General features: G+C 43.2%; 48 protein-coding genes, 1 tRNA gene and 1 pseudogene (1 of these 50 running past the window's edge). 32 read left to right on the top strand and 18 right to left on the bottom strand.

Going from position 1 to position 57,671, the window contains the following annotated elements:
* The 23 genes from JMX82_RS01645 to JMX82_RS01540 form a co-directional block, all read left to right on the top strand.
* On the top strand, positions 1-96 hold the final stretch of the coding sequence (locus JMX82_RS01645; protein ID WP_201539092.1) for a phage virion morphogenesis protein. The gene continues 321 nt to the left of window position 1, outside the view; 96 of the gene's 417 nt are visible here — the last part of the coding sequence; its start codon lies beyond the left edge, outside the window; the stop codon is at positions 94-96.
* Positions 93-515 (top strand): hypothetical protein, encoded by a 423-nt coding sequence (locus JMX82_RS01640; RefSeq protein ID WP_201539091.1) that lies wholly within the window; start codon positions 93-95, stop codon positions 513-515. The genes JMX82_RS01645 and JMX82_RS01640 overlap by 4 nt, the downstream gene beginning before the upstream one ends.
* 12 nt (positions 516-527) lie before the next feature.
* A complete protein-coding gene (locus JMX82_RS01635; RefSeq protein ID WP_201539090.1) occupies positions 528-1,277 on the top strand; it encodes a hypothetical protein in 750 nt (249 codons plus the stop codon).
* A gap of 90 nt (positions 1,278-1,367) precedes the next feature.
* Positions 1,368-1,799 carry a hypothetical protein gene (locus JMX82_RS01630; protein WP_201539089.1) on the top strand — a complete coding sequence of 144 codons (432 nt, stop codon included), beginning with the start codon at positions 1,368-1,370 and terminating at the stop codon, positions 1,797-1,799.
* A 39-nt stretch (positions 1,800-1,838) separates the two neighbouring features.
* A complete protein-coding gene (locus JMX82_RS01625) occupies positions 1,839-2,048 on the top strand; it encodes a hypothetical protein (protein ID WP_201539088.1) in 210 nt (69 codons plus the stop codon).
* Positions 2,045-2,236 (top strand): hypothetical protein, encoded by a 192-nt coding sequence (locus JMX82_RS01620; protein ID WP_201539087.1) that lies wholly within the window; start codon positions 2,045-2,047, stop codon positions 2,234-2,236. The genes JMX82_RS01625 and JMX82_RS01620 overlap by 4 nt, the downstream gene beginning before the upstream one ends.
* A 75-nt stretch (positions 2,237-2,311) precedes the next feature.
* On the top strand, positions 2,312-5,935 hold the full coding sequence (locus tag JMX82_RS01615; protein WP_201539086.1) for a hypothetical protein: 3,624 nt from the start codon (positions 2,312-2,314) through the stop codon (positions 5,933-5,935).
* Complete coding sequence (locus JMX82_RS01610; protein WP_201539085.1) at positions 5,932-6,276, top strand: hypothetical protein; 345 nt, start codon at positions 5,932-5,934, stop codon at positions 6,274-6,276. The genes JMX82_RS01615 and JMX82_RS01610 overlap by 4 nt, the downstream gene beginning before the upstream one ends.
* Before the next feature lies 1 nt (position 6,277).
* Positions 6,278-6,502: a hypothetical protein gene (locus JMX82_RS01605; RefSeq protein WP_201539084.1), complete on the top strand. Its 225-nt coding sequence runs from the start codon at positions 6,278-6,280 to the stop codon at positions 6,500-6,502.
* Positions 6,503-6,512: 10 nt separating this feature from the next.
* Complete coding sequence (locus JMX82_RS01600) at positions 6,513-7,412, top strand: hypothetical protein (protein WP_201539083.1); 900 nt, start codon at positions 6,513-6,515, stop codon at positions 7,410-7,412.
* A complete protein-coding gene (locus JMX82_RS01595) occupies positions 7,412-7,729 on the top strand; it encodes a hypothetical protein (RefSeq protein ID WP_201539082.1) in 318 nt (105 codons plus the stop codon). The genes JMX82_RS01600 and JMX82_RS01595 overlap by 1 nt, the downstream gene beginning before the upstream one ends.
* A gap of 13 nt (positions 7,730-7,742) precedes the next feature.
* On the top strand, positions 7,743-9,989 hold the full coding sequence (locus tag JMX82_RS01590) for a hypothetical protein (protein WP_201539081.1): 2,247 nt from the start codon (positions 7,743-7,745) through the stop codon (positions 9,987-9,989).
* Positions 9,989-10,222, top strand: a complete 234-nt coding sequence (locus JMX82_RS01585; RefSeq protein WP_201539080.1) for a hypothetical protein — start codon at positions 9,989-9,991, stop codon at positions 10,220-10,222. The genes JMX82_RS01590 and JMX82_RS01585 overlap by 1 nt, the downstream gene beginning before the upstream one ends.
* Positions 10,219-10,653 carry a hypothetical protein gene (locus tag JMX82_RS01580; RefSeq protein WP_201539079.1) on the top strand — a complete coding sequence of 145 codons (435 nt, stop codon included), beginning with the start codon at positions 10,219-10,221 and terminating at the stop codon, positions 10,651-10,653. Before JMX82_RS01585 ends, JMX82_RS01580 begins: the two co-directional genes overlap by 4 nt.
* A gap of 2 nt (positions 10,654-10,655) precedes the next feature.
* Positions 10,656-10,790 carry a hypothetical protein gene (locus JMX82_RS14340; protein ID WP_265089305.1) on the top strand — a complete coding sequence of 45 codons (135 nt, stop codon included), beginning with the start codon at positions 10,656-10,658 and terminating at the stop codon, positions 10,788-10,790.
* A 53-nt stretch (positions 10,791-10,843) separates the two neighbouring features.
* Positions 10,844-11,419: a hypothetical protein gene (locus JMX82_RS01575; protein WP_201539078.1), complete on the top strand. Its 576-nt coding sequence runs from the start codon at positions 10,844-10,846 to the stop codon at positions 11,417-11,419.
* A gap of 12 nt (positions 11,420-11,431) precedes the next feature.
* Positions 11,432-11,668, top strand: coding sequence for a hypothetical protein (locus JMX82_RS01570; RefSeq protein WP_201539077.1), 237 nt, complete (start codon positions 11,432-11,434; stop codon positions 11,666-11,668).
* Positions 11,669-11,688: 20 nt separating this feature from the next.
* A complete protein-coding gene (locus JMX82_RS01565; protein WP_201539076.1) occupies positions 11,689-11,946 on the top strand; it encodes a hypothetical protein in 258 nt (85 codons plus the stop codon).
* Complete coding sequence (locus JMX82_RS01560; RefSeq protein WP_201539075.1) at positions 11,946-12,239, top strand: hypothetical protein; 294 nt, start codon at positions 11,946-11,948, stop codon at positions 12,237-12,239. The genes JMX82_RS01565 and JMX82_RS01560 overlap by 1 nt, the downstream gene beginning before the upstream one ends.
* A gap of 71 nt (positions 12,240-12,310) precedes the next feature.
* A complete protein-coding gene (locus JMX82_RS01555) occupies positions 12,311-17,830 on the top strand; it encodes a tape measure protein (protein ID WP_201539074.1) in 5,520 nt (1,839 codons plus the stop codon).
* A gap of 203 nt (positions 17,831-18,033) precedes the next feature.
* Entirely contained in the window at positions 18,034-18,819 is a 786-nt protein-coding gene (locus JMX82_RS01550) for a hypothetical protein (RefSeq protein ID WP_055125804.1), read from the top strand.
* 109 nt (positions 18,820-18,928) lie between these two features.
* Positions 18,929-19,321, top strand: coding sequence for a hypothetical protein (locus tag JMX82_RS01545; RefSeq protein ID WP_201539073.1), 393 nt, complete (start codon positions 18,929-18,931; stop codon positions 19,319-19,321).
* Positions 19,322-19,377: 56 nt separating this feature from the next.
* Positions 19,378-19,959 (top strand): N-acetylmuramidase family protein, encoded by a 582-nt coding sequence (locus JMX82_RS01540; protein WP_201539072.1) that lies wholly within the window; start codon positions 19,378-19,380, stop codon positions 19,957-19,959.
* 251 nt (positions 19,960-20,210) lie between these two features.
* Here JMX82_RS01540 and JMX82_RS01535 read toward each other — a convergent pair whose 3' ends face one another.
* From JMX82_RS01535 to JMX82_RS01520, 4 genes are all read right to left on the bottom strand, one after another.
* Positions 20,211-21,416: a tyrosine-type recombinase/integrase gene (locus tag JMX82_RS01535; RefSeq protein ID WP_201539071.1), complete on the bottom strand. Its 1,206-nt coding sequence runs from the start codon at positions 21,414-21,416 to the stop codon at positions 20,211-20,213.
* Positions 21,417-21,578: 162 nt separating this feature from the next.
* Positions 21,579-21,654 (bottom strand) — tRNA-Arg (locus JMX82_RS01530).
* A gap of 67 nt (positions 21,655-21,721) precedes the next feature.
* The gene (locus tag JMX82_RS01525) at positions 21,722-22,519 is read right to left on the bottom strand and encodes a hypothetical protein (RefSeq protein ID WP_201539070.1); all 798 of its coding nucleotides are present in this window, start codon (positions 22,517-22,519) and stop codon (positions 21,722-21,724) included.
* Positions 22,520-22,588: 69 nt separating this feature from the next.
* Positions 22,589-23,110, bottom strand: a complete 522-nt coding sequence (locus tag JMX82_RS01520; RefSeq protein WP_201539069.1) for a hypothetical protein — start codon at positions 23,108-23,110, stop codon at positions 22,589-22,591.
* Between the two features lie 457 nt (positions 23,111-23,567).
* On the opposite strand from JMX82_RS01520, the gene JMX82_RS01515 reads away from it, so the two are divergent.
* The 4 genes from JMX82_RS01515 to JMX82_RS01500 all read left to right on the top strand — a co-directional run bounded on the left by JMX82_RS01515 (position 23,568) and on the right by JMX82_RS01500 (position 35,537).
* Positions 23,568-28,094: an exodeoxyribonuclease V subunit gamma gene (locus JMX82_RS01515; RefSeq protein WP_201539068.1), complete on the top strand. Its 4,527-nt coding sequence runs from the start codon at positions 23,568-23,570 to the stop codon at positions 28,092-28,094.
* Positions 28,095-28,163: 69 nt separating this feature from the next.
* Positions 28,164-32,693, top strand: coding sequence for a UvrD-helicase domain-containing protein (locus JMX82_RS01510; protein ID WP_201539067.1), 4,530 nt, complete (start codon positions 28,164-28,166; stop codon positions 32,691-32,693).
* Positions 32,694-32,767: 74 nt separating this feature from the next.
* Positions 32,768-34,981, top strand: a complete 2,214-nt coding sequence (recD, locus tag JMX82_RS01505; RefSeq protein WP_201539066.1) for an exodeoxyribonuclease V subunit alpha — start codon at positions 32,768-32,770, stop codon at positions 34,979-34,981.
* 37 nt (positions 34,982-35,018) lie between these two features.
* The gene (locus JMX82_RS01500; RefSeq protein WP_201539065.1) at positions 35,019-35,537 is read left to right on the top strand and encodes a MepB family protein; all 519 of its coding nucleotides are present in this window, start codon (positions 35,019-35,021) and stop codon (positions 35,535-35,537) included.
* Positions 35,538-35,617: 80 nt separating this feature from the next.
* Here JMX82_RS01500 and JMX82_RS01495 read toward each other — a convergent pair whose 3' ends face one another.
* Positions 35,618-36,181 (bottom strand): hypoxanthine-guanine phosphoribosyltransferase, encoded by a 564-nt coding sequence (locus JMX82_RS01495; protein WP_045447249.1) that lies wholly within the window; start codon positions 36,179-36,181, stop codon positions 35,618-35,620.
* A gap of 102 nt (positions 36,182-36,283) precedes the next feature.
* Complete coding sequence (locus JMX82_RS01490) at positions 36,284-36,952, bottom strand: hypothetical protein (protein WP_055125814.1); 669 nt, start codon at positions 36,950-36,952, stop codon at positions 36,284-36,286.
* 296 nt (positions 36,953-37,248) lie between these two features.
* Between JMX82_RS01490 and JMX82_RS01485 the strand changes: the two genes are divergently transcribed.
* From JMX82_RS01485 to JMX82_RS01475, 3 genes are all read left to right on the top strand, one after another.
* Complete coding sequence (locus JMX82_RS01485; protein WP_055125815.1) at positions 37,249-38,928, top strand: carbon starvation protein A; 1,680 nt, start codon at positions 37,249-37,251, stop codon at positions 38,926-38,928.
* 112 nt (positions 38,929-39,040) lie between these two features.
* Positions 39,041-39,334, top strand: coding sequence for a cory-CC-star protein (locus JMX82_RS01480; RefSeq protein WP_201539064.1), 294 nt, complete (start codon positions 39,041-39,043; stop codon positions 39,332-39,334).
* Positions 39,335-39,367: 33 nt separating this feature from the next.
* Positions 39,368-40,393, top strand: a complete 1,026-nt coding sequence (locus JMX82_RS01475) for an ArsA family ATPase (protein WP_201539063.1) — start codon at positions 39,368-39,370, stop codon at positions 40,391-40,393.
* 38 nt (positions 40,394-40,431) lie between these two features.
* Here JMX82_RS01475 and JMX82_RS01470 read toward each other — a convergent pair whose 3' ends face one another.
* Together JMX82_RS01470 and JMX82_RS01465 are read right to left on the bottom strand one after the other, a co-directional pair.
* Positions 40,432-42,066 (bottom strand): DUF3482 domain-containing protein, encoded by a 1,635-nt coding sequence (locus JMX82_RS01470; RefSeq protein WP_201539062.1) that lies wholly within the window; start codon positions 42,064-42,066, stop codon positions 40,432-40,434.
* 130 nt (positions 42,067-42,196) lie between these two features.
* On the bottom strand, positions 42,197-43,561 hold the full coding sequence (locus tag JMX82_RS01465) for a DUF2868 domain-containing protein (protein WP_201539061.1): 1,365 nt from the start codon (positions 43,559-43,561) through the stop codon (positions 42,197-42,199).
* A 240-nt stretch (positions 43,562-43,801) separates the two neighbouring features.
* On the opposite strand from JMX82_RS01465, the gene JMX82_RS01460 reads away from it, so the two are divergent.
* Positions 43,802-44,593 carry an SDR family oxidoreductase gene (locus JMX82_RS01460; RefSeq protein WP_201539060.1) on the top strand — a complete coding sequence of 264 codons (792 nt, stop codon included), beginning with the start codon at positions 43,802-43,804 and terminating at the stop codon, positions 44,591-44,593.
* Between the two features lie 121 nt (positions 44,594-44,714).
* Here the strand turns inward: JMX82_RS01460 and JMX82_RS01455 are convergent, their stop codons facing one another.
* From JMX82_RS01455 to JMX82_RS01445, 3 genes are all read right to left on the bottom strand, one after another.
* The gene (locus tag JMX82_RS01455) at positions 44,715-46,259 is read right to left on the bottom strand and encodes a bifunctional 2-methylcitrate dehydratase/aconitate hydratase (RefSeq protein ID WP_201539059.1); all 1,545 of its coding nucleotides are present in this window, start codon (positions 46,257-46,259) and stop codon (positions 44,715-44,717) included.
* Positions 46,260-46,403: 144 nt separating this feature from the next.
* Positions 46,404-47,030: a GNAT family N-acetyltransferase gene (locus tag JMX82_RS01450; protein ID WP_087815402.1), complete on the bottom strand. Its 627-nt coding sequence runs from the start codon at positions 47,028-47,030 to the stop codon at positions 46,404-46,406.
* A gap of 71 nt (positions 47,031-47,101) precedes the next feature.
* Positions 47,102-48,955 (bottom strand): ABC transporter ATP-binding protein, encoded by a 1,854-nt coding sequence (locus tag JMX82_RS01445; RefSeq protein WP_227676249.1) that lies wholly within the window; start codon positions 48,953-48,955, stop codon positions 47,102-47,104.
* 114 nt (positions 48,956-49,069) lie between these two features.
* On the opposite strand from JMX82_RS01445, the gene JMX82_RS01440 reads away from it, so the two are divergent.
* Positions 49,070-49,534: a DMT family transporter gene (locus tag JMX82_RS01440; RefSeq protein WP_201539058.1), complete on the top strand. Its 465-nt coding sequence runs from the start codon at positions 49,070-49,072 to the stop codon at positions 49,532-49,534.
* Here JMX82_RS01440 and prpF read toward each other — a convergent pair.
* The 7 genes and pseudogenes from prpF to prpB all read right to left on the bottom strand — a co-directional run bounded on the left by prpF (position 49,531) and on the right by prpB (position 57,538).
* Positions 49,531-50,784: a 2-methylaconitate cis-trans isomerase PrpF gene (gene prpF, locus JMX82_RS01435; RefSeq protein ID WP_201539057.1), complete on the bottom strand. Its 1,254-nt coding sequence runs from the start codon at positions 50,782-50,784 to the stop codon at positions 49,531-49,533. The genes JMX82_RS01440 and prpF overlap by 4 nt on opposite strands.
* A gap of 91 nt (positions 50,785-50,875) precedes the next feature.
* Positions 50,876-51,136: a Txe/YoeB family addiction module toxin gene (locus tag JMX82_RS01430; RefSeq protein WP_037025847.1), complete on the bottom strand. Its 261-nt coding sequence runs from the start codon at positions 51,134-51,136 to the stop codon at positions 50,876-50,878.
* A gap of 113 nt (positions 51,137-51,249) precedes the next feature.
* Positions 51,250-51,498 (bottom strand): annotated as a pseudogene (locus JMX82_RS01425) (type II toxin-antitoxin system Phd/YefM family antitoxin); the annotation flags it as partial.
* 201 nt (positions 51,499-51,699) lie between these two features.
* Positions 51,700-54,357 (bottom strand): Fe/S-dependent 2-methylisocitrate dehydratase AcnD, encoded by a 2,658-nt coding sequence (gene acnD, locus JMX82_RS01420; RefSeq protein WP_227676248.1) that lies wholly within the window; start codon positions 54,355-54,357, stop codon positions 51,700-51,702.
* A 319-nt stretch (positions 54,358-54,676) separates the two neighbouring features.
* Positions 54,677-55,816, bottom strand: coding sequence for a 2-methylcitrate synthase (prpC, locus tag JMX82_RS01415; protein ID WP_201539055.1), 1,140 nt, complete (start codon positions 55,814-55,816; stop codon positions 54,677-54,679).
* A 93-nt stretch (positions 55,817-55,909) separates the two neighbouring features.
* Positions 55,910-56,554: a DUF2059 domain-containing protein gene (locus tag JMX82_RS01410; RefSeq protein WP_201539054.1), complete on the bottom strand. Its 645-nt coding sequence runs from the start codon at positions 56,552-56,554 to the stop codon at positions 55,910-55,912.
* Positions 56,555-56,647: 93 nt separating this feature from the next.
* A complete protein-coding gene (gene prpB, locus JMX82_RS01405) occupies positions 56,648-57,538 on the bottom strand; it encodes a methylisocitrate lyase (protein WP_201501283.1) in 891 nt (296 codons plus the stop codon).
* Positions 57,539-57,671: the final 133 nt, after the last annotated feature.

Below are 57,671 nucleotides of genomic sequence, written 5' to 3'. Positions count from 1 at the left end.
CGCAATGTCACGCCTAGACCTTATATGGGTATGAATGAGAACGACCGCGCATCAGTGCTTAACATCATCAATCGAATTATGGACGTAGACTTATGAGTAATTATTTTGCAGTGGGTCTTGGCTTGATCGAACACCTGGAGGCGAAAGCTGACGAGTGGGGTGTTAAGGATGTTGGTGTAGCTGCAACAATCAATCAAATCAAAAAGAACACGACACCTGCCTTGTATGTAGTGAATACCGTCAACAGTCCAGTAGCTAATGGGTCGATAGACAGTCAGGACATACAGCAATGGACGGTAGTAGTGGCTGTCAGCAATCAAGCATCACAAACCGACTTTAAAGCGCTTATGCAGTCATCAGGCGAGCTTATCAGTCAGGTTATTAATTATGTGCAAGGTTATCAGTTAGATGACTATCACGATCCATTGGAACGTACCAGTACGTCAGGACGTATTGAATACTTTTCGACTATTGCGCTAATACCATTCACTTTTCAAACTAAATTCCAGCCATAGGAGATATGCAACATGGCAGATAAACAACAATCTCACGCATTTATCGGTAACGGTAAAGTGTATTTTACGCCCGTCAAAAGTGGCGTAGAGGGCAAACCCTTTTGGGTTGGTGTAGCAAATGCCGCCTCTTTTGGTCACTCAGTAGAGGACGAAAAAGAGCTAATTGAATACCACTCTGGTAAAAATCAAGTATGGGACAAAGATGATGGCAGAAAAGCTACTACATTTAGCTTAACGCTTAATGAGCGTCGTCCAGAAGCAATGCAAGCAGCGCTACAAGCTACTGTGAGCGAAGTCGCTACTGGTACAGCAACGGGTGAAGAACACGCTGTTTCAGAAGTAGGTGACATCATCTTCCTGAAGCATAAAAATGTGACTGAAATCACATCGTTTACAGACAGCACTACCGTCACCGCGCTTGCTTTGGTCGAAGGCATTGACTACACGATTGATAAAAAGTACGGCACCATCGAGCTACTAGAAAAGCAAACACTTAAGTCGCCGCTAATCGTGACTTATAGTTACGGCACCGCAACGGTTATGAAGCCGATGACTGACGATGTTGATTATTATCGAATCCGTGTTGATGGTCTAAACAAAGTTGGTCAAAAAGATAAGCAAGTGGTCACAGCTTATCGTGCCAAGCTATCACCTGCTGATACGCTCGATCTAATCAGTGATGAATTTAGCGAAATGACGCTTGAAGCTGACTTGTTATATGACGAAGCAGAAGAAGCAACTTACGAGATTGTGAAGTTGTAATTTGTAGGTCTATGTGATTTTATATAGGCCTATTTTTATTTAATTAAGTCATTGCGCGTCGATGGCTTACTCAAATAAAAAGGACTGATTATGCGTACTAATGCACAAACCAAGCTGACGAATACAGCCACAGGCGCGGTTATTGTCTTATCTGATAGCTTATATCCCGAAGGTGAGCACGACTGGTCGGTCATTGTATCAAACAATAAGTACGCGTTAGATGGCACGTTAATAATCCAACAATCAGAACGCAAAGCTGGCAGACCGTACACCATGCAAGCCCCTGATGGTCATGGCGTACTATCAAGAGCAACGATTAATGCGCTCAAATCTGAGCGTGACAAGCTAGGCGCGACCTTTTGGCTAGATTATCTAGCAGATGGAGTTGTAAAGCGCGTGAAGGTCATATTTGATACGACACAAGAGGCGATTAGTGCAACACCTATCAAGGGTAGCACAAGCCCAAAACTGACCGATTATTACAACGTAACGCTTAGGTTTTTAGAGATACCGAGCGTGTGAAGTGGTATAATTGGCTATAACTTACAAGGAGTTGTGGCTATGAGTGATAATCTGAAAGCGCATGGCAAAGCTATTCAGGATAGCGTGAAAAATATCTCGGAGGCCGCAAAGCGTGACCCTGTTTTAAAGTCGTGCAGTCCTGAAATGATGAAACTGCGTTACGGTGTTATGGATTATGGTAGTGATATGCCAAAGCCACTACCACTGCCTTATGAGCGAATACACAAGACGACTAGGTGGTTGGTATGAGTGACAATAAAATACAAGTCTCTATTAATGGCGATAACATAGAGATAAGAGATGATACTTATCAATACGTGTCTATACCGATTGACCAATGGCAAGAGATAAAAGATGCCGTTGATGCTAAATTGCACGGTAAATACCATCATTTACGTGAAATAATCAAGAATACAGACCCCATAAAACTAGATTAAAACCCAACAAGCAAAAACACAACCCACCCTAACACGGTGGGTTTTTTAATGCCTAAAATTTGACGGATGACAACAATGCCCATTACTCAAAACGATTTAGAGATACTAAAGTCTGAAATCATGGCTGATACGCCTGATGGTGGCGGATTACCAACGGGCATTGCCGTCATTGACGGGGTATCAAATAACTTATTTCCCGATGTGTCGGATATTGACCGTCTTATCGGTCGTGTGCGTCTGCGTAAAGTATCGCTTGCAGTTAAGACCGCTAATGCTGATCTATTGCAAGCACCGCGTATGCTATTCACTGAATTGCCAGAGAACCCAAACATAAGCGTGTTTGCATTTAAAGCAAGCAGCTTTGCGGATAGACGAGTTGATGCTCAAAACAAGATTGAGAGCTATCTTGCGTTTGGCAGCAAATGGGCAGGGCATATCTTAGAAACTCAGCTAGCAGGGCAGCGCGTTATTCAGGTATCACTTGATAAAGGCGATCAGATACCAGCAGTCGGACAGCCATTGGTTATCGTTCAAAACGAAGGTCAGTCAGACGAGTTTTATCAGTACATTCGCCCTTTAAAGGTTGATATTATCGAGCGTCGTTTCCAGCGTACAGTGAGCGAAACAGTAACACGTATCATAGCGACTATTGAATTTGGTGATACTTTAACAAAGACATTCAACGGTTTAACCGTACCTGATTTTTACCAAAACGCTAGTACAAACAGACGCGCTATCTTGCGTGAGGCTCGTGTTGCTGATGCTGCTAAGTATTACAGTGCAAGTCGCTTAGCTGAGCCAGTAGTAGCTATGCAATCGCGTCAGGTAAAACTTAACTCTATTTACACTCAGGTCGTGCCAAGTACACAAGTAGAAACGCCAATTTTACAGCGCGATCCAGCCAACCAAGTCGCTACTCAAGCGCGTGGTGATGGTGTGATTGCTATCAATCAGTCGGTCAATGTTGCGACTAATACAGCGTTTAGTCTGCCGTCAGGTATCGCAGTCGGCACGCTTAGTATTGCGGTAGGTGGTCGATCGCTAACTGATAGAGATGGTCAGTTAATTGATAGCACTGGCTTGGCGTATGCGTCTATCAAATATGGCGTTGGTCAGATCACATGGTATAGCGTCTTAAATCTTGGGCAAACAACGGTAACAGGTAGCTATAAGCCTGCGTCAGAGTTTACTCGAGTGGCACAAACTGATTATCAAATCGTTGGTGACAACGCAGGTTATAACTATGTTCGCGAGCTTGGTGCTGAGCCAGTGCCTAACAGCCTTAAAATTACTTACACAGTAGACGGTAATAATTACCTCGTACACGATGACGGGCGCGGCAATCTGATTGATGATGATGGCAACGGACGTGGCACAGTGCAAGGCAAAACCGTGCTTCTCACAACGGCAGCCATACCTGATGCTGCCAGCTATATTATTTACTCTTTTGGCGTGGATTTAGATACGGTTAAGTATGGCGCTCAAGCATTATTGCCAGCTTATCACTCGGCAATTCTTACTGATAAAGTGGTTGGCAATATAACTATTACATGGGCAACCGGCAAAACAGCGACTATGACTAATGGCATTATTACAGGCGATGCAACAGGTACGTTTGATGCCAATGAATTACGTATTGCGCCAAAAGAAACGGTTGCCAAAGATACTGTGTTTACGGTGACTTATAACAAAGTGTTGGATTCGATGACTACAGCGATTGACGCCAACTATTCGCTGCAAAATGACAGCGGTGTTTTTACAGGCAGTATCGATCTTGCAAGCGCTATTGAGAGTTTGGATTTTAGAGTTACGCTTAGTGATAAGCAAAGCCCTCAAGTTATGATTAGTTTTGGAGTAGAGCAAAGTGGCGCCAAGCTGGTTGTAGAACGTGTTTATTATCCTAGTTATCAAAGCTCGGCACAGTATGCAGGTAATACAGTTATTGATGCTACCGCAATGTCTTGGTTTCCTTACGCAAGTAGCTCAGGCGATGACTGGCAACCAACGCTAGTAAGCAGTAGTGTCAATAAAGCAACGGGTAAAGTAGATTTTTCTATCAAAGTTGCGCGCAAAAAGACAGTTACGGATGTGGTTATGGTTGGCGGTATCAATAAAAGCCCGTTGTTTTCTACCAAGACTATTGATGAGTTGTTATTTATCGAAACAGCAAATGTTAGTGGCGTTGCGACGGTTGGCGGTACGACTGAATCGGCAACAATAAGCATGACTGCCAATAAGTTGCTTATAGCCCCACCGCAAGCTTCAGATACGCCAGTAGTTAATGGCTCGGTCTTTATCGATGTACTTGGTCAGAGTTTGCGTGATGACAATGGCAATGTTAAAAATGGCGCTAATGCGGTTGGCACGATTAATATTAACTCAGGGGTTATCGCATTAACGACTTGGCAAGCAGGGCAAGCCAATACGGTCAGCCTTAAATCAATGTTACGCGAAAACGACCCAGTGCCACTTGCTAATATTATTTTCAGAACACCAGTTGCGCCGCTTAAAAAAGCCTCATTACAAATCAGTGCTGAGCTTGCAGACGGTACGATATTGTCATTATCGACTGACGCGCAAGGCGGTATCACGGGCAGCACTTATACTCACGGAACAGTTGATTTTAAAGCGGGTGTTGTTGCGCTGTATTTTTACGAAAAACTGGGAGTAACAGCCAATCCCGATATAGTTAATCAGCCGTGGTATGACTCGGCAAATATTTATATGGACGGCGGTACAAATTATATCAATAAACCGATATACGTTAAACCTGACTCAATCCGTTATAACGCGATTGCTTACAGCTACTTGCCGTTAGATAAAGAGCTTATCGGACTTGATCCGGTGCGCTTGCCTACTGATGGTCGTGTGCCGTTTGTCCGCAAAGGTGACAGCATAGCGATTACTGAATTAAAGACGATGCAGCTACCAACCAATGCCGCTAATGATACTTTTAACTTAGGGTTTGAGCGTTTATCCGATGTAAATGTAGTCGATAGCACAGGTAAGAAAGTCAGCTATGACGAGCTAGATATTGACTTAGATGCGGGCACTTTACAACTTAATGGCTTGTTTGACATATCGCTATACACAGCGCCATTGACTGCCAAATATCGAATCATGGATATTGCGCTAGTGATTGAAACCGATATATCGGGTCGTGTGACGCTATCAACGCCGATCACTCATGATTACAGCACAGCAGCCGTCTTTAGCTCAATGCTATTGGCAGGGGATATGCAAGCACGAGTGTTTAATGTTTTTAGTCAAAACTCATGGAATAAAATATTTAGTGATACGTTGATTGGTGACAAAGCAACATCACAGTTGCAAATCACTAATAACCCCATAGTGGTGACAAATCGTGATGCAATTACTGAGCGGTGGGCGCTAGTATTTACCAGTCAAACATCATTCAACATCATAGGTCAAACAGTTGGTCAAATCGGCTCAGGGTCAACGACTACGATAACAGCGCCTATCAACCCTATGACGGGTTATCCTTATTTTACAATACCTATTGCCGCGTGGGGTCTTGGTTGGTCAACTAACAACGTGGTTCGTATCAATACAGATGCGCCTAAATATCCGGTATGGATTGGCAATGCGATACAGCAACATCAAGGCTCAAGCAAAGATAATTATGACTTTACCATTGGCTATCATGCCAATATTGACCGTGAGCGAGGTGCGCCATGATATTAAGTGTTGATGCTAAAAACGCCGCTTTGCAAGGTATTGCCGATAGATTGAATGTCGGCACTAATTCGGTATTATCGCTTTATGTGGGCGCAACGTTGGCGGCTGAATTTGCGCTGACCAATCCATCTGAGGCATCTATTGCTAACGCTGTAATGGTTTTTAAGATACCGCCTAGAGTTTTGGCGGTATCATCGGGAGTCTTAACAGACGCTAAGATATTAGATGCAAGCGGTGCGCTCATTGCTACGCTAGACGTTGCCACAGAGATTACACTTGATAAATCACAAGTCTATCAGGGCGGCTTCGTGAGCATTACATCACTACAAATAGGCATTTGATATGGCTGTTATTAATGGCAGGGCAAAACGCTATGACGGCACAGCGATTGATTACGTGCTGATATTTAGATGGAAAGACGGCAAGTGCTTGGATAAATCAATACCTGATAAAGCTGGGAATTGGTCGTTTGAATATCACAACAATACAATAGCAGGGGTTACTTACGTTGCTGATGGGTGTGAGCCTATCAGTCATGGCCCTTATGAGTTGGTAGTACAAATTTAAGGAGATCGACATGGCGTTGTTATCGCCAGAGACTGTGCCAGTTAAAATGTATAAATGGGACGATGTTGGGGCACCGGAGCTTAAAAAGACAGCCGCAAATGGCGCTGCCGAAATATTTAAAGCATGTTTGGTTGTGGGTTATGGGGCAAAGCCTAGCGCGGGTTGGACGATGCCGTTTGAGGCAAGTGGGGTAAAGGTTTTTCGACCGCAGATTGGTGCTGAAACTGACTTTTACTTGCGTATGGCGTCAGATAACGGGCGACAAGTTGACGCAAGGATATACCAAAATATGACCAATGCAAATACTGGCAACTTAAAGCTAAACTGCGCTCAACGTTTTAAGTATACACAAGGCTTCTCTAGTGGCAAATGGCTGCTTGTAGCATCTCCTCGCAGCGTTTGGTTCTTTTGTGAGCAAGGATTTTTTTTGGATACGTCGGATTTGCTAAGTAAGTCGGGCGCGTTCTTTTTTGCAGGCGATACCATGCGTAACTCAATAGGAGTCAGAGCGGTATTTTTGCAACATACTGGCGGTAGTTACAATGATGGTGATTATCGAGATATTTTCGGTTATAACAGGTATGGGGAGGTCGATAAAATACCAGAATCATACATTGCGGGCAAACTATTAGACAGCACAGGTGTTGTGTATAACGCCGAGCTAGAGAGTTTTTTCGATGGGCATACTGCGCGCACACAAGACCGTATTCTATCGCCATTGTTGACGTTTGCAGGCAATAATGCGTACCAAATCCCCGGTCTAACTGTTGTGTCAAATGGCGCTACTCGGGATAACTTTACTACGCAAAATATAGATATGGGCGATTATGTGTCAGATATTATGACATTCAGCACAAACCCATCGCTCGCTACTAATTTTTGTGTTGCTACTGATAAGTGGAGTTACTAATGCTTTTACGCAATTACAATACCGCCGATGGCGTGGCATATATAGCAGGGGCTAATGATGGCATCGTTACAGTAAGGGGTAGCCCTGCGTCGCGTAAAATATGGCTGCTAAACGCTCAGACGATGGCAGTTGAGCAGGTAGTCACGTCCTTAAACAACGGTCATTATATATTCTTAGGGCTAAATCCCGATAAAGAGTATGTCGTGATGGTACGTGATTATAAGCGAGAGCTTGAGCCGTTTGCATGGGATTACGTCAAACCGCTAGACGATTTATCATTTAGCAACCAAAAAGCATTATGGGCATCATGGCAATAAATTGAGGTGATAAATGGCAAGCCCATCTAGCAATACAAATCCAATTATCTATGTCACGTCAGACAGCTTGCCGTTACCACTATCTAAGCCAATAAGCGACCAACCGCCATCCAATACGCTGCCTTTGGGTATGTCGCGGCAACTAGGCACAGTCGATGGCGAGATTACAGCCCCTAGTGATGATGTAAATGTAATTGTTAGTGCAATAGCCAACATAACACCTATTGCGTCAGTTAGCGCGGTAGCAGACAAGATTGAGGTTAATGTATCGGTCACCGCATATTGCGATCTAAGCGCCACTGCAAGCATAGTCGCAAGTTATGATGCTAATGTGTTTCGAGGTATTATAGGCGATGTATCAGGCAGTATTCAGCAATCAAAACTACAAGGCGTTAGTAGGCAAGGAAAATTTGAGAGCAACAAGAAGTTAGATAATAATATCAACACTGATTGGCAGCAGTCAAGGTTGGTTGGTACTGATAATGAAGCCCAGTTTGAGAGCAACGAAAAGTTAATATCAGGCAGTCAATTATTGTTTGAGCAATCAGCACTTATTGGTACAAGCAACCAGCAAGGTGCTGAGCATCAGATATTTATAGCCCAGCAAAAGCGGTTTGATTACGAGCAATCAAAGTTAGTCGGTCAAGGCCAGTGGTATGGCTTTGAAGCAATGTCTAAGCGTCAAATTGAGCGAGTTATAAATGGCGAAAATAGTAAGTTATTAACAGATAAACTTAGCTCATATAATGAATACGGCTATCTGTTAAATACTCGCACTGACTTTTTAATTGAAGCTGCAAGACTACCATTCTCAAAACTTAGATATATCGCACCCGATTTATCACAGACAGTCATACTTAAACAGCAAATAATTTATAGCTGGGAATGTGGCTCAGGTGATTTAAGGCACTATGTTTATAGTGATGAGTTACCACTACTGATGACACGGCGTATCGCGGATAAAGGCTTATCTAGCAACATACCTCTACCAATGACGATGCCTCGCGGCGTATTAATGCTATCAGCTATTGAAGCTGATGCACTGCCTAACAGACCGTGCAAGCGCAAAACATTAGGCGTTAATCCTACGCTTGATATTGTTACATGCAAACCAAAGGTATTTGGTAAAGCGTCAGGCATGGCGGTAAACGCACAAACAACACTTAACGCTATTGCATGGCTCAACCTACTAGCTGACGAAAAAGACAGCGCCTATGGCAAAGGAGTCATATTTGTGACAAACAGTGTGTCATTAACGCGCTCAGATGATGGGCGTGAGATTAAGCTACTGGGCTTTAGCGTGGGCATTGATAGCAATAGTTATACATGGTCATTTAGTGCGACGGTGCCGCTATCAGAGCTTTCAAAAGTCGATACGGCACATGAGCAGCGTATCGGTGTTAACTTTACTTGTAACGGCAATCTATGGCGATTTGTACTTGATAGCTGTGATGATAGTGTGTCATTTGGTGAAAGCTCGCTAACAATCAAAGGTAAGTCACGCGCTATGCTATTAGCTAATCCTTACGCAGCTCAACGAGGGTATAAATTCAGCACAGCAATGAGCGCCAGACAGATAGCAGAAAGCGAGCTAAACCGCAATGGCGTAGCGTCAGGTTTTACGCTGGACTGGCAGCTAGCGGGGGTAAACGGTTGGAATGTGCCAGCCAACACTTACAGCTACACAGGCAAAACGCCTATCAATAGTTTGCAGTGGATAGCTGAGGCAGCGGGTGGCTTTATCAATGCGGATATGAGTGCTGATGTTTTGCACGTATTGGCACATTATCCAATACCAAGTTGGGAGTGGGCGGCGCAAACGCCTAGCATTAACTTGTCAATGTCACTTATCACCAGTCGCAGCCGTGGCCGTGTTAATAAGCCCGCTTATAATGGGGTGACAATATACGGTGAGAATGATAACGGCATCGGCGCTCTAATCAAGCGCACAGGCACAAGCGGAGGTTATCAGCCGCCTATGGTCACAAGCGACTTAATGACCGACCAAGCAGCCGCTATTAGCCGAGGCAAGATGATATTAAGTGACACGGGCGATATTGGTAACATTGGTATCTCGATGCCGCTAGTTGCCGATGTAGGCGTGTTAAAACCATCAACCTTGATTGGTGTTAATGATGGTGAATCATGGGTTGGTATGGTTAGAGGCACGACTATCACAGGTCGTCTATCGAGCAATCGAGCGTTAGAGATTGACCAGTCTATCGATGTTGAGCGTCATTTCGATAAGGAGATTGTCTAATGGCTAGCGGCAACTTATGGCAGCTGTTTAAAGGCATCACTGAGCAAGGCGCTAAGCAGCTTGCAACTGTTATTGATAGGCAAGGCTCAAACTATACCGTAACGATGCAGGGCGGGGGCAACACGATTGTGCAATCAAACATGGCTTACGAGCTGCAGTCCAAAGTCTTTATCAGAGACGGTCAGATTGTAGCGCAAGCGCCTAATTTAACTTATACAGAGATTGACGTATGACAGATATTAAAAAAGACGATAGCGTTAAAACTATCAAAGTGGCAGGGCAAGAGATTGCAATCAATCGCGTCAAAGTCAAAAACTTGCACGAAGTGACGCGAGCATTTACGCCGTTTGTTGCTGAGTTTGAGCGCATTGTGAAAGCCAAAAAAGGTATGCCAGAGAGTGAGCTGATGGGGCTTATCGGCACGTTTACAGATGAAACAGTTATCTTAGCCTCAACACTGACAGACCAGCCGCCGAGCTTTTATAGAGAGCTAGAACCGTTAGAGATGCTCACTGTCATGCAGGAGGTCGTCGCCCATAGTGGCGATTTTTTTATGCGTCAGATTTTCATACCCCTAAAGCAACTGGGGGCGCAGCTAGCGTTACTTGGTACGACAGCTTATTACCATTCTACAAAATCGGACTCAGAGAGCGAGACATCTTAGATATGGTGTTTGGCGAATGGTGGGGCTTATCTAAAGCACTGGCTAAAGATAAGCAGCAAAGTATCAAAGATATGGCTATTGCAATGCGAGTATCGCAAGCTGATGTAAAAGGTTGGAAGGAGTTTATGAAAGACTAGCGTAACAATGCTTAATCAACTAAAATTGAGTAAATACTATTTTGGTGATGATTATGAAAAAGCTATTAGCTGTAAGTCTGGCATTGGTAATTAGTGGGTGTGGCGGTGGGTATGACACTATTGATGCTGCTAGACCTGGCGGCGGTATTGGGAATACAGTTACTCAGCCCAATAATCCAGATGCTGGCGAAAAAACACGGTGGCAGTATTCATCTACAGGTAATAGTGGGGGCATATTTTCATTGAGAGCAAATAATTATGCGCTTAATTTCTTTTACGATCCCCAGTTTAGCAATGTAAAACATACACCTTGGATTGAGCTCGAAAAGCGCAAAAGCAGTAGTGGAGCTGTAACTAGCTCAGTAGTGATTTTTGTGAATTCAAACTTATCGTGCACACCATCATGCAGAGTAAGTATGAATTTTGACGGTAATCAAGCGAGCTATGAGATGCGTAATAGTATTGATGGTGTTATCGTACCGGTTAATGATTTCACAGCAAGTCAGTTGTTCAATAAATTTACGACATCAAATAGAGCTATCGTAAGACTACCTGTTATTGGGCTGTCTGAGCCGTTCAATGCCAACTTTGATTTGCGCGGTTATGATGTTAATCAAATGAAGTTTTAAGCGAGTAATGACATGGTTAGCAAAGTAGAACAGCAGCTCATATTTTGCCCACGCGAGCAACGTAACACCTTGTTTTATCGCAACACTGAAAGTCGAAATTGGATAATGCATATTATCTTGGTGCTGTTTACAGGTGGACTTTGGCTGCTTGCCATGCTTCTTATGAAGCGTGGCGGTAGCGGCTCATGGATCTGTAGTCAGTGCGGAAAAGAAATGATAGAAGATAAAAAGGCTGGAAACTGGTTTTAAATTAAAAGAAAGGGTGAGTAATGAAAGTTGCTGTATTAACCGTGGAAGATACGAGAGACGAATACTCGCCAGTTATGGATGTTATAGAGTGTTTTGCATTAGGTGATGATCTAAACGGCAGAGTGCGTGCTTTTCTAATCTCGTATCTTAGTAAGTATGTAGATAGTATCAGAAAAGAACGTCTGGCAGAATTTAATGACCATGACTTTAGTAAGAGTGGCGGCTTAATACTAAATACATGGCTTTATGCAGAGCATAATATAAAGGAATTGATGTAATGATTGATATAAATTACATGACGCCCGAACAATGGCCAAAAGCTCATGAAGTTTGGGGTGATGACGGCTTTGAGCGCATTAACAACTTACTAGATAAAGCTGTGCACTTGGTTGGCAGAAAAGCACCAAACGAAGTTATGATCCATGCTGGGCTATCGGATAATAAAAGCAAAGCAGGCAAAACGCCAGTCGTTTTTATTGATTGTGATAGTTTGAACCGCTACCACATTAATGAGCGGCATATTAAAAACAGCAAACTGCCAAAACCCGATAGGGCTAGCGCTTTTAAATAAATAACGAATAACTTAACAAGCTCACTTTAATTAGTGGGCTTTTTTTATGCCCACAATTTGAGGTACGCCATATGGCAGGTGATTTAGATTTTAGCGTACAGCTTAGACTATTAAACGAGAAGTTTAATCAAGGTGTCAATCAAGCACGCGACAAGTTTACTGATTACGCTCAGTCTGTAAAGCGCAATGTTGATCAGATGAATACTGATACCCAGCGAGCATCAACCATGCTATCAGGGCTTAATAATGTTAGTGCGGACAGACTGACAGCCGAGATACGCGCCACAGCAGACCAACTACGCCAGATGGGTGCAGGAGCTAATCTATCAGGTGAGCAAGTTGAGGCAGCAATGCAAGCGTCAGCATTGCAAGTTACTCGCTTGGCTCGACAGCTTGAAGTTGCACGGTCAGAAGCGCAAAGACTTGGTAATACACCTGCTACTCCAGCACAATTGGCAGAAGCGGCAGCTAAGGTAAATACGCTTGGCGATAGTGTTGCAGCAGCAAGATTAAAGGTTGAGCAGTTATCGCAAACTAATGGTACACCGGCACAGATTGAAGCAGCGAAAGCCAAAGTTGATACATTGGGCGATAGTCTTGATGAAGCTAGGCAAAAAGTGACGCAGATGTCACAGACCAGAGGCACGCCTGAAGATATAGACAGCGCTAAAGGCAAGGTTGACAATCTAGGTAGTAGCTTAGCAGAAGCTCGCGCTAAGGTGCTTGCTCTATCGCAAACTAATGGTACACCTGAGCAAATCGAACAAGCTAAAGTTAAGATCGATAGCTTATCGAGCGCGGTTGATGAGGCTCGATTAAATGTTGAGCGTCTATCACGAACCAACGGTACTCCTGCTGATATCATCGAGGCTAAGGGGCGTATTGATAGTGTCAGTAGCAGTCTGAATGCAGCAAGATTAAAGGTTGAGCAGTTAAGCCGTACCAATGGCACGCCCAGCGATATCGCACAAGCCAAAGCGAAAGTCGATCTACTGGGCTCAAGCATTGATGACGCTAAGCTAAAAGTAACCGAGTTATCACGTACTGTTGGCACACCTGCGGATATCGCCGAGGCGAAAAACCGTGTCAATGATTTAGGTTTAAGTGTTGACGCTGCCAAGCAAAAAGTAAAAGAGCTGTCTCAAACCAAGGGCACACCCGAAGATATTGAGAACGCTAAGATTAAGATTGCAAGCCTAAAAGACGAGCTTGGCTTGGCCAAGGATAGCGTTAAGCTGCTACGCGATAGCAAAGCAAGCCCCGAAGATATAGAAGAGGCACAAAATAAAGTTAAGGCACTAACAGCCTATATCTCAGGTACACGAGACGAGGTTAAGCGTCTGCGCGAAACCAAAGGTGCGCCTGAAGACATAGCGCAAGCTAAGACTGATTTCAACAACCTAAAATCTAGCATCACAGAGGCAAAGGAGCAGGTCAAGCTACTATCACAAACACGCGGTACGCCAGAAGATATAGCTTCTGCTAAAGCTAAGGTAAATGAGCTTGGCGATAGCTTAGTAAATGCTAAAAACGAGGTTAAGTTACTCGGTCAATCAAATGCCAGTCCAGAGGATATTGCTGAGGCAAAAGCCAAGGTTGAGGCACTTAAAGCTACATTAGGCGCTACTCGTGACGAAGTGCGACAGCTAAGCCAGACAAGTGCGTCACCAGCTGAGATTGCTGAAGCACGCGCTAAAGTTGCAGCACTCAGTCAAGACTTATCAGGTGCTCGAACAGAGGCAAGACAGCTTAACCAGACTAGCGGCTCACCCGCTGAATTGATTGAGGCAAAAGCTAAAGTTAATGAGCTTAAAGGTGGGTTGTCTGCTGCACGTGATGAGGTTAAGCGATTATCAGAAACTAATGCCAGTCCTGCTGAAATTGCAGAAGCTAAGGCTAAAGTCGCAGCACTTAAAAACGAGTTAGGCGAGGCTCGAACAGAGGCACGAACCCTAGGTCAAACAAGCGCGTCACCTGCTGATATAGCACAAGCTCAAGCAGAGGCACAGCGATTAGGTAGTGAGCTTGACGAAGCAAGGTTGGCGGCTGAGCGCTTAAATAACACTGGTGCCAGTCCTCAAGAAATTGCCGAGGCAGCAGCTAGCATCAATCGTCTAGAACAAGAGCTGAATGATGCGCGCAGCGCCAGTGTAAGCCTTGCGAATGAGCTGTCAGGCGCTATGAACAGAGCGTCTAGCACTGCTGATAATGCACGTAATGCTATCTATCGCATGACAAACATCAGAGTGCCTGAAACCATACGCGGTGAGATTGACCAGATCAGTCGCTCATTGGTGGATTTTCAAAACAACAGTGGTCGCCCTGCTGCTGAGATTGACCGTGTGACCCGTCAAACAGAGGAGCAAATCAGACGGCTTGAGCGCGAACTAAACGGACTTGATGACACGCAAGACAGGGTTAGTCAAGGTGCGGGTGGTCTAGGCAACAACGTTAATAGATTAAGAGGCGCTTTTGGTGGCCTACAAGGGTTACTTGCGGCGGCTGGGCTTGGCATTGGTGTTGCTGAGATTATCGAAACGGCGGATGCTTTTAAAACCCTTGAGGCACGTATCAAGTTAGCGACTGGTGCTGGTGCAGAATTTGTTACTGGTTTTGATGGCGTTAAAGAGCTTGCTAACGAGACGTTTAGTAGCGTTGAGTCAACAGGTGAGTTGTTTGCCAAAATATCAGCTTCAGCTGAGTCTATGAATCTATCACAAAAGCAGGTACTGAGCGTCACACAGACCATCAACGAGGCCATTAAGCTGTCAGGTGGTAGTGCTGCCAGTGCTGATGCTGCAATCATTCAGTTGATACAGGGCTTACAATCAGGCGTCGTACGCGGGGAAGAATTTAACTCAATCATGGAGCAAGCACCACGCTTAGCTAAAGCTATGGCTGACGGTCTTGGTGTGACTCGCGGAGAATTGCGAGCGATGGCTGGTGATGGCAAACTAACATCTGAAGTTGTCATTGGTGCGGTTCGAGATCAAGCACAGGCTATTAGCGATGAGTTTGGCACGTTACCAACCACGGTTGGCAACTCTTTGCAGGTGGTTAAAAACCAAATATTTAACTTCGTTGGTGAGATTGACGGTTCTCTCAATCAAACATCCAAGCTTGCGGAGGCGATAAGCTATATTGGCGATAACCTTGAAGATTTAGACCCTAGTTTTATCGCTGCATTAACAGGCGCTTTCCAGAATACCGTCGGAGTGGTTGTTGAGCTCGCAAAGGGCATTAAGGGTGTTTACGACACTTTTGGCAACCTAGTGAGCACGATAGCTGGCGGTTCTGCTGATGCGGCTGAGCAAGTCGGACTAATAACTGCAGCACTTCATGGTTTGAATATTTTTATCGGCTTTATTAAGGATGGTTTTAGCGCAATCGGAGTTGCAGCTGGGTTTGTCGTTGCTAGCCTGTATGGCGCTATGTCGGACTTGGCAAACATTGCCGCAAGCATAACTTTTGGCGGTATCTCTGACAGTTTTAAAGAGATGGCTAATGAGCTGCAAACAAAGTCAAAGGAGACTTGGGATAGTGCTGAGCAGGATGTTTTAAATTGGGAGTCATCAGGGGCGCAAGCCATTACTAATGCTGCCAAAACAGCAAAGGAGCGCTTTGCAGAGATAGCGGCGGATTCGGAAGCAACCTATGACAAGATGATTTCGGACGGCAACGCCACAGCCGAGCAAATTGAAGGTCAGCTTGTCAAAATGGTTAGCGATAGAATCAAAGCCAACGACATGATCCTTAGCGATAGCGACCGATTGCTTTTAGCTAGTAAAGGGTTGCAAGCCGAGATTAGTAAAGAGGGTGAAGTTGCCATTGTTTCTGCAAAGAAAATACAGGAGGGCTATCTAGGTGTTGGTGAGAGCTTTGCAGAGGTTGCCTTAAAGGCTAAAGAAAGTGGTAAAAGTATTGAGCTGTCATTATCAGAAGCCATACATAAGGCTAATACTAAAGGCGCTGTTGACGATATTTTGCTGTCACTTCAAGCAATGGGAAATCAGGGTTTAGCAACAGGCAGGCAGTTAGAGTTTGGTGCCAATATCGCAAAAACCCAGTATGAAAATATTGACAAGCAACTACAGCAAAACATTGAAGTTTTTGCTAAATACGCAGCCGAGGAGATAAAGAAAACTAATGGCATTGTTACTGCTGAACTGCAACGGACAGCCTCTCTTGAAGGTTTGGCAGTACAAGCAACCGAAACAGGCGGTATATTAGTCACGCAGCTCGATAAATCTACCATTGCAAGTACGCGCACCAAAGAGCAGATTGACGAATTGGCAGGTGCGGTTGGTATTGGTCTATCTAAAGAGTTTATTAAATCTAGTGAAGGCTTGAATGAGCTTGTCGATGGTTTTGATGACTTAACTAATGCAGGTTATGACGCAGGTGGTGCACTCGTCGACTCATTGACAGCAATGTCCGATAAGGCCAGTAATACGGTTGAAATTGAAGCCCTGATTGTTAAGTGGAACGAGCTTTATAAGGAAGGTAAGATCACTGGTAAGGAGCTTGCTGATGGTCTTGATGGCGTTAAAAATCGGGCAGACATACTTAAAGATGGTATCAATGGTGTAACTGAGGCTTATGGACTTCTTGGTTTAAAGACTCGTGAGGAGCTAGCTAAAGATGCAGGTGCTTACACCGATGCTTATAACATCGTTAAAAAAGACGGTCAAGCTACAGCTCAGCAGCTAGAGGAATCGTTTGAGAAAACAGCAAAGGCTAATATTGCGGCCAATGGTGGTGTCATTGATTCTGTCAGTAAGCGCATGGCAGCTGAGCGCGGTGTAATGATTGCCGTCGATGAACAGGGTCGTGTCACATTTGAAAAAATGGGTCAGACTAAGGCGGCAAACGATAAAGTAACAACGTCAGTCAACAACATTCGTACAGCTTACGATGGCATATCTAGCAGCTCAGGCAGTGCTGGTAATGCCATGGTACGCGCTGCAAACGAGGCGTCATCCGCTTACGATAAGTTGCAAGCAAAGATTAAAGCGGTTAAAGAAGCACAAGCGGTAGCTGGTGGTGATGAGGCGCTTAAAAATTTACGGATTTACGGCACCGAGAAAGCGCCAGCAGAGGGCAATCAGTTTGGATCAAAAACAGGCGTTGAAAACTTTTTAAAATCGGCGGGACTGAGTGCAGAGCGAGCAGCCGAGGAAGCTCGTAAGTTATACGTAAAATCAGGTAAGGATAGCGGCGCTCTCAACTTTGGTGAGCTACAGGGCTATAAAGATGGGCAAATATTAACTAATGCTGACTTAGGTAAATTTAAAACAGCATCAATGTATTTGCTTGAGATTGCAGAGAAAGCAAGAACTGATGAGTCAAGGCGCAGTAAGTACGAAGCCAGTCTTAACCAGCTGCCTGATTCAGCACTACAAGCTGTTAGCAATCTAAACAGACCGCAAAATTATGATACAGGTAACAATACTATTGGCGCTAAGACTTACAAGGTGGAATTCATACTAGGAAGTAAGTCAGTAGATGTAGGTGTATCTGAGTCGCAAGCAGGTATGTTTGAGCGCATGATGCAAGAATTACAAGACAGTAAAGCAATCGCAGGTTACTAGCCACTCACTCGAGTGGTTTTTTATTATCTAAAATTTGAGGAGAGACAATGCAAACGACACAGCAACGCTTATATTTAACGATGGCGTTTGGCGATTAGAATTGTTTCGGAGCAATGAATGACATTAGTTTGTTGTTAAAATTCAATAAATCGGTTAGAGTTTATTAAATTTCAATTAATTTGTAGCTTCTTAGGATTTTTTTAATGACAACAGATATTACTCCATTGTTTATCGGCACATGTAGGACTCACGATCCAGCACAGTTTATGAGAAAGGAGGGATGTCACGCTCTAATTTTACCTGAGCGTTATCACTCGCCTCAACAGACACTAAAAACTGTTAGGCACTTGGCAGGTATTTATAATTATCCGATTAACCAGCTACATACTGTGTCCGACCTTACGGTTGAGAGAATCTTAAAAGGTGACACGCTTGAAGATATCCAAAAAGAACTAGATCAGCAAAGGGATAGGTGGAATAGAGCAACGCATGTTGTGATTGAGATATCAACTAGAAAGGAGTTTTACTACGTACGTAAAGATAGAACTACTTACGTCAATACATTTTTCAAAAGAGATATTGAGAATTACAGCAAGGAGCTTGCTCCATTCTACGAAAAAAACCTTTTACTTAATATCAAACCTGATGAAATTCAAAGCTCTAATAGTTCAGAGGCCCGAATAAAAACAGTCATGAATCAGATAAAACTTCTTGCTAAAGATAAAAAAATTCTTTGGGTAAGTCATATATCTCCAAGTGTGTATAGCGAAAAATTAAACTATCTGGTTGAACAAAGAAGATCTTTATCTTCAACTCAAGCAGTAATTGCAAATGAGCTTGGAGATCGTTTTTTTGATCCATCTATAATGGCTAAGCAACTAGGAGATGATGTTTTCTTTAAAGACTCTGGCATGGATATTAATCACATGACAGATGTGGGAGCTGAGCTGCTGAGCAAGAACTATTTAGAGTTACTTGAGAGCTATTGATTTAAATTATGTAAATACGTACTAAAAATCTAAGTTAGTAATTCATATAAGCAAGCCTTAACTAGAGATAGTTAGGGTTTTTTTATTATCTAAAATTTGAGGGGGCGTTATGCCGCAGAACACACCGTTTTTAGAGCTAATCATACTAAAGCTGATGGTATTGCTACCTAAAGTTTTTGCAGCAGTGATTGGTGCAATATTTGGATTGATGCTATCAGGTGACATCGGCAGAGATGGCAAGATACAAGTCAATATGTCAGTGATAATTAAGTTTACTATCGCTGTCACAATCTCGCTATTCGGCGGGGCAGCGCATATTGAGTTTATGGGCTATCAAGATTATAGCGTGATGACACAAGGCGCAATCATGCTCGTTTGGGCGGTGTTCGGTATGTTGGCGATAGGTATCGTTTATCAAGCAGTCGCATTATGGCAGGGCAAGACGATTGCCGAGGTAATCAAAGAAGTCAAAGACGCCGCATTTGCGATATTTGGAAAATAACAATTAGTATTAAACATAGCCTCATTTTTGGGGCTTTTCTACGTCTGGAGGAAAGCATGAGCAAAACATTAACGGAGCAGCAAATTACAGAGGCTGCCAAAACTGCTGGCATCGAGTACGCAGCGCTAAAAGCAGTTATCGAAGTCGAAGCACGGTCAAGTGGGTTTTTCAGCACTGGCGAACCAGCCATCTTATTTGAACGTCATAAGTTTTGGGAACAGCTTGGCGCTATTAAGTGGTTTACATGGCGTTTACGTATTTTGGCCAAGCACCCAAGAATTTGCAATCCTCTTTCTGGTGGTTATGGTCGCTATAGTGAGCAGCATGACAAGCTACGCATTGCAATAAGCTACAACCGTGACATTGCATTGCAGTCTGTGTCATGGGGCATCGGTCAGGTGATGGGCTATCACTGGGATGCACTAGGCTACCCATCACTACAGTCATTCATCAATGACATGTACGAAAGTGAAGCGAAGCAATTAGAAGCTATGATTCGTTATATCAAGGTCAATAATTTAGTAAATAAATTACAACGTCATGACTGGGCAGGTTTTGCCAAAGGCTATAATGGCAAAGGTTATGCTAAAAATAACTATGACGAGAAGTTAAGACAAGCTTATAGTAAGTACGCTTGACATGATTCTTGACAGCCTGCCATCAATAACTATCACATCTAATCACATTGCATAATCGTAAGTCATTGATATTATTAAGAGTGAATTTGATAGCGTGTGATAGTGTTTGATGTAATCGGGTTCAACTCCCGCCATCTCCACCAAATATTAAAAACCCGATCATTTTATGTGGTCGGATTTTTTATTTGCCTAAATTTAGCTCAATCATTTATTAGGTACCACTTTTAGTACCGACATTGACGGCGGTACCACTAATCAGATTTCAAGCTATCCAGATAGTCAGCCCATTTTTGCATCATCATTTTGCGCTCATCTAAAAACACGGTCCTATTGTAAGCTCTGCCATGCATGTCCCTAACATTGTGGCCCAACTGCATTTCAATCAAATTTTCAGGGTATTTTAGTTTCTCAACAATCAGCGTTCGAGCAGTGGCCCTAAATCCATGAACCGTTTGTTTGGTGCCGTCATAACCAAGGCGTTTCAATGCCTGATTCATCGTATTTTCACTCATCGGCTTAACAGTAGTATGAATAGCAGGAAATAGATACTCACTTCGAGCGTGTAATGATAACTCTCGGATCAACTTGATAGCTTGTGCGGGTAAAGGCACAATAAGAGATACCCCAGTTTGTCTTTTCGTCTTTCTAGGGGTAAAAGTCCAAGTTCCAGCCTCAAGGTCAAACTCATCCCACAGTGCATAACGCAATTCTCCACTACGAACAAAAAGCATAGGCATAAGCGTAATTGCTATGCGCACCTCAAAACTACCTTCATAACTATCAATAGCATTTAGCAAAATACCTAGTTCTTTTGGGTCAATAATAGCTGGGTGATGGACGGTGATCGGTGTTTGTAAGGCACCAGATAAATCTTGAGTCACATCACGCTCGCACACTGCCGTCTGTACGCCATACCTAAAAACTTGGCTTGCAATGGTTCGCATCTTAATCGCTGTCTCATAGTAACCTTGTGCTTCAGCCGTCCTACAAGCGTTTAGCACATCGATTGGCTTAATGTCAGTGATTGGCATATCACCAATGTACTTATTCAGTCGTTTAAGCTGTCTATTGTTATTTATGATAGTAGCAGGGCTTACGTTACGCTTACGACTCATGTAGTCATCTGCTATCGCTGCAAATGTATTATTGGATAGCAGCTCTTGCTCTCGTTCATCATCAATTTTCTGCTGCTGTGGATCAACACCTTCAGCTAACATGGTCCGTATCTGTTTGCGCTGCTCACGGGCTTGGGCTAGTGAAACGTCAGGATAAAGGCCCAATGTGATAGTGGCTCTTTTTTTACCTATGGGTCGGATATAATCCATGCGCCATGACTTGGTGCCCAACTTACTGACATACAAATAAAGGCGACCGCCGTCAGCTAGCTTATAAGGCTTGTCTTGTGGTTTAGCTTGTTTTACCTGCGAATCTGTTAGCGGCTTGATGATTTTAGCCATTTTGACGGTATCCTATTTGGCGGTATCGGCGAATACCGTCAATAATACCGTCATTTAACGTAGAGATAAAGACAACTAAAGACAGCTAAAAACGTCTAAGTAAGAAAAAACCCCATAACCAAAGGGCTAAGGGGCTTTAAAGTAAACTAAAAACATATTTGTTGGTGCGCCTACAGGGACTCGAACCCCGATCGATCGCTTAGGAGGCAACTGCTCTATCCTGTTGAGCTATAGGCGCATTTTGGAATAACATTGTAGGAAAAATCGCTCATAAAAGCAATCAACAAAATATAAAGATTTTATCATTACTTGCCATTACTCAAGGCGTCAGCGACATTCACAGTGTTGGCATTTGCTGCTTTTTGTGCACGTGATGTTGGATTAAACAAGTCATTTACACTGTTTTTATAACCTTCGATATTATAATAATCGTACTTTTCTAATATATCTTGTCCGGTACTCGAAAGTAAAAAATTACGGAAGTTAATAGCAGCAGTATTCTCTGTCAAAATAACCCCTTCAAGCGCTTGCTTTTCTTTCAATGCATAGCTGAAAGAATTTAGGGTACGTGCCTCTATATTGTCAGTTTCAATGGTATCAGTCTCAGCAGTCTCTACTTTTTTATCATCAGTATTGCTGATATTTGCTTTGTCTTGGTTTATTTTATCGTGAGCCGTTTTTAGCTCTGCTTGTAACGGTGTCAGATGGTCTGCAGATAGGCTGTCGTTAGCGATGATCATGTCTATATCAGCGCCTAATTTTGAGTGTTTATTATGGTTAGGATTGGCGTTTGATAATGTTAAGAGGTCGCTAGCGGGTACATAACTTGGCACAACCTGCACATGAGGATAACGAGATTCGAAGCTAACGATGATATCGTCCAAGGGTGCTTGTAAATCCTCTTCGGCCTTTATATACAGAGTACTGTCGGTGAGTGTATTTACCTCGTCTTGAGTGGTGGCTGACGACTCATTTGCATTTGCCATGATCGGTAGGGGGTCTATATTTTTACGGTTATTGCTCCATAACCACGTAAAGATTGCAATAAAGATTATCAGCAGCAGTAAAATTAGCCCAGCCAGTAGCAGCTTGTAGTCTCTCATATGTTACTGCTCTTCTCTTAATGGGTTTGTGTCAAGTTTACATAAAATGCGGTGTATAACGTATTATTTTTAAAGCTGTTGGTGTAACACTTCATCTGCTAAGTCCGCAAGCATATCTGCAAAAATATCGGTTTTTGAATCAGGTAAAAGTTTTTTCTCGCTATTATTCTTATGAATAATTGTACTATTTTGATTGGATAGCACAGGTTGATCGTTTGAAGGCGAGGTAACATCGTTGTCAATGGCTTTTATTTGGTGTGCAGCCAATGGCGATTCGCCCATCGTAAGCTTGTCTTTAAGCCATTCAAAACCATGGGCTTCCCACCATGCTTCAAAGCGTGGCAACGTGCTCCCACGCACCGCGACAGGCAGATTCAATGTTCGCAGTTTTTGTGAAAGTATGGGGTCGTTAATGGCTTGATGGATGCTCAAATAAAGCGAGCGACTGTCATCAGTATAGGGCTGTCTGTTTTGCCACGATCTGTCGTCAATTTTCATACGTGGCAATTGCCACAATTCACCGCGATAGTATACAACATATAGACGTCGTTTAGGATGAACGAAAATGGCATCAATGGGACGCAAGGGCATAGTATTAAATTATTCCGTTAAAAAAGGGTTATGGACATAAAAATTACAGCAATTGATCTGACAGCAGCACTGACTCCTCTATTCATAAATATGAGACTTATCAATGCGACACTATCTGTCGCAAGATATTATAATAGTGGCACATATACTAGTAAACGATAGCTATCGATGGCACACTAATCAGCAGCCTATTTTATGATTGTTATAAATAATCACTGATGATGCAATGATAGTTAATCGTTGTTGTCATTTGCATCGTGTTTATGACAGCCATGCTAGCAGAAATACATTGTAGTAACGACCGCGAAACATAGATTGGTGAGTATCCTTCGTGGTATTCCTTAGCAGCCATCAATATGCATTAGAAAGTTAACGCAAATGCTATTCCATTTCAGGCATTCACGACCGTCTACATCACACTATCACTCATATTATAACTTCAATCAGACTACCCTCTATGTTTACCATTATTCAATCGCACCGCACCGAAAACCTTGTTGATCAACTGCTTGTGCAATATCAGTCTAAGGATCAGCCTGTTTTTGAGCCTTTTATTGTCATTGTGCCCTCAATGGTATTGGGCGATTGGTTGGACAAAACCATTGCTAGCCGTGCTGGTATTAGTACTTTGGTGCGTACTAAGTTTTGGGGTCAGTATCAGTGGACGCTCATGCAGGATGTGTTAACCCGCCATAACGCGTATTTGTTAGAGAATGACTCCGAAGCGGCAACCCTAAATGTGCCAGAAGTGGCGGTGTTATCGCCCACAGTGATGCAATGGCGCTTGTTTGGGTATTTGACCTACTATCAAGAGGCGATTGTTGCAGATGAAAAACATCCGGTTAATCCATTACTAGCATCTTTGATTGATGACCCACAGGCAAGTGCTCAACAAGATAATGTACAACAGAACAATTTACAGCAAGACAGTGTGCTAAAAGACAAGGCACAACAAGACGCCCGTATCTGGCAACTAGCAAGCGATTTGGCAAGAGTATTTAACCGATACTTAACACACCGTGAGGATTGGCTGGATTTATGGTCGTACAACAAACCGCTGAATGTAGATGAGTTGATCGCAGAGAAAGATGCATTGTCACTGCGTTTTGATAAGTATGCACGCGGCACGCCTGAATGGCTGGTTGAGCATTATATTGAGTTAGAGGCTGCGCAACGATTTTTGTGGTCGCATTTGTTTGCTGACGTTCATCTACACCGTGTGGCACTGGAGCGTGCTTTCTGGTCAGCCTTGAAAGACAACAAGGCGGATGAACGCGCACAGTTGCCCAAAGTGCTGCGTATATTTACCATTCAGCAACTGCCACAGACCGAGCTTGATTTTTTACAGCGCTTGTCAAAATACATGAATATCACGCTATTGCATTACAATCCATCAAAGCTGTTTTGGGCGGATATCGTCGATAAATCTTGGTTACAGCGTCAACAGATTATCAACCCTGAGAGTGTCTTTTTACGTGATTACGGTCATAGTTTGTTGTCGCGTTTGGGTAAGCAATCGCGTGATGCGTTTGCCATGCTTGCTAACTTGTCGGGTAATGAGCAATACGACGATGCGCTGGTGGAATGGCAAGATAATTTTGAAAGTGGTTTAAATGATGAGCTTAGTAATGGTATGGATGAAAGCATTTATACTGATAATGCCAGTGCTCAAGATGCACAACATAGCCCAAGTTTATTACGACGTTTGCAGAACGATGTGTTGATGCTTGATGAGCAATCGACCCAGCAGGCAACGGCTGCTACGGTCTCGCAAGCAGTGAGTCAGCAGATAGCGCCAAGCGGTGATGAGGATAAGCAAGCAACGGCTTGGTATGACGATGAGGCGTTGGAGAAGAAGCGCTTTGAGAAAGACCGTTTTTGGGCAATTTCTTCGCAAGATAATAGCCTAAGCATTCACTCATGTCATAGTTTGCAGCGTCAACTTGAAGTGCTGCGTATCATGATTGGTCGTTGGCTAAATGAACCTATTAAATCTGGTGAGAAGAAGCGCCATATATCTGACATTGTTGTGTTGCTACCCGATGTTGAGCGTCATCATGCGCTGATTGGCTCTATTTTTGTCAATGGCAGAGGTCAAGATGGTCTGACTTTGCCCGCTAAAGTGACGGGTGTTGTTGATGCGGACATTCGGCAGTTATGGGAAGCGATTATTGGTTTCTATAAATTATTAGGCAGCCATAGCGCCCGTTTTGAAGCGGCTGAAGTCTTAGACTGGCTCATGTTGCCTCCTTTATTTGAAAGCTTTGGACTGACTCATGAGCAGATGAGCCGTGGCTGTGACTTGTTGGTAGAGGCAGGCTTTATCCGCGGTTTTGATGAGCTGCATCTTAAGCAAACGTTGGATAGTAATGATTACGACTATCGCTTTAGCTTTGCGCAAGCGTTAGACAGATTGACCCTAGGTCTGGTCATGCCAGAGGCTGAGTTGAGCGACTGCTTGTATCCTTTAGATAAGGATGAATGGCCAAGCACTGCGTTGCCAGAAATGACCTTGCCATTACCACAAGTGAGCCTAAATGATGCGTTGATTGTTGAAGCGCTTTGCCGCATTTATACCGGTTTGGTCGCACGACGGGATGATCATATACAAAAAATGAAAGCGGAAGATTGGCTCGATCAGATTGAGAGACAAGTGATTCATCGTTACTTTGGTGATGTGGATCAAACACGTACCATGCGAGCCATCTACAATGCGATGAATGGCTTTAAATCAAGTCTGCGAGCCAATCGTCACTATAGACAGTACGCTAGTGGTGATAGCGCCAACAGAGAAGTAGAGCAGAGGCTGGCAGGTGTGGAGCAGTTGCCGCTCAAGCTGAGCTTTATGCTAGACAGTATCGAAGCGGAGCTTGAAAGTCAGCAGGTCAGTGCGGAGCCAACTGGGGTAATTACCTTTGGGCGCTTTGGTGCATTAAGAAACGTGCCGTTTGAGTTGGTGGTTATGCTCAATATGGATCTCTCAGAGTTTCCTGGGCGTGACCGTGATAACCGCTATGATTTGATGAAAGCGACCAATGCACGCCGCGGTGACAGAGTTAGTGAAGATGATGACAATGGTGCATTTTTAGATGCGCTACTGTGTGCGCGCAGTGCATGTTGGATGTTCTATAACGGTCAAAGCTTGACGGACACCCATGAGCATCTGCCTGCCAACCCAGTGAGTGAGCTATTGCAATTCCTACAAGGCGAGGTGCAATGGCAGGTGAACTCGCTTGAGACTTTGCCTGAGAATATTGATCCTACCACCGAAAGCCTCAAGCGTTACTTACCTAAATTGATTAAGCAGTGGTTGGTGACTGAGCATCCTGCACTGCCTTTCCATGAGAGTTTGTTTGAAACAGAAATTGAAGGCGCTGATATTTTTGAGCAAGCGCCTCCTGATATTGATGGCAATGCTAATGCCAACGTTAATATCAATGCTCAGGATACCAGCCCTGTCGATATGATTGATGAGTTGGATACTTTATTAAATACAGCCATGCGCAAAACCAAACTGGCGCAAAAAAAGCAGTTTCCGCCTGCGCCGCTTTGGCAAGCGGTGTTTGATACACTAAAGGGCAGAGTGTCTAGTGAGCAGGTACAGTTGGTTGGCTTGCCCACAAAGACACAGTACGAAGCAATCGCTAAGATGCTTGGTCAAGGCTTGGGTCAGCTCGGTCAAGTAAACACTCAAACCTTGTCTGCATTGGTTGAACTATTGGCATTAGAGGCTGTTGTTGATACTAGCAATATCAGTGATATGACTCAGGTGCTCTCCCAAGCTGTATCTGATAGCGTATTTAATATTGGGGAGATAGATGTTGAAGGTGCATTGGCTTACCAAGTGCGCCATCCTGCCAAAGCGTTCTTACGGGCTCAAAAGGTGCATGTGGTACAAGGTGAAGAAGCACTGTCGCATCAAGAGCCATTATTTCTAAACAGTTTGACTACCTATCAAATCAAAGAGCACTTGATTAAACAGTTGGTTACTGATGAGAGTAAGAATAATAGTAATGCAGCGGCTGAAACCACTACTCCAATCCTGATGTATCAAAAAATCATGCCAGCAGGTGTGGCTCGCCAAACCACGCTACCCAATCAACAACAAAAACTGCAACAGCAATGTTTGGAATTTAAAGAGCAGTTAATAGCTAATGGTTTTGGCGAAAATATTATACCCAATGAAGATGGGATAGAGGGTACGACAGATTTGCAGCTACTAACGCCAACCGCCGAGCATCCTGTTCAGGTAGAGCTAAAAAATATACTTAGTAGCACTGACAACGAGTCAAGCAATCAGACAGATATTAAAGAGATAGAAGCACTGCTTAAGCTGTTGCCAAAAGTCATTAAGATCAAAGGTTCAGTACCTATATTGGCGCCCATATCAATTCAGGCGGGCATGCCTTATGCTCAGCAATCACCCAAGCAGTGGTTAAATATATTGCCCAATTCTGCCAGTCCTAGGCATTTACTCAAGTTTTGGTTATCACATTTGTATTGGCAAGTGGCCAGACGTACCACTGCCGAGCAAGCGGCATTAAATGATGGGGTGAGTATTTGGCGCTTTAATAAGCCTAGCTCGCAAGTCAAAAAGTACGAGAAAGTAATCGCATTTAAACTAAGCCCAATTGTCTATGAAGACGCTGTGATTGAGCTGATAAAATGGGCGGTTTTTGCCAAGCTATCTGGACAAGTGCCTATTACTTTATTGCCTGAATATGCACTCAATTACCTTGATCAGTGTTCAAAATCTGAAGATAGTGAAGGCAGTAGTTATTGGCCAAAACGTGCAGACTTCTCAGACTGGATAAGACCTAACTACAACTCAGACACGGTATACGATACTTGTTCGCAGCACGCCATTTGGCAGTACGCACTACGTGATCAAGATGCATTTAAGGCTTTGTCAGCGGCATTGACTACCTTGGCTCAACCATTATATGAGCCGATGTTTACTGCGTTAATTGACTTAGATGGCTAGCTAGCCATTTAGAATAATCGATTTCTGCTCTCCTGATCTAATAAATAATAATTAAAAGTATGCGCCCATATGACAGACTTGACTGATTTAACCAATATCATTGAACTTTCTACACAGCCACATTTATTCGATGATCACTCAGATACGCCTCACTCAGATCCTATGAGTGAGCGTCAGGCTGATGTAATACCAGCAGTTGATGTTGACCTAACGGGAAAGCACCTAATTGAAGCCTCAGCTGGTACTGGTAAAACTTGGACGCTAACAGGCATTGTATTGCGCCTGCTAATTGAAGCACGACGTGCGCCAGAGCAAATTATTGCTACTACCTTTACGCGAGCCGCTGCCGCTGAGATGCGTCAGCGTATTCATGATCGTTTGGTGGATTTTTATCAATTATTGCAGTGGGTCAACAGTTTAAGTGCTGACATCAGTAATAAGGAGGCTTTGTATCCCAATATATTGCAGGTGATGCCTGAAAGCGATAAGGATAAACAAGAGGGCAAAAAATCAAGTACGGATTTAAATACTGAGATAGGCGCTGATGAGTTAAACCAAGACCTTGCTAATGATAAGCAAGCTGCTGCCACAAAGCGTGCGCAAGCAAAAAAAGACCGTGAAGATTGGTTGGTAGCACAGGCTAAATATGTGCGCTTAGATGGCATCATGCAAGATCCCATTAACCTGCATCTCGTTGGTTATTTGCTGGATCACGTGTACAGCTATCCAATGACGGAAGCTATCAGGCGTACCGCACTGGTTTTAACCACGTTGGATAAACTGTTTGTGGGTACGCTCGATAGCTTGGCACAAAAATGGCTGAAGGAGTACAGTAGCGAGACGGGTCATCAGCAAGGTATGGCTATTATTGAAGACAGCAGTATCGAGCAGGTGACAGATAGTATTATTCATGATGAGCTGCGTCAGTTTCAAAGCCGCTTGCATCATGAGCAGCCTAAACTGTATGCGCTTATGGATCAACAAGGCAAGCTGACTGCAGTTGGTGATCATAAAAAATATGTGACTCGCTCGCTTAACTTTATTTCTGCGCCAATTGATGAGATTGTAGTAAATGACTTTTCGTTTGAGGGCTATGAGCGGCTTATAAATACTATCATTGAGCGCAGCGATGAGCTTGATATCTTTTTTAAACCTGACGGCGAGTATTATGACGTTCCAAAAGGACAGCTACAAAATAATAGAGACTCTTGGACCAAAATCATTCAAGCATTAAAAGATTTTGGTCCAGCCGCTTTTAAATTTATATCAGACGCAAAAAATCATACAGGAAAGTTAATCGAGGCTTTTCAAAAAACGGACAATATCGGCTCTCAGTTTCGTGTACCCAAAGATGGCGAAAGAGTTAATCTGATATTTAATGAGTTGCAGGTCGTTCGTGACTTTAAACGCTATATTGAAGAAAGCAAAAAGCTAGACGAATACATAGTGACTGTTTTAGCCAATCTTAATCGTCATATCGTGCTTGCGGTACGTGACAGGCTACCAATTATTTTGGAAGAGCGTGGCGAGACTACCTTTAGCCTGCAAATGGTACGTTTAAACCAAGCATTAACTGGTCGGCAAGGAGAGAAGCTGGCACGTTATATTCGTCATCACTATCCTGTGGCGTTGATTGATGAGTCGCAAGATATCAATGGCGCGCAAGCCATTATGATTGAAAGCATCTATTTGCCAAAGAAAAAGGGCAAGGTTGCTGATAATGATAAACAGTCAGCTACTAAAAAAGCCAGCCATGAATTTTTATTATTGGTTGGTGACCCAAAGCAAGCTATTTATGGGTTTCGTGGTGGCGATGTGGCCAACTATAACTACATGAAAGCTCAATTTGATAAAAGCACGCTTTGGACGCTCGATATTAACCGACGCTCAAATGCTGGCGTGATTAATGCCCTAAACTGTTGGTTCGGCATGGCTGATGTAACCACTGGTGAGAATAAATTAGCTCAATTAGGCGCAGGTATTTATTACCAGCATATCAAAGCGGCAAAACCAGAATATGAGCTGTCTTGGTTTAATGAACCAGACGCTCACAGCACTACTTTAGTGACTGAGGTGCTCTCTGCCCAGCCAGTGAGCGTATTACATCTGCCTTATGATAAACACAAAGAGCTTGAGTACGATGAGCATGAAATCACGGCGCGTCATATTGCGACTTTGCTTAGTAGTGGTCAGACTTTAAAAGGCAAGCCTATTCAGCCTAGTGATATCGGTGTGCTGGCACGTACTAAAAAAGACTTAAAGCGGGTTGAGGATGAGTTGGTTAAGCTTAATGTACCGACCTTGACTACCAGTGATGTCAGTATCTTTGAAACCATCATGGCAGAAGATGTGGCGGCGCTGCTGAGTGCCATGCTATATCCGTATCGTCATGACATGATTAATCGGGTGTTGACCAGTCATTTATATGGCTTAAGTATTAAAAACATCAAAGCCATGATGACGGACCATGAGTCAGGAATTACTGAGGGCAGTAGTAAAACAAGCTCTCATTCAAAAAATTCTAATTCGAAGGATGCCTCAGTTAATGAGGTTACTGATAATAAAAAAAGTTATCAAGATTTTATTACCTATCTAAAAGAGGGTGCACAGCGTTGGCAGCACTTTGGTATCTTATCAGCATTGCATTACTTATTAGATAAAAATCCTATACAGCTGCAAGGCGTTTGGCAAGCGCTAGCGGCTCATCCAGAAGGCGATCGTCATATTATGGATTTGCGTCATGTGATGGATGTTTTGGCGCAATATGGCTTAGGTATGGGCGAGCATGAGCTACTGGCTTGGTTTAGACAAAACATAGATGCAGCGCCCAATAGTGATTGGGCTAAGCAATATCCACTGCCTACAGAATCTGGTGTGCAGCTGATGACCATTCATAAGTCCAAAGGGCTTGAGTTTCCCATTGTCTATGTACTGGGAATGGGTGATGCCAGTAGAAAGTCAGGCACCAATGAGAAGTATGGCCTGTATTTATATAACGCAGATCAAGCACCTTCAGCATTAGTACAGCAGTCACTAGATAGTCAATCAACAGGAAATCAACGCCGCTTCTCACCGATACAAGGTTCTGCTACCACAGACGACTACTACACCGATATCGAAACGCGGGAAGATTTCGATGAGATGCGACGACTAGGTTACGTGGCCTTTACCCGTGCCAGTGAGCAGCTTTATGTTGTTCTGAGAGACCCTAATGACACAAGAGATATGAAGCGAAAACCAGTGTTTTATTGGTTTGAATCGCCAGAACCAAAGTTTGAACTACCAGATAGACTTAAAGGTACGATAGGTATGCTCAGAGGGCATAAAGTTAATGAGTTCTACGACAAGAATTACGCAAGCAACGATGCTAAATCAGCAGGCGTAAATGACAATGTTCAGCTAGCCGCAACCGAGTCAAATGCTCATAAGCCTGCCACAGAGACTATTGAATACGCGCTTTTTTCAGAGGTCATGAAGACCAATTATTTTTATGGCTGGGCTAAGACCAGCTTTACCGCTTTGGCTCGTCAGCTCGATGAATCTACACAAACAATGGCGATAGTCGATGAGCGTATTGATGATGCGATAGACATCGATATGACAGAGTCTTCAGTTTCAGATCTCCATTCACTTAATAGCAAAGAGTCTCTCGAACAAGACAGTGACCTAAGCCTCAAGTCAGAAGATGATATCCGCTTTACCTTTGTAAAAGGTGCTAATGCGGGTACGTTTTTACATGAGATATTTGAAAAAATTGATTTCAACAATAAAGCGCAGTGGTCTCATGTTATCGATAGAGCCATCAGTAGCTATCAATTGCCACTGGCATATAGCAGTGCTGAGCAGCAAGGCCGTCGATCAGAAGCGAAGAAACAAGAGCAAGGCGATGACGGTTCATTTAATACTAGTTCACTTGATCTTGCTTCAATAGATGCTACCAAGCATGAGGCATTAATTGCTTGGATTGAAGAGGTACTAGATGCGCCGCTATTGGCCTCCAAGCAGCCGTTGCGCTCTATTGATGCAGGTCAGCGATTTTCTGAGTTAGAGTTCAATATGGGGTTGTCAGAGAACTTTAAAGCACAGGATATCAGTAAACTCTTCCAACAGTATCTCCCTAATGAGATGGACAAACACGTCACTCTTATTCCGCAAAATAAAGCACATTTGTATCGTTATTTACGCGGCGAAATTGACTTAGTGTACGAACATGCAGGCAAGTATTACGTTGTCGATTATAAAAGCAACTTTCTAGGAAATAGCCTAAGTGATTATAATGAAAATACACTTAAGCAAGCAATGTCCAAGGCAGGGTACTGGCTACAAGCAGCGATTTATCAAGTAGCGTTACATCGATTCCTTTCAATGAGAATTCATGATTATGCAGGCAATGAAGATAAGTATTTAGGCGCTGTGGAGTATGTTTTTTTACGAGGTGTGTACGATCCCAATTCTCAAATAGCTGATGATCTATCACAAGATGTTAAAGAGGCTGATAATAGCCACTCAATGCATAACGACCGCTATGGATTAGTGACATGGGATATTCCAATCGATTTTATTAAAGGTTTGGATGCGTTGTTTGGCATGCCCGATTAGTAGGCTATAAGTAATGATTAAATGCTAAAAGACATGATATCGATTAACTATTTCAACATAGAGACAAGCATACTATGAGTAATAATAAAAAAGAGAGCAAGGCAGTAATTGGGCTACAACAAAGCTGGGCTAGTAACATCAGTGATTATATCTTGCTACGCCGCGAGCAAACGTATTTAGCTTATAACGCAACAGAGGCAAAAGCTAATACTGATAGTAAGCAAATCGATAAAACAGAAGAAAGTAATTTATTCACCGCTCTATTCGTTATGTTAGCGACTCATTTGGAAGAGGGGCATACCGTATTAACTATTGAGGCCTCTGAGCATGAAGAAGCATTGCAAGGTCAAATCAATGATGAGGCAGTTACGCTATATGCTTGGCAGCAACAGTTATTAGAGATGCTAGCAATGCCAATCTTTGCGCTGATAAATACCCAAATAAATACGCAATCAGAAGATGATTCTATAACTGAAAGGTCGCTATTCGTATTGCTAGACACGCTATTTGATAAGAGAGATCACCTGTGGATGCAATTGGCGCTTAGCAACCATGAAAAAGAGGTGCTAACCAAGCGTTTTGACATGATTGCTACGCTATACCAATTATTGAAAAATACGGACTTAAGTTTTTTTATACGCCTAGTTAACGAACATGATTTGTTTGCTGAGGTTAATAGTAGCATTAATAATAACGATAAAGTAAATAGCCTAAGCAAAAAAAATCAACCTATTATTTATAAACAAGTTAACAGCAAAAACACAGAAGGTTCAGCAGTATTACTAACTTTTTGGCTACATCGTGCATGGCAAGCAGAATTTAACTTAGCACAGCACATTAATACTATTTTAAATCAACAGATAACCCCTCTAAATATATCAATACCCAAAAATTTAAACGATCAGCAGATAGCAGCTATTAATGTGGCTAATAATAATGCATTTAGCATTATCACTGGTGGCCCAGGCACAGGTAAAACCTATACCGTTGCTCAGTTAGTCATCGCGCTGCAACAAGCGACAGAGAGTGGGGGATACGGGGCTGAAAATATTAGATTCAGTACGGACAGTGCCAGTCTGGCATTGGCAGCACCGACTGGTAAGGCTGCCCAGCGCATGCAAGAATCTTTACAAGCTGCTCTCGATACAGCAGATATTGATCTACAGTTACAAGAAGCTAAAACCATCCATCGCTTGTTAGGTATTGGTCGGACGGGTAGACCACGCTACGATACTAACAATCCACTTGGTGAAGATATCATCATCGTTGATGAGGCGTCGATGCTTGGGGTCGAGTTGGCTAATTATCTCGTAAGTGCAGTAAAACCAGGTGCAAGGCTGATACTATTGGGCGATGCAAACCAGCTAGCAGCGGTAGATGCAGGAGCAGTGTTGGCGGACTTGTGCCGTATTCCACTGTTACAACCCATTCATGCAGAGTTAACCGAAAGCCGCAGATTTAGCGCAGAATCAGGTATTGGCAAACTTGCCTACCAAATTAATCAGGCAGAGGTAGATACTCAAGCCATCTGGCAGCTGTTAAGGCAGGATGAAGCCTTGAATTTTCAATATGTAAATACGCTGCAAACAAATGAGTTTAAAGATAATAAGACAAAAAATAGCCTAAGTAATAAAAAAATTATTTCAAAAATATCGCTAAAATATATTAAATATATAAATAAAGTTAAAAGACTCCTAAAAACTCCAATAAAAAAATCCATGCCAGAATCAGTAAAAAATACGATTACATCACTAATGGAAACATTTAATGAGTTCAGAATTCTAAGTGCTGGTCATAATGGTGAATGGGGCGATCACTACATTAATAACTATCTCACTCAATGGCACCTAACTGAGCTAAAGCTACCACTGGGTCAAAACACATGGTTCCATGGTCGTCCTGTGATGGTTTTACAAAATAACTATGAGTTAGGATTATTTAATGGTGATATTGGTTTTTGCTTACAGACATCGGATGAAAGAAGTCGATTAGAAGTGTTTTTCGAGAATAAAACACAGGGGATTCCCGTCAATCTGCTAAACGAAGAGGTGATTGCCACCGCATATGCGATGACCATTCATAAATCGCAAGGATCTGAGTTTGAGCACGTTGCCATTACTTTTGATAATAGTCATGCTAGATTGCTAAGCAAAGAGCTTATTTATACGGCGGTGACCCGTGCTAAGAAACAGGTAACCATATATAGTACAAAATCTGCTTTTGAAAAGGCTGTTCAAACACCTACTGAGCGTCACACAGGTTTGGCATTACAGTTTTCTCAGCGTTAATAGATAAATACTAAAAAATATAAAAAGAGGACTAGAGTTGTATACCTTTGATACTGTGCTAGAGCATATTAATGAAATTATTTATAAGCCCAACCAATTGATTATTGCTTCAACTCAAGAAGAACAACAAAATCTAGAATATGCTGCTGGTACATTTGAATTAATGAACAGACTGACTGTCAAAACAGTTAGATTCAGAGTAGCTAAACAAACACCTACCAAAGTAGGGCAGTTCGTTACCTTTTGGGAAAAGGATTCCAAAGGTATTAATCAATCTTTTCAATATGATTCGTCACCAGACTTGTTAGTAATCACCGCATTTAAAGACAACCATACATTTGGGCAATTTGTTTTTCCAAAAAATGTCTTGCTTAGACATAATATTCTTCAGTCTCATTTTACAAAAGGTAAGATGGGTATCAGGGTGTATTCTAGCTGGGATAAGCCAACCAGTAATACCGCTAAGAAGACACAGAATTGGCAACTCGATTATTTCTTCGTGGTGACTGGTACAAAAATACTGCCTACAGAAAAAATACGGGCATTGTATGAGTAGCAAAATTAACAGTAAGTGCAAAATCTAAGCAATAAAAAAGCATCCAAATCGGATGCTTTTTTTGAACTCAAATGTAGAACTTAAACTTTGTCTTCTTTGATGGCATAGATGCCAGGCAGATGACGCAAGTAACCATGGAAATCCATACCACAGCCATAGACATAACGATCTGCAACATTGATACCGACAAAATCAACATCAAAATCTTCAACTTTACGATCATGCTCTTTATTAAGCAACACACAACATTCAAGTGATAAAGGTTTTTCTTTACTTAATTCTTCGACAACTGTTTTTAGCGTGATACCTTCATCAAAAATATCGTCAATCAGCAATACATGCTCACCTTCGATACTAACATCAGGTTTGAATTTCCAATCTAGCTCATTGGTGCCTGCATTATCACGATAGCGTGATGCATGAATATAATGCATGCGATGATAGAACGTCAAATGAGTCAATAGTTGACCAGCTGGAATAAGTCCACCATTCATAACAACCATAACGATTGGATTTAAACCAGCATAATGTAGGTTGAGTTGGGCGGCAAGGCGCTCATAAGCAGCGGCTACTTCGATGCTACTGATAAGGCACTCTGAGTTGCGTAATGTTTTTTCAATTTCTTGGTTGCTGATTTGGGTCATCGGGTGCGCCTTCGGTAAAAAGTGCCGCTTATTTTAGCAAATTTTAGTGAATTTGCCCAATACCATCTGTCTTTTGAGACAAAATTAATCAAATACTGGCATTTATTCTGGCTTTTCTACGATGAAAGGGCGGTAATAGTTTGCTAAACGATTTAAAGAGCGATCCGGTAGGTCGGGTAGCAACTTATTTAAGGCCATACTCATGCCTTTATCAATGGCGGCTTTGGCAACTGGAACAGCTTTGCGTTTAATCATGCCAAGTTTCAGCGTTTCAGCATAGCGGCTGATAAAATGAGTCAATGTCTCTTCATTCATGGTTTCAAGCGCTGTTTTAAAGGCTTTCATATCTACTTGCTCAGGTGTGATAGCAGCAAAGCCTTTTTCGATGGTTTGCGCATCTGCATCAGATAATTTGAAACCCACTCGTTTTACACCTTCATTATCAATAAACGTCGCCCGATCTCTCAAGAAATGAAAGCTTGGCATCACTTCTTCGTTATTCTCTTTACCGAGTAAGATGTTAAGCAGTGTATCTGTTGCTTTTTCAACTGTGCCAACAATTTTGCGCATTGAAGCTTGACGTTCAGGGTTTGGAATAATATCTACCAATCCAATCAACAAATTGTCGATTAGATCACGTGCTGTTTGATGCGTCAGGGCATCACGATATGGGTAGTATTCGACCTCCTCATTTGAGGCAATCACTTGCTCAGCGTCAATGATTAATGCTTTCAATTTATCTGAAGGTACAAACCCAAAATAATGCGCCATGGTGCTTCCTTTATTTGTTGTTTTTCATGTTTAACCAGCGTTACATTTGTCGTTAAATCAGTTAGTATCTAAATGGGTTGCAGTCAAAGACTCACCATATGCTGACTAGTGACATGTGCTAACGATAGAATGCAAAGCCTTATTAATGGATGATGATACCACAGTACTTCTATAAACAGCCTTTGGACAGGTGCGCTAAGTCACTAGTCGCCGACTAATTTAACATATTTTTTATATTCTAAATTAAAAAGCTTGAACTTATAAGGCTACCTATTACTTGTCTAAGGAGAGATAAGATGAATAGTGCAATCGTGCTAGTGTTTGCTGTTGCCGCGATGCTTTGCGGTTATCTGTTTTACTCAAAATTTATCGCTACTAAAATCTTGGCATTGGATAACAGTATCCCCACGCCAGCGCATACTATGAAAGATGGGGTGGATTATATCCCTACCAATAAATACGTGCTATGGGGACATCATTTTACTTCAGTCGCAGGGGCAGCTCCGATTATTGGTCCTGCCATTGCGGTTATTTGGGGCTGGGTACCTGCTATCATTTGGGTAGTATTGGGCACGATTTTTATGGCAGGTGTCCACGATATGTCAGCCATTTGGGCTAGTATGCGTAATCGAGGTCAGTCGATTGGTTCGATTGCTGGTACCGTCATGGGTACACGTGTACGTAGCTTGATGATGATCGTTATCTTCTTATTATTACTCATGGTAAATGCGGTATTTGGTGTCGCTATTGCTAATATGATGATAAAAACCCCGTCCGCTGTGCTACCTGTTTGGGGGGCTTTGATAGTCGCCTTTATTATCGGTCAGTGTATTTATCGCTATAAGATGAATCTGGTTTGGGTATCAATCATTGGGGTCACGGCTTTATATGGGCTTATTTATCTTGGTCCTATGTTCCCTGTCGTATTACCTGAAACATTCTTAGGCTTACCTGACAATGCTGTTTGGATTATTATCTTGTTTGCTTATGCGGCAATCGCTTCTTTATTACCGGTTTGGATGCTCTTGCAGCCGCGCGATTACATCAATGGCTTACAGTTATTTGTCGGTCTAATTTTGTTATACGCTGCCATCTTTATCGCTACGCCGAATATTGTCGCGCCAGCGATAAACACGGCATTGCCAATCGGCACACCATCTATGGTGCCTTTATTGTTTGTGACCATTGCTTGTGGTGCAATTTCAGGCTTTCATGGATTGGTGGCAACGGGTACAACATCCAAACAGATTGATAAAGAAGAAGATGTACGATTCGTTGGTTACTTCGGTGCCATGGGTGAGGGGATGCTGGCACTGGGTGCAATACTCGCGGCAACGGCGGGCTTTGCAACCCTTGGCGACTGGCAAGCGGTTTATCAAAAATTTGGTGACGGCTCTATTGGTGCCTTTATTGATGGCGGTGCAACCATACTGAATGCAGGCGTCGGTATTGATATGGTTTTATCACAGACGATGCTGACGGTAATGGCAGCATTGTTCGCTGGTACTACGATGGATACTGGGGTACGTCTGCAACGTTATATTTTCCAAGAGTTTGGTGAAATTTATAAACTGCCAGTTTTAAATAAAAGTGTGGTGGCAACATTGCTTGCCGTTGGTAGCTGTTTGTTATTAGCCTTTGGTGCTGGTGGCATCGATGGTGCTGGCGGTATGATTATTTGGCCGTTATTTGGCACGACGAATCAGCTAATGGCTGCATTAACCTTGATGATTGTCACTGTTATCTTGTTACGTAAAGGCAGACCTGTGTGGTATACCTTGGGGCCATTGTCATTCTTACTGGTCATGACGGTTTTTGCGTTATTGATTCAGCTAAAAACCTTTTTCAATGACGGTAACTGGTTACTTATTATTATGGATATCATTATCTTGATAGCCACAATCTTAGTAACGTTTGAGAGTTTATCAGTACTCCGTAAAGAATGGTCGATACACAGAGGCAAAAGTAATCTCTAAACCCTCTTAAATAATTAATGAAATGTCAGATAAAACGCTAGCAGCAATTGCTGGCGTTTTTTGTCTCATATAGGCATGATAGATAATAAATATACGCAAAATAAGGGTCATTATGGAAAAGGCAGATATAACAAAATCTATAAAAAATATTGCGCCATGGTGGCAACGGTTTGCGGCTGGGTTAAACGAGTTTTATCATGCGCCTTATCGTCAAACGATGGCACGCGCTGCGCGTGATGAGGAAGATTTTTTTATGCTACTCATGTTTGCGGAAAGCTTAGGTATCGATAATCCAGCCAGCTTTTATACGCTAGAATTGCAGCCTTTGTTTTTAGAAAACTTCCATGAATGGCATACACGTATGGGCATGGATAGATGCCCTTTTGACCATGTAGGTTGCTGCTAGTTTCCTTTGAATTCATCAAAATGAGATACAAGTATGGCATTACACCCTTTACCCGCATTGGTAGAGCAACTGGCAAAGCAGCCGATTATATTTATCGGTGGCAAGGGCGGTGTCGGTAAAACCACCACTGCCGCCGCACTTGCCAGCTATTATGCCAATCAAGGCAAAAAGACACTGATTGTCTCGACCGACCCAGCACACAGCTTGGGCGATGTGTTAAACGTCCCGCTCAAAAATCAAAAAACAGTCGTAACTCCTTATCTAGATGCTATTGAAATAAACCCTGATATCATTGTTGATGAGCATTTTGCCCAAGTTGAACGCACCATTACCTCTTATGCCAATCCAGATATGATGCCAAAAATTCGCGAGCATCTACGGCTATCAAAATCAGCGCCTGGTGCACAAGAAGCCGCGATGCTCGAATCTATGTGCCAGCACTTGGTTGCAGCAGCAGATGCCGGCTATGAGCATATTATTTTTGATACCGCACCGACGGGACATACACTGCGTTTATTAGTCCTGCCTGAGATGATGGGGGCATGGACGGATGGATTGCTCGCTCAGCAGCGGCGGCAGGCAAAACTGCGCTCAGTGGCAAATCATTTGGGCAGTCATGAACAAAAAATCCAGCAAAAAAATGACAATGATTTAGCCAATCCATTTACCGAAAAAAAATCCGACCGTTGGGAGCAGGCAGTATCCGTACTCGAAAAACGCAAACAGCTGTTTCGTCATGCAGGGTTGCTGCTTCATGACCGTACACAAACCGCCATTGTATTAGTGATGACGGCTGACGTCTTGCCATTGGCTGAAACCAAGCGGGCGATAGAGCAGTTAGAAGACAGTAAACTTATGCCAGCCGCCATCGTTATCAATCAGTTGATAGCACCGACCCAGTCTGATGCGTTTTGGCGTCATCGAGCTGCGCGCCAGCAACAATTAATGCAAGATATTGAGCAAAGCTTTCCCAAGTATCCGCTATACCCAATATATCTGCAACAAACGGATGTACTCGGTACTTTTGCCTTAAGTGCATTATTATACCCATCTCATTAAGCAATCACATCTACAACTTTAATCAAACTTGACGATCATTACTCAGGTTTATAAGACTGTAGCTTACTTGCCAGCGACCATGCCATATCTGCGCGTAATAATTGAGCTTGTTCAGATTTACCACTACTGAGCGATGACCATTGCGGTTTGCCACGAGCTTTTTTTAGCTCACTTGGCAATTTATGTGTCGGCCATGGTGTGACAGTGGTGCTTTCGTCATCTAACGACTGTTCAATACTGGATTTCTCACCTTTATACAGCAATTGCGTGGCATCAGTTGCTGCATGACCACGATGGCGCAATGCTGTCAATAAATCTATGGCTCGAGTGGCCAGCAAGGTTAGGGTAGCAGGGTCGATATACAAACGTTTTACCCCAGTGATTCTATCGGCAATACTACTTGTATTAGATAACAGCCCACCTGCGATACCGCCAATGGCAGCACCTAATCCTAAAGTAGTGCCAAGTGCTGCAGCATCGATGCCAAGACCCAATAACGCGCCAGCTGCCGCGCCAGAAGTGGTGCGAATACCGTAACTTTTTAGCAGCTCAGGGTCAAACGGATCTTGTTGATAGGCTTTTAGCTCAAGTGGCGTTGCCGCTACGTCATTGTCATAAAACTTATATAAATTGAGCAAGTTGTTCTGCATAGCCCGTTCACTTTGTCTCACTGCCTCTTGCATTTGCTGTAATACTGGCATTGGGTCGTCATCTTCACTAATCTCACGAACAAAAGCAGCAACATTGATTAAAAAATCAGCAATGATAATGTTGGCCTCGTCATAAAGCTGTGCCCAGTCTTCAGTACGACGTGCCATCAACTGCTCAAGCATCTCAGAGTGAGTGAGCATAGTCGCAAGATTTTGCCATAGACGCATCTCATCGTTAAATTCAAAAGCCACGGAGTCAAAGCGTGTAGAAATATGCAAATTACGACGCGCTAGCATGGTCTGCCACTCGTCGATATTGGCATCCTGAGCGTCAGTGAAATTAAATACCGGCATAACAGGAATCGCTGCCCAAGATAGAATAGCTAACTCGTCTTTATATTTACCGAGTACCGGCTCACGTGCATCGACGACATAAATAGCCATATCACTTGCCAACAGCTGACGGATAACTTTGGCTTCTTGGCTATAGTCCTCATTGCTATTTAGCGCATCACCACCTTGGGCAATATCTGCTGCCAAAAACTGCTGCAGGCGCTCAATACCATCACGGCGGCTGGCCGTATTGTCCTCTAACCAATCCATCAATCCTGACGCATCTTCTAAACCCGGTGTGTCATACAATACCACCAACACTTCGCCCATTTGGCTGTCTGTTAATTTGGCTTGCTCTACATGACGGGTAGTTGCGGCTTCGTTTTTGACTTCACCAAAATAGACGTCACGCAATAGTGTACGTAGTATGGATGTCTTGCCCGTATTGGTATGACCAACGACGGCCAATTTTAGCGGTTCACCACTGGCGATGGTTTTCCTTGTCATACTTGTCGTTGTTGTTAATGGTTCAGTTGATAAAGGTTGATTGTCTTGAGTTTCCACTGACTCAGTTACAGCTGATTTTAAAGTGCTGTTTGCGGTATTAGGGGTTGCCTCATAAGCCTTATCTGCAAAGAGACCAGCAGGCTTATTGTGTTCATAGTTCTCTTTTTTATTATCATTATTCATAATATCGTCTTATATTTATTAATGACCAAAACATACAGTGGCTTTTATTGTAGAACAAATTGTGTGCTATTTAGGTATTAATACTAACCATTTGTCTTAAGTAACTGATAATCCCATTTTGGCTAGTCAATCAAGTATTCACTAGACCAATGTTGCGGGCAGAGAGTGCGGTTTGCCACTGCTGATAACGAACATCTTGATGGTCTGCAACCTGCTTGGTTAAGTCTAAAGCGCTTGAATCACTCAGCAGCTGCACAATGAGCCCATCTTTTGCATGGCGGGCGATTTGATCAAGTTTACGCAATGTGCCACGGTCAGGTAAGGCCTTATGATGAATACCAAGTAAGACCTGCACTGGATGATTGTCTAAATAGCTCTTCAAACGTGCCATGTCATCACGATCATCAATAATGCCAAAATTTTCAATATCGCTATTATTAATATTGGCATCCAGACCTGCAACCCACCAGTTATCCTGCTCTGCTGGATACTCAAGCAAAGCAACCAGCTTCTTGCCAGCGCTGACAGCTGCTTTTGGCGCAATAGGAGCGGGCACTTCATTAAAGTCATCAGCATCTACCACCTGACGTTGCCAAAAGCTTAAAATCTTTTGATAATAGAGCTGCTTGATGTCCAACCGCATCTTTTTACGACGGAACATCAATGCACAAAACGCCCAAGCAATCGCTCTTGGTACAATACCGTACATCAGCAAACTACCAACCAATAAGCCTGCCCATTGCCGCGCAACAGTCAATGGCATCGCATCAGTCACCAAGCGACTCTGTACAATAGCGTTGCTATCTGGCACATCGAATCCCACCATACTTGGTAACCAGCCAAGTACCTGTGTCAAGGTAATTAGCGCTTGATCGGATAGTAAAGTCGACTCCCAGCTAAAGCTATACTGACGCACAATCAACAGGAAAATAATCGCCAGCAGCATGCCTGTCAACGTTGCCAGCCATAACTGATGACTAAATCTCCCCAAATACCAGCGCATCCCGCTATGCTGTAATTGGCGCTCGTACAAGTCGACTGCCGCCTTGGTAACATCATCCTTGCCACGTATCAGATAACTGGGACTGACAAAATTGGCAAACCAATTCGAAGACTGCTTGCCTTGATTAATCAGGCTCATCACCAGCCAGCCTAACAGCATAATGGTATGAAAACCCAGTAAACAAACCAATACATAAAAGAAATTCACCACATTGGTCTGTAGTAAGGTGAATAAGCCCAAAAATCCCGAGATACACCACACCACGCTCATGACCACCATGATGCCTTTAATACGCCCGTCAATTTTGCCCAATACTCGTGCCAGCGCACCGTTACTATCGATACGTGAAGCTCGGCGGTGCAATTTTTGAATGGGTTTGCCATCCTCACCTTGTAGTTTTTCCGTGATAAGTAGCGGGTCAGTGGCAAAGACATGTTGCTGCGTCTCAAGCGTGCGTACCAACTCAGTCAATTGATCTTGGGGTGATAGCATAATACGATAACATCCATATAAAGGCGTTTATGTAGGAGATAATTCTTGATTATTGTAGCGTATATATGAGGACACGCCTTCGCCAAATGTTAAAAAATGAACATTTATTAAGCATTTTTATCATAGTAAAGACAATAAAAATCAGCCAAAATGAATAATGAACACAATGATAATAACAATAGTGTGAAAAAACAGAGGGTAAAAAAACGCGGTTAAAGAGAATCCAAAAAAGGAATCATCATGAATAACAGAACATATCTAATCGTTGGCGGTACAGGCGGCATTGGTAGAGCGATGATTGAACACTTATTAAATGGTACTGCCAGTGACAATAAGGATGAGAATGCGAATACCGATAATGGTGGAAAACAGGGTATTCATGTTTTTGCAACTTATCATCACAATGTACCTGATTTTGGGGCTGACAATCTGCATTGGATATCCATGAACCTCTGCGACGAACAGAGTATCCAACAAGCAGCCGAGGTTATTCAGCAGCAAACCACTCATATTGATTGGATTATCAATTGTGCAGGGTTATTACATACGGCGACGCAGCAGCCAGAAAAAGCGCTGCGTCAGGTTGAGACTGATTTCTTTTTACAAAACATGCAAGTGAATGCCTTAGCCAGCTTACTCATTGCCAAGCATTTTAGACCACTATTAGCCAAATCTGCGCGTAGTAATGACAAGCCCGCAATCTTTGCGACGATATCTGCACGTGTTGGCAGTATCAGTGACAATCAGCTGGGCGGCTGGTATAGCTATCGTATGAGTAAAGCGGCACTCAATATGGGCATGAAAAACCTGAGTATTGAATGGAGTCGCTCGCTTAAAGACGTGTGCGTAGTTGTCATGCAACCAGGAACGGTAAATACGCAACTATCAGCCCCTTTTCAAGGTAATGTGGCCGAAGGTCAGTTGTTCTCGCCAGCCTACAGTGCGGAATGCTTATTAGAAGTGCTTAACCGTATGACAGCGTTGCAATCAGGAATCTTTGTTGACTGGGCAGGGGAATCCATACCTTGGTAGCTCTAAATGATTGAAACGTTCACAAAGCCAATTCAAGAGATAAAAATAGGGCGTGTCCTTAATATGAGAACACGCCCTATGTTATTGATAAGATAAGGGTTGTTTTTAGATAGGCACATGCTTAATTCGCCATAAACAAGTCCATAAACTCATGTACAGGTGTGTGCTCTAAGCGTTTTTGATCGCTACAAAGCGCAAAAATATCCTGACAGCGACTGTCGATAAATCGCGTTGCTAAACTGGCACGAAATTTGGCTTCTAATATTGGCAAGCCCTCAGTACGGCGGCGCTTATGTCCGATAGGGTATTCGACCACAACCTTGTCGGTACTGCTACCATCTTTAAAAAATATCTGAATGGCATTGGCAATCGAGCGCTTGCTTGGGTCATGGTAATCTTTTGAATAACCCGCATCTTCTTCTACGATCATTTTGCGGCGTAGACCATCGATCAAAACATGGTGCTGTGCATGATAATCGTCTTCATAGTTTTCTGCCATTAAATCGCCAGTGAGCAGAGGCACCGCGACCATATATTGCAAACAATGATCGCGATCCGCAGGGTTGGCCAATGTGCCTTCTTTAGAGATAATTCTAATCGCAGATTCATGAGTGGTCAGGACAATTTTTTCAATATCATCGATTCTATCGTCAATACGTGGATGTAAAATCACAGCAGCCTCACAAGCAGTCTGCGCATGAAACTCGGCAGGAAAGCTTAACTTAAATAAGATGTTTTCCATCACGTAACTGCCAAACTCACGCTGGAAAGTAAAACGGCGCTCGTTTGCAGGTTTCAGGGCTAAGTCTTTATTGGTATGGCTAAACACTACATCATAAAACCCCCATTGCGGTGCAGAGAGTGCCCCAGGGATACCCATTTCACCGCGACGAGTAATGTCAACCAAGCGTACCGCACGACTGGTAGCGTCGCCTGCCGCCCAAGATTTACGGCTACCGGCATTGGGTGCATGACGATAGGTACGCAACGCCTGACCATCGACGATCGCCTGCGAGATGGCAGCCATGATACGCTCACGTGGCAATTTGTAGAGCTTGGCGACCACAGCGGTAGAGGCCAATTTAACTAAAAACACATGATCAAGACCCACACGGTTGAATGAGTTTTCGAGTGCAATTACCCCCTGAATCTCATGCGCCATAATCATAGCCTCAAGCACCTCACGCATGGTTAATGGCGGATGATTGCGACTGACATTTTGTTGGCTGATATAATCGGCGACTGCTAGGATACCGCCTAAATTGTCCGAAGGGTGTCCCCATTCAGCAGCCAGCCACGTGTCATTATAATCTAGCCAGCGCACCATACAGCCGATATCAAAGGCAGCTTTGATAGGATCTAGTCTGTGGGCTGTACCCGGAACGCGCGCGCCATTAGGTGTGAGCTGATCGGCACAATCAGGACCCAGATGCTTAGTACATTCAGGGAAACGTAGCGCAAGCAGACCGCAGCCAAGCGTATCCATCAAGCAATGACGCGCAGTATTCCAAGCATCTGCGCTATTGGGGGAGTCGTTATCTATCGAATAATTAAGCACATAATCAGCAATTTTTTGAATCTCAATGTCATATTCTGGACGGACATTGCTTTCTACCGTTGCATCATTTTTATTTGAATTTGTTGTATCTGAATTATCATTTGACATGGTTGTCTCCTCTTCCTTGAGTGTGCTACTTCCTTGACCCATTATATCGGTCATCTTTTTAAATTAGCCATCATTTAAAAGTAGCATACTCAATATGAAACAACCAAACTGAATTATGTTAAAAATTAAAACCTTGCGGCGCGCTTAAATCATCAAATATAGCAGACCTAACACAAATAAAGCCGCCATGATGAACAGCAGAAAACTTAATACTTTGTTCGTTGTGGAGGCAGACTCAGTACGCTCTTTTTGTACTTTGTTTTTCTTGGCAACGTATAGAACCATTTTTACATGCTCTATGTTATCTTCGAGATAATGATCGCCTTCAGGTACAAACCCCAAGGACTCATAAAAGCTAAGTAAGTAGGCTTGTGCAGAGAGTATAATTGGGCGCTTCTTGCCATATTTTTTACGGCAGTGCGCAATGGCATGAATCATCATCTGCCGCGCTATACCGTCACCTCTGTGCTCTGATAATACCAGCACTCTACCGATGGCAGGCATAGCAGTATGATTGGTCTTAATCGTAGGGTCAGCGACCGATAGATTGGATTTTAACTTATTAAATTCAGGCGGAATGATACGGCAGTAGCCTACCAACGCCTCGTTTTGATGCGCGATCAGATGTAGGCAATCAAAGTCCACCTCATCCATATCTTGATAGGCGCAGTTTTGCTCAACCACAAACACTTGTGATCGGGCTTTTAAAATATGATACAGATCAACTGAGGTCAGCTCATCAAAGGTTTTGATAGAAAATTCACAAGTCATAGTGGGCTAGCTTCTGGAAATAGGCGGTAAAAGATTGGCATTATAACGATTTAGGCACACATTAACCATTCCTAACCCTTTAGAGTCTGGCTGATTTTATCCAAATTTAAGCTATCCGACATGGCATTGAATATCTCAAAATACTTGCCGTGTTTCTCATATAGCCCTTCATGCGTACCGGTTTCAACCACGCGACCATCTTCTATCACGACCAAGTCATCCGCATCGATAATTTGGGCAATATTATGCGAGACCATGATCACGGTACGATCTTTTTTGATGAGATCTAGACTTTTCTTCACTTGTTGGCTGGCGATGGCATCGAGGCTAGCGGTTGGCTCATCCAAAAACACAATGGGTGGATCTTTTAAAAACATCCGTGCGAGCGCGATACGCTGCTGTTGACCACCAGACAATGACTTTGCTGTACTCTCATAGCCTTTTGCTAAATTAATAATTTGCTCATGAATGGAGGCTTTTTTTGCTGCAATGATAATATCTTCCTCAGTCGCATTCATATCGCCATAGCGGATATTTTCGCTAATCGTACCCGAAAAGATATGATTGCTTTGTAGTACCAAACCGATATTTTGACGCAATTCATGAGTATCGCAGTCAGCTAAATTATGCCCGTCTAGCCATATAGTGCCGCTATCTGGCGCATAAAACTTTACCAATAAGCTGATAATCGTACTCTTGCCAGCACCACTTAAACCCACCAGCGCAGTAATACGATTGGGCTTGATAGTAAAGCTGACATCTTTGAGCGCTTGCGTGCCATTCGGGTACGTGAAATCGACGTTTTTCAGCTCAATATGACCTTTTAAATTTTTACTACTTCTGCCCGCGATATCTTCAACTTGGCTTTCATCTTCTAATATATCAAAGAAACCTTCAGCGTAAGTCAGGGCGTTATTAATCTGATCATAGATACGATGCAATTGACGAATAGGGGCGGCGACGTTTTGGAATAGCATGACATGGAATAAAATCATACCGATGGTCATCTCGCCTTTTAAAACAAAGTAGGATGTTAGCAGAATAATAACGACCACACCAATTTGCTCAATAAAGGTCTTTATCGCATCATAAATAAAACCAATACTGCGAATACGCAGCTGATTGTCAGTCATGTCTTTTTGAATGGTTAAATGCTTTTCTGCTTCTATCGACTCACGAACAAAGGATTTCACCACGCTGATGGAGTTGATCAAGGAGATAACCAAGCCACTTTTGGCTTCTCGATAGCCACGCATCTGCCGACGGAATCCTTGTAGACGCCGCGCTTGTTTTTGACTGATGAAAAAGTAAATGGGGATGATAATAAGACCGACCAAGCCTATCCAAAAATTGGTCGAAAACATAATGATGAGTGAGACGATCGCACTGGCAAATAGCGGTAGCATATCGATAAAGAAGTTTTGCACTAAACTGGTTAAGCTGCTGACGCCATAGTCGATACGGGTTTGCAACTTGCCGCTGTCGTTTTCGCTACTGGTATAAAATGCCATGCGGTAGGTGAGGATGCGCTCAATGATTTTTTGCGATAAATCACGTGATAGATTGATACGAATCTTTTCGCCGAAGAAGCGTTGCCCAAACGAGATGAATATCGATAATATCTCTTTGGTTAAGAGTACCGCACTGATAATGGTCAGCATGCGCACGCCAGCTTCCCAAGGCTCAGCGAGGGTAGCGATTTCGGTCAAAGTATCAACGGCATAGCGCAGCACAAAGGCATTAACTTGCGCTGTAAAGGAGCCAAGCACCGTTAGTATCAGTGTGGCAATAATTAAAACTTTATATGGCGCGGCAAAGACGGCAAGCTTTTTGAGGATATCCCACAGCAAAGCGCGCCGCTCCGTTTTTTTGAGTGGCGGCTTTTTATCTAACTGCACATGGCGTGGCTGGGGAGATGTTGGCATAAAAACTTAGCTCATGGATTTTAATATTTTACTAAATCACATTTATATTAAATTATTGAAATAAAGTTTGGTATTATGTAGAACCATTCTTTGTTCTCTTTTGGTAGAAGCCATTTGAAAATGCTTCCTTATATCTTGATTAGCCTGTTAGGCGGTGCCATTGTTCCGCTACAGCTGGCTATTGTCAACGCTTTTCGAGAAAGTACGCAAGCCTCGCAGATCCAATCTACCTTTTATTTATACTTAGGAGGTGCATTGGCTTCTTTAGTCCTGTCATATATGACGAGTGGTGGTATCAAGCCGCCAATAATTGAAAATGCGACATGGTGGATGTGGTTACCAGGATTTTTGGGCAGCTTTTATATCTTGTTTATGTTTATTGCTGCGCCAAAAATAGGCGCAGGTAATACATTGCTCTGGGTTTTTCTAGGGCAAATGTATTTTGCCTTGATTCTAAGCCAAACTGGCTTATTTGGCTTAGAGGTTAAAACAATAGATATCTATAAAATCTCTGGTTTAGCCTTAGTCACTATAGGCGGGATGTTAATGATATATGGCGAGAGTAAAGCTAATGGTTAAAAACTATCCGCTGGTACAAACACTTCACCAACCATAATACGGCGTGCCGAGCGGCTCATCGAGACTTTTTTGGCTTGCCAGCGTCCATCGACTTGCTCGGTTTTTCCACCGACGAGTAGTGTCCCTGAAGGATGACCAAAACGCACCTCGGTCAGCTCGCCTGCACCTGCCGCTTCATTGACCAATGTACCTTGTGTCGTTGCTGCCGCTGCTATTGCAACCGCTGCTGTGCCCATCATCGCATGATGTAATTGACCCATACTCATGGCACGTACAACTAAATCAATCTCATTCGCCTCAACGGCTTTGCCACTTGAAGCGGTATAACTTTGCGCAGGAGCAACCCAAGCGATTTTAGGAATATGTTGACTGGTTTGTGCTTCACTGACGTCTTCAAATAAACCCATCGCAACGCCGCCTTTGGCACGGATGTTTTCAAGCTTGGCAAGTAGCTCACTATCGCTATTAATATCACCTTGCAACTCAGTGCCAGTAAAGCCTAAATCTTCTGCTTTCATAAAGATGGTTGGAATACCTGCACTGATAAAGGTTGCTTTGACACTATCAGTATTTAGACCACAGCCAGAGACATCAAAATCATCGACCAAGTTGCCAGTGGGGAACATGTCGCTTGATGAATCAACGGGATCAATAAATTCGATTTTGACTTCAGCAGCAGGGAAGGTCACACCGTCTAGTTCAAAATCGCCGGTTTCTTGTACTTGCACTTTTCCTTGCCCATCAGTATAAACAGGTACATGAGCGATAATCGTTTTACCAATATTCTCTTGCCAAATGCGTACTTCACAAATACCGCTGTCCGCATTCTCATCAATACTATTAGTAATTTTGTCGGCATCGACCAGACCCATATTAATGGCACAGGCACCGACTGCTGCGGTCAAATTGCCACAGTTACCCGCCCAATCAATCATTGGCTTGGCGATATTGACCTGTCCAAACAAGTAGTTCACATCGTGGTCTGATCTAGAAGACTCAGATAAGATGACTGTTTTTGAGGTGCTAGAGCTGCCATTGCCTAAGCCGTCGATTTGCTTACCATAAGGATCAGGGCTACCGATAACCCGCAATAGGAAATTATCACGCGACTCGCCAGCGACTTGGCAACGCTCAGGTAAATCAGACAGTTTAAAAAATGTGCCTTTTGAGGTGCCGCCACGCATATAGGTGGCTGGGACAGATAGTTGTGGAGCGAAAGGAGTGTTTGATTGAGAATTAGTCTTAGCCACTGTATTAAGTCCTTTTTATATTGTTATAAGAATGGATATAGAATGGATATGTTGCCATCAGTAAGTAAACATGAACGACTAAGAACGCCCGTTAATAATGATAGCGACACGAAATAATCGTCAAATAGTTATCATCAACGGCGTACACCAACCGATTGGCGTCATCGATGCGTCTTGACCAAAATCCAGATAAGTTTTCTTTTAACGGTTCAGGTTTGCCAATGCCTTCAAACGGATTACGCTTACATTCGGTGATGAGTTTGTTAATACGTTTGAGTGTCTTTTTATCTTGGGTTTGCCAGTATAGGTAGTCCTTCCATGCGGCATCTGTCCATGCTAGTTGCTCACTCATTATTAGACCTTTTAGATTTATTGAAGCCTTCGATTTCAAGCGTTCTCAATATCGCTATCCGTATGCTCATTGTGATTGCTGCTATCATCACTTTTGTCACTGTCTTCTGCTGTATCAATTAGCTCGCGCTTAACAGTTTTGCCAGCTTTGTACTGGGCAATAGAGTCCGCTAAGTGCGCCGCATTGGCAGGAGATTTTAATAGATAGACGGTTTCCATTAGGCTATTGTAATAATCAAGCGACATAACGACTGCATCATCAGCGTCACGGCGAGTCACGATAGTGGCGTTGGCATCATCGTTTACCGTATCTAATACAGATTTTAAATGCTTTCTAGCTTCTGAAAAACTAACGACTCTCATGGCTTACTCCTCTAATAATATATAACTTGTACAATATATAGTACATATTACGCTATTGGTAGGACAAACTCAATATTTAGCTATTATCCAATATTCAGATATAAGCAAGAAGGCTAAGTTTATAGAGTGCAAAAGAAAATAAAAACCGATGCCATATCTCTATATAACATCGGCTCTTTGATTACTCAAAACTTATGATGCTTACGCAATATCTAACGTGCCATCGATAAACTCTTTAGCAAAGCGCTGGAGCATACCGCCAGCGTTATACATTTTAACTTCATCAGCGGTATCTAAACGACATTTCACTAAGGTTTTATCGACAGTACCATCTGTGCGGTTAATGACCAATGTCATCTCACCACCAGCCGACACTTCGCCTTCGATATCGAATATTTCAGTACCATCGATATTTAGGGTATTACGATTGACACCTTCTTTAAATTGCAAAGGTAGTGCGCCCATACCGACTAAGTTTTGACGATGGATACGCTCAAAATCTTCAGCAACCACTACTTCAACACCCGCTAAACGTACACCTTTAGCAGCCCAGTCACGGCTTGATCCTTGACCATAGCCATCACCTGCGATGATGATGAGTGGCTGCTCGCGGTTCATATAGGTTTCAATCGCTTCCCACATACGCATGACTTGACCTTCAGGCTCTACTCTAGCAAGCGAACCTTGTATTACTTCACCTTTCTCGTCACGTACCATCTCATTCAATAGCTTAGGATTGGCAAAGGTTGCACGTTGGGCGGTTAAATGGTCGCCGCGATGGGTCGCGTAAGAGTTATAATCTTCCGCAGGCAGACCCATAGTATCAAGGTACTCGCCAGCTGCTGAGTCACCCAAAATCGCATTAGACGGTGATAAATGGTCAGTGGTGATATTATCACCAAGCACCGCTAACGGACGCATGCCTTTTAGCTTATTCATCGCTGCCATTTTGCCTTCCCAATACGGCGGACGGCGGATATAAGTAGTCTGTTCACGCCAGTCATATAGTGGGCTTAATGCTTTACCTGTGTCTTTTTTAGCTTCATCAAACATTGGGATATAAACAGCGTTAAATTGTTCAGGCTTCACCGCTTTGGCGACGATGGCATCAACTTCGTCATCATCAAACCAGATATCTTTTAGATAAACGTCATTGCCGTCTTGGTCTTTGCCTAACGAGTCTTTTTCGATATCAAAACGGATATTACCGGCGATAGCATAAGCAATAACCAGTGGTGGTGATGCCAAGAATGCTTGTTTGGCATAAGGGTGGATACGGCCATCAAAGTTGCGGTTACCGGATAACACGGCAGTGGTGAATAAATCATTATCAATGATTTCTTTCTCGATATCAGGATCAAGCGCACCACTCATGCCATTACAAGTGGTACAAGCAAAGCCAACCACGTCAAAGCCGATTTCTTGTAGCTCAGGCATCAGACCTGCTTCTTCTAAGTACATTTTCACCGTTTTAGAGCCAGGTGCTAGTGAAGACTTCACCCAAGGTTTCCGTAATAGACCTTTGGCGTTGGCATTACGGGCGACTAGACCAGCAGCGACCATATTGCGTGGGTTAGAAGTATTGGTACAGCTAGTAATGGCGGCAATGATAACCGCACCATCTGGCATTAACCCGTCTTTTGGTTCAGGCAGTTTTTCGTCAGCACCATGTGCAATACCTTTTGCTACCAAATCGGTGGTTGATACGCGAGCATGCGGGCGTGAAGGGCCCGCCATGTTACGGACGACAGCTGACAAATCAAACTCAAGCACACGCGCGTACTCGGCCTTCTCCATACCATCAGCCCATAGACCGGTTTGTTTGGCATACTGCTCAACCAGTTTAATCTGATCTTCACTACGACCAGTTAGGCGTAAGTAATCGATAGTTTGTTCATCGATATAGAACATCGCAGCCGTTGCGCCATACTCAGGCGTCATGTTGGAGATAGAGGCACGGTCGCCTACAGTAAGCTGGCGCGCACCGTCACCGAAGAATTCAATATAAGTAGAGACCACACCTGCATCACGCAAGAATTCCGTCATCGCCAGTACGAGATCTGTACCGGTAATGCCTTTTTGCAGTTTGCCCGTTAGCTTAACGCCGACGTAATCAGGCAGGCGCATATATGATGGATTGCCCAACATCACGCTTTCAGCTTCAAGCCCGCCAACACCGATTGAGATGACACCTAAAGCATCAACCATTGGTGTATGACTGTCAGTACCGACTAAGGTATCAGCAAAAGCGACTTGTTCCCCGGCTTTATTTTTTACCACTTGTACCACAGGTGACATTTTTTCTAGGTTAATTTGGTGCATGATGCCGTTACCAGGTGGTACAACGTTGACGTTATCAAAGGCATACTGACACCAGTTGATAAAGTGAAAACGGTCATCATTACGGCGTTCTTCGATAGCACGGTTTTTCTCAAATGCATTTTCTTCAAAGCCTGCATGCTCAACGGCTAGTGAATGGTCGACAATTAATTGCGTTGGTACAATCGGATTTACTTTTGATGGGTCACCGCCTTGCTCAGCGATGGCATCACGTAGACCTGCCAAATCAACAAACGCCGTCTGACCCAAAATATCATGACAAACCACGCGGGCAGGGTACCAAGGAAAGTCGAGGTCTTGCTTGCCTTCGATATGCTGCTTTAGCGCATCGGTTAACTCTTCTGGTGGGCAACGGCGTACCAAGTTTTCACACAATACTTTTGAGCAGAATGGTAGCTTGTCATAAGCACCAGCTTCGATACTCTCGACAGCCTCACGGGTGTCAAAGTAATAAAGATCAGTATCTGGAAGCTGTTTTTTGAATTGTTCGTTCATTGGTTGTACGAGGGCGTTGTCCATAAGTCACCTTTGGCTGTTGGCTAATTATAATAAATCGTTAAACGTCAATATTAGGTAAAAGTCATTCCTTTAGCAAAATCATCGTTCGTTATTATAGGCTTTGCTAAAGAAGCGATATTGAAAAGTAAAAAGACGTGGTTTATATAAAGAAATGTTTATATGAAAAAGACAGCGTATGACGATTAAGCCCAAACAGACAATAAGGCTCAATCATCATATCGTTACCAGCCAGCACTATTGCTAGCTGATAGTAATTATTTGGCAAAAAGCACTGAACAATCATCATTCAAAACTGAATAACAGCTACTTAATAATAAGCTTAACGCGCATTCATCTCTGGTACTGGGCGTAGCTCTTCACCGGTATATTCCGCACTTGGGCGGATAATACGGTTATTGGCACGTTGCTCAAATACGTGTGCTGCCCAACCTGTTAGACGTGAGCAAACAAAGATTGGTGTGAACAGCTTGGTTGGGATGCCCATGAAGTGATAAGCAGATGCGTGGAAAAAGTCAGCATTACAGAACAGTTTTTTCTCGCGCCACATGACTTCTTCACAGCGTACTGATACTGGGTATAGCACTTCATCACCAACATCCGCCGCCAGTTTTTCAGCCCAGCCTTTAATCACCACGTTACGTGGATCTGACTCGCTATAGATGGCATGACCAAAGCCCATAATTTTGTCTTTACGCGCCAGCATACCCATCATTTCTTCTTCGGCTTCATCAGGTGAGCTAAAGCCTTCAATCATATCCATTGCCGCCTCATTAGCGCCGCCATGAAGAGGGCCTCGCAATGAGCCAATCGCACCTGTTATACAAGAATGGATATCAGATAGCGTAGAGGCACAGACACGTGCGGTAAAGGTTGAAGCGTTAAACTCATGCTCTGCGTACAAGATAAGAGACACGTTCATCACTTTTGTGTGTAGCTCGTTTGGTTTTTCACCCTTTAGCAAATGCAAGAAGTGACCGCCAATGGTGGCATCATCAGTTTCGGTTTCGATACGCACGTTGTCATGGGTAAAACGATACCAGTAATTGATGATAGAAGGGAATACCGCAAGCATGCGATCTGCTTGGTCGTTTTCTTCATCAAAACTCATTTCTGTTTCTAAGTTACCCAGCATAGAGCAACCAGTACGTAATACATCCATTGGATGCGATTCGGCAGGGATACGCTCAAGGACGTCTTTTAATGACTGCGGTAAGCCACGTAAGCTTTTGAGCTTGGCTTGGTAAGCGCCAAGCTCGCTTTGGTTTGGCAAGTTGCCATAAAGCAGCAAGTAGGCCACTTCTTCAAAGACGCATTTGTCTGCCAGTTCTGACACGTCATAACCGCGATACGTCAAACCTGATCCTGACTTGCCGACGGTAGATAGCGCGGTCTTGCCAGCGACTTGTCCGCGTAGACCTGCGCCTGACAATACTTTTGTTGATGGGTTTTGTGCTGCCATGATGAAATTCCTTTTGTGGGTAGCTTTTTGGGTGAAAAACGGTGTTTCTAAGTTTCTAATAATAAATTTATTGGTTAATGACTGACTATAGCGTTACGCAGGCTGTGGGCCATCTAAATCGACATTACAACGCTCAAACTCCGCTTCAATAGGGCCATTCAAAACTTCCATTGCGCTGCCTTCGCCTTCTGCATTATTGATTTTCATGTACTTGACACCCAGTGGTGATTCCATGAACGTCTGAATCTCAGTCATCTCTTCTGGAGTAGGATCAGCCATTGGCGTTGCAATCTCTTCACCATTCATGACACGCAATTGCTCATTACCAAACGTAATCAGCTTTTTCCCTACCTCTGACGTATAAAAGTCATCCAACTCTTGTAACTCTGCATCGGTAAACTGACTCTTATAGAAACGATCGACTTCGGCTTTACCCAAATCTTTGTCACGTGATTCAAGGCAGCTGACTTGCTCAGCACTGAGTGCACCACTATTGATAACTGGTGCGAACAATAGACTGTCGACGGTATCTAACGTAATCGTCGTCATGACCAAGTCATCTTGAGTGGCAGGTGCAGGAGCATCTTTGGTAGCATCAACTTCAGCAGTGCTTGCACCACTGGTCGTATCATCAGCGGTTTCTGGTGTTTTATCACAGCCCGTCATGAATAATAGCGCCGCAAGCGTGCTGCTCAGTAGTGACGTTTTAAAAGCAGTATTAGCAGTAAAAAATGGCATAAATAACCTAAAAGTAAATGAAGACGGATTTCGAAAAGATAACACACTCAAATGTGAGCTATCTTTTCAGTATTGCCAATAACTAATTCTTAACTACTTATTAGCAAATAGCTTGTCTAGTGTCTGCTCAAACTCATGATAATTTAAGAAATCATACAGCTCCATGCGGGTTTGCATGGTATCAACAACTTTTTCTTGTGTGCCATCAGTCAATAGATGCTGATAAACGTTTAATGCCGCTTTGTTCATCGCACGGAATGCTGATAGTGGGTACAACACCATCTCGACACCCACGCTATATAGTTGATCAGTGGTGTAAAGGTCGGTCTGACCAAACTCTGTCATGTTGGCGAGTACTGGGATATCCAATACGTCAGTGAACTTACGATACATTTCGATATCGGTTAACGCCTCGGCAAAAATCATGTCTGCGCCTGCTTCTTGGAAGGCAACAGCGCGCTCGACAGCAGCATCAAGACCTTCTACCGATAACGCATCCGTACGTGCCATGACCACAAAATCAGGGTCAGTTTTGGCATCCAATGCCGCTTTTAAGCGATCAACCATTTCTGAAATACTGACGATTTCTTTATTTGGGCGATGACCACAGCGCTTTTGAGCGACTTGATCTTCGATATGTACCGCTGCCACGCCTGCTTTTTCCATTTTTCTGATGGTTTGTGCAATGTTAAACGCGCCACCAAAACCAGTATCGATATCTACTAATAACGGCGTATCAACTGCGTCAGTGATACGTCGTGCATCTTCTAGTACATTATCAAGGCTAGTCATACCCAAATCAGGAAGACCAAATGAGGCATTTGCCACACCAGCACCAGAGAGATATAACGCTTGGTGACCGACTTGGGTCGCCATCATTGCAGTATAGGCATTGATAGCACCTGCAATTTGTAGTGGCTGGTTATTATCATTTTTTTGGGTCAAAGCACTGCGAAAGCGTGCGCCTGCTGAAGGTAAAGTCATGTGAGTGTCCTTGCATAGAGAGATAGTATTATCGTTATTGTGTTCGATTATACCCAATAATCAGTGAGTGCAAAGCATTGTTTGAGCACAATAATTTAAATAATTTAAATAAATATTTTATTAAAACTAATAT

Source organism: Psychrobacter sp. 1044 (assembly GCF_904846525.1).
Classification (GTDB): Bacteria; Pseudomonadota; Gammaproteobacteria; order Pseudomonadales; family Moraxellaceae; genus Psychrobacter.
Note: the sequence above shows the minus strand (reverse complement) of the source record. Positions and strands in the feature narration are given on the sequence as shown.

Bases quoted from the DNA above. Each gene is read 5' to 3' on its own strand.
- JMX82_RS01640 (WP_201539091.1), top strand. From the start codon at position 93: ATGAGTAATTATTTTGCAGTGGGTCTTGGCTTGATCGAACACCTGGAG.
- JMX82_RS01635 (WP_201539090.1), top strand. From the start codon at position 528: ATGGCAGATAAACAACAATCTCACGCATTTATCGGTAACGGTAAAGTG.
- JMX82_RS01630 (WP_201539089.1), top strand. From the start codon at position 1,368: ATGCGTACTAATGCACAAACCAAGCTGACGAATACAGCCACAGGCGCG.
- JMX82_RS01625 (WP_201539088.1), top strand. From the start codon at position 1,839: ATGAGTGATAATCTGAAAGCGCATGGCAAAGCTATTCAGGATAGCGTG.
- JMX82_RS01620 (WP_201539087.1), top strand. From the start codon at position 2,045: ATGAGTGACAATAAAATACAAGTCTCTATTAATGGCGATAACATAGAG.
- JMX82_RS01615 (WP_201539086.1), top strand. From the start codon at position 2,312: ATGCCCATTACTCAAAACGATTTAGAGATACTAAAGTCTGAAATCATG.
- JMX82_RS01610 (WP_201539085.1), top strand. From the start codon at position 5,932: ATGATATTAAGTGTTGATGCTAAAAACGCCGCTTTGCAAGGTATTGCC.
- JMX82_RS01605 (WP_201539084.1), top strand. From the start codon at position 6,278: ATGGCTGTTATTAATGGCAGGGCAAAACGCTATGACGGCACAGCGATT.
- JMX82_RS01600 (WP_201539083.1), top strand. From the start codon at position 6,513: ATGGCGTTGTTATCGCCAGAGACTGTGCCAGTTAAAATGTATAAATGG.
- JMX82_RS01595 (WP_201539082.1), top strand. From the start codon at position 7,412: ATGCTTTTACGCAATTACAATACCGCCGATGGCGTGGCATATATAGCA.
- JMX82_RS01590 (WP_201539081.1), top strand. From the start codon at position 7,743: ATGGCAAGCCCATCTAGCAATACAAATCCAATTATCTATGTCACGTCA.
- JMX82_RS01585 (WP_201539080.1), top strand. From the start codon at position 9,989: ATGGCTAGCGGCAACTTATGGCAGCTGTTTAAAGGCATCACTGAGCAA.
- JMX82_RS01580 (WP_201539079.1), top strand. From the start codon at position 10,219: ATGACAGATATTAAAAAAGACGATAGCGTTAAAACTATCAAAGTGGCA.
- JMX82_RS14340 (WP_265089305.1), top strand. From the start codon at position 10,656: ATGGTGTTTGGCGAATGGTGGGGCTTATCTAAAGCACTGGCTAAAGAT.
- JMX82_RS01575 (WP_201539078.1), top strand. From the start codon at position 10,844: ATGAAAAAGCTATTAGCTGTAAGTCTGGCATTGGTAATTAGTGGGTGT.
- JMX82_RS01570 (WP_201539077.1), top strand. From the start codon at position 11,432: ATGGTTAGCAAAGTAGAACAGCAGCTCATATTTTGCCCACGCGAGCAA.
- JMX82_RS01565 (WP_201539076.1), top strand. From the start codon at position 11,689: ATGAAAGTTGCTGTATTAACCGTGGAAGATACGAGAGACGAATACTCG.
- JMX82_RS01560 (WP_201539075.1), top strand. From the start codon at position 11,946: ATGATTGATATAAATTACATGACGCCCGAACAATGGCCAAAAGCTCAT.
- JMX82_RS01555 (WP_201539074.1), top strand. From the start codon at position 12,311: ATGGCAGGTGATTTAGATTTTAGCGTACAGCTTAGACTATTAAACGAG.
- JMX82_RS01550 (WP_055125804.1), top strand. From the start codon at position 18,034: ATGACAACAGATATTACTCCATTGTTTATCGGCACATGTAGGACTCAC.
- JMX82_RS01545 (WP_201539073.1), top strand. From the start codon at position 18,929: ATGCCGCAGAACACACCGTTTTTAGAGCTAATCATACTAAAGCTGATG.
- JMX82_RS01540 (WP_201539072.1), top strand. From the start codon at position 19,378: ATGAGCAAAACATTAACGGAGCAGCAAATTACAGAGGCTGCCAAAACT.
- JMX82_RS01535 (WP_201539071.1), bottom strand. From the start codon at position 21,416: ATGGCTAAAATCATCAAGCCGCTAACAGATTCGCAGGTAAAACAAGCT.
- JMX82_RS01525 (WP_201539070.1), bottom strand. From the start codon at position 22,519: ATGAGAGACTACAAGCTGCTACTGGCTGGGCTAATTTTACTGCTGCTG.
- JMX82_RS01520 (WP_201539069.1), bottom strand. From the start codon at position 23,110: ATGCCCTTGCGTCCCATTGATGCCATTTTCGTTCATCCTAAACGACGT.
- JMX82_RS01515 (WP_201539068.1), top strand. From the start codon at position 23,568: ATGTTTACCATTATTCAATCGCACCGCACCGAAAACCTTGTTGATCAA.
- JMX82_RS01510 (WP_201539067.1), top strand. From the start codon at position 28,164: ATGACAGACTTGACTGATTTAACCAATATCATTGAACTTTCTACACAG.
- recD (WP_201539066.1), top strand. From the start codon at position 32,768: ATGAGTAATAATAAAAAAGAGAGCAAGGCAGTAATTGGGCTACAACAA.
- JMX82_RS01495 (WP_045447249.1), bottom strand. From the start codon at position 36,181: ATGACCCAAATCAGCAACCAAGAAATTGAAAAAACATTACGCAACTCA.
- JMX82_RS01490 (WP_055125814.1), bottom strand. From the start codon at position 36,952: ATGGCGCATTATTTTGGGTTTGTACCTTCAGATAAATTGAAAGCATTA.
- JMX82_RS01485 (WP_055125815.1), top strand. From the start codon at position 37,249: ATGAATAGTGCAATCGTGCTAGTGTTTGCTGTTGCCGCGATGCTTTGC.
- JMX82_RS01480 (WP_201539064.1), top strand. From the start codon at position 39,041: ATGGAAAAGGCAGATATAACAAAATCTATAAAAAATATTGCGCCATGG.
- JMX82_RS01475 (WP_201539063.1), top strand. From the start codon at position 39,368: ATGGCATTACACCCTTTACCCGCATTGGTAGAGCAACTGGCAAAGCAG.
- JMX82_RS01470 (WP_201539062.1), bottom strand. From the start codon at position 42,066: ATGAATAATGATAATAAAAAAGAGAACTATGAACACAATAAGCCTGCT.
- JMX82_RS01465 (WP_201539061.1), bottom strand. From the start codon at position 43,561: ATGCTATCACCCCAAGATCAATTGACTGAGTTGGTACGCACGCTTGAG.
- JMX82_RS01460 (WP_201539060.1), top strand. From the start codon at position 43,802: ATGAATAACAGAACATATCTAATCGTTGGCGGTACAGGCGGCATTGGT.
- JMX82_RS01455 (WP_201539059.1), bottom strand. From the start codon at position 46,259: ATGTCAAATGATAATTCAGATACAACAAATTCAAATAAAAATGATGCA.
- JMX82_RS01450 (WP_087815402.1), bottom strand. From the start codon at position 47,030: ATGACTTGTGAATTTTCTATCAAAACCTTTGATGAGCTGACCTCAGTT.
- JMX82_RS01445 (WP_227676249.1), bottom strand. From the start codon at position 48,955: ATGCCAACATCTCCCCAGCCACGCCATGTGCAGTTAGATAAAAAGCCG.
- JMX82_RS01430 (WP_037025847.1), bottom strand. From the start codon at position 51,136: ATGAGTGAGCAACTAGCATGGACAGATGCCGCATGGAAGGACTACCTA.
- acnD (WP_227676248.1), bottom strand. From the start codon at position 54,357: ATGGACAACGCCCTCGTACAACCAATGAACGAACAATTCAAAAAACAG.
- prpC (WP_201539055.1), bottom strand. From the start codon at position 55,816: ATGGCAGCACAAAACCCATCAACAAAAGTATTGTCAGGCGCAGGTCTA.
- JMX82_RS01410 (WP_201539054.1), bottom strand. From the start codon at position 56,554: ATGCCATTTTTTACTGCTAATACTGCTTTTAAAACGTCACTACTGAGC.
- prpB (WP_201501283.1), bottom strand. From the start codon at position 57,538: ATGACTTTACCTTCAGCAGGCGCACGCTTTCGCAGTGCTTTGACCCAA.